The organism is Endozoicomonas sp. G2_2 (assembly GCF_017744135.1).
Lineage (GTDB): Bacteria > Pseudomonadota > Gammaproteobacteria > Nevskiales > Salinisphaeraceae > Salinisphaera.
Genome location: NZ_JAGHQU010000009.1, coordinates 111947 through 168762, shown reverse-complemented (window position 1 = coordinate 168762; position 56816 = coordinate 111947). Strand labels below are relative to the sequence as shown.

Here is a 56816-nt window from a genome sequence, read left to right as displayed (position 1 = left end):
CTGCGCGAACAGGACGACCCCGACAAGCGCGCCGAGCTGCAGGCGCTCGTCGCCGACCTGCCGGCGGAAACGATGACCGAGGTCACGCGCGCCTTCGCCATCTATTTCAATCTGGCCAATCTGCTCGAAGAGCTCCATGCCCACCGCACCCGGCGCGCGCTGGCGGCCGACGGCAATCCGCAGTGGCTGGGTTCGTTCAACCGCAGTTTCACCGATCTCGCCGGCGAGGGCGTGAGCCTCGAGGACGCGCTCGCCCGGCTCGAGCGTCTGTCGTTCATGCCGGTGTTCACCGCGCACCCGACCGAGGCCAAGCCGCGGGCCGTGCTCGACGCGCTGCGCCGGCTGTTCGAGTGGTTTCGCGAACTGGCTTTCGATACGCCCGATGAGCGGCGCCACGCCGAGATCGAGGAACATATCCGCCAGAACATCCAGGTGCTCTGGAAGACCGAAGAGCTGCGCGGTTCGCGCCCGACGGTGGCCGACGAGATCCGCAACGGGCTCTATTATTTCCGTGCCTCGCTGTTCGCCAGCGTGCCGGTGATCTATCGCAACCTCGAACGCGCGCTGTCCAACGCCTACGGCGAGCGCGTCGAGCCGCCCACGGTGCTGGATTTCGGCTCCTGGATCGGCGGCGATCGTGACGGCAATCCTTATGTCACCGCGCGCGAGACGCGCTATGCGCTGCGCATGCAGGCACGCGAGGTGCTCACCGAATACCTGCGCCGGATCGATCATCTGGCCAGCCGGCTGTCGTTCTCGGCTCGCTGGTGTGCGCCCAGCGACGCCTTCTGGCAATCCCTGGCCGCGGACGAGCAGCGCATTGCGGCGCATACCGGCGTGCGCGCCGAGCGCTTCGCTGCCGAACCCTATCGGCGCAAGCTCTATCTCATGCGCCAGCGCATCGCGGCGATGGTCGACCAGCTGCAGACCGAGTTGCGTCTGCGCGCCGAGCGCAGCGAGCGCAGCCCGGTGGCTTACGACAACGCCGCCGAACTGATCGACGAACTCCGCATCATGTGCGAATCGCTCGTCGGTCACGGCGACCAGGCGATTGCCGACGACGAGATCAAGGACCTCCAACGGCTTGTGCAGACGTTCGGCTTTCATCTCGCGCGCCTGGATCTGCGCGAGGAATCGACCCGGCACACCCAGTGCGTGCACGAGCTGTTTGCCGCGCTCGACATCTGTGACGACTACGAATCCCTCGACGACGCCGGGCGAACGACGCTGCTCGCCGCCGAGCTCGCACGCGACGAGGTACCGGAGGTGGCCCGTGTCGATGTCTCTGGCGAAGTGGGCGACACGCTGGACAGCCTCGCCGTGGTGCGTGAATTCACCCGCACCCTGGGCGTGGACGCGTTCGGCAGCTATGTGATCTCGATGACGCACAGCGTTTCGGACATGCTCGCGCTGCTGTGGCTCATGCGCGCCACCGGCGTCTACGAGCCGGGCGAGGGCACCCCGCCGCTTTCGATCGCGCCGTTGTTCGAGACCGTGGCCGATCTCGAGCATATCGAGCCGGTGCTCGACGGCCTGCTCGCCCAGCCGGCGTATCGCGACTTTCTCGAAGCGCAGGCGGCCGACGGGACGCGCCGGCAGGAGGTCATGCTCGGCTATTCGGACTCCTGCAAGGACGGCGGGATCATGGCGTCGCGCTGGCAGCTCTACAAGGCGCAGCAGCTCGCGGTTGCGGTCTGCGACCGCCACGAGGTGGACAGCCTGCTCTTTCACGGCCGCGGCGGCACCGTCGGGCGCGGCGGCGGGCCGACCCATCAGGCGATCGTGTCGCAGCCGCCGGGCACGGTGCGTTCGCGGATCAAGTTCACCGAGCAGGGCGAGATGATCTTCGCCAAGTACAGCAATCCGGAAACGGCGGTTCACGAGCTCACGCTCGGCATTACCGGCACGCTCAAGGCCAGCGGCTTTGCCACCGACGACACGGACCACTCGCAGATCGCCGGCGCGCTGTCGGATACCGGCGAGCAGTTCTACCGCCGCCTGACCGAAGACACCGCGGGTTTCTTCGACTATTTCTATGCCGCCACGCCGACCGCTGAAATCGGCGCGCTCAACATCGGTTCCAGGCCCGGCCATCGCAAGGCGGTACGCGGCAAGTCGTCGATCCGCGCAATCTCCTGGGTGTTCGCCTGGGCGCAGTCGCGGCATACGCTGCCGGGCTGGCTCGGGGTGGGTACCGCACTCACGGAGGCCGGGATCGACAACGAGGCACTGGTCGCGCTCTATCGCGACTGGCCGTATTTCCGCACCATCATCGACAGCGTGCAGATGTCGCTGGCCAAGGCCGACATGCGCATCGCCGCGACCTATGCCGAGCTTGCGCCCGAGCATGTCGATATTTTCGAGGCCATTCGTGGTGAATATGACCGCGCCGTCGAAAGGATTCTCGCGATCACGGGCGAGGACACGCTGCTGGACGACGACGTCGTGCTCAAGCGTTCGCTGGACCGGCGTCGACCGTATCTCGACCCGCTCAATCATATTCAGATCACCGCGCTGACGCGCTATCGTGAAGGCGGCGATCGGGTGTGGCTGGATCCGGTGCTGCGCTCGATCAACGCGATTGCCGCCGGTATGCGCAATACTGGCTGACCTGTTCGTCATCGGAATCCGAAAAGATCAAGACACCATGAATCCAACCAACGTCTTTTTTCGCGTGTTTTCGCTGCTCGCGGTGCTGTCTGTTCTGGCGGGCGCGCCGGCAGCCATGGCGCAGAACGACGAGAGCGCCAACGCGGGCGAGAAGCCGCAGCGCCCGGTCTATCTCGATATCGTGCCGGTGGCGGACGCGCGCTACTCAATGCTGCCGGAAGAGCTCGTCGCCTCGCTCGCCAACGAAGCGCTCTCCAATGCTCGCCAGGCGACCATCCGCATGAATGGACAGGACCTGCCCGCCGGCGTGCGCGTGCTGCGCATCATGTACATCGTTCACCAGCAGGAAGAGTCGGACGGCGTGACCGCGGCAGTCGCTGCCTCAACGGAGCTGCTGCGTACCAGCGACGAGGGCGATGGGGGTATACAGACGTTCTCGATCTACAACGGTCTGCAGCAGACCCTGGTGCAGGGGCCGGACGTCACCCGGGCGCGCGAGCAGCTGCGTATCGCCTTCAAGAAGGAGCTGCAGGCGCGTATCAGCTCCGCCTTCCAGAACGCCGAAGCCCTCTGATCGATCACCGCGGGCGCAGCGTAAACGCGGCGCCCGGTACGTCTTGCATGGCGCTCGGCGCGGGCCGGCTTAGCCTGGACGGGCTGCGCTGTTATCCTTGCCGCCATTGTTTTGACGCTCGAGGAAAACGTCATGGCCGCAAACGAAATGCCCGAAATCAAGGTCGATGCCGACAGCATGTACCGCGAAGAGTCCTTCACGGACCTCAAGGTCGGCAGTATCCGTCGTCTGGTGCCGGTCACCAAGGACGGCGAGGACGACAGTGCCCGCGACGTGCGCTATGAAGGCTCGGCCAGCCTGATGACCCCGGCCGGCAACCTGCCGCTGTCGTTCGAACTGGAGGCAGACACGCTCTCCGGTGCCATCGACCAGTTCCCGGATGCGGTCAATGCCGCGGCCGAGCGCGCGATCGAGGAACTCAAGGAAATGCAGCGCCAGCAGAGCCAGCAGATCCAGGTGCCGGGTCAGGGCGACTTCGGCGGTGGTGGCGGCCAGCAGGGCGGCGGTCGCATCCAGTTCTAGGCGGTTCAGGGTCCCGGGCTGTCGCGTAGACAGCCCGCTGCAAGCGCTGCGGCTAGTAGTGCGGCGGCGTTTCGTCGATCTCGTTCGCATCGCCGCCCTCCGCCAGGGCGGCGATGCGTGACTCCAGCTGCTCGCAGCGCTGGGTTAGACGCGCCAGCGCGCGGCTCTGGGCATAGACCATATCGCTGAGCTGGTCGATGGTGTCGTCCTGATAGGCGATACGCATTTCCAGCGTTTCGATGCTCGACGCCGCGCTCATGCCGCACCGCCGGGTACGAGATGGATCTGCTCGGCGAGTGCGTCGCGCAGTGCCGTGATCTGAGCATTGGAATACGCCCGCGTCTCGTCGAGGTTGCCCCAGACCGGGCGTGGCCAGCAGGGGTCATCCGTCTGGCGCGCGATGACATGCACATGCATCTGCCGCACCTGGTTGCCCAGCGCGGCGACGTTGAGCTTGTGGGCGTCGAACCAGCGCGCGGTGAAGGCAGATAGCGTGCGCAGCTGCTCGCTTACCCGCTCATGCTCGGCGTCGTCGAGTTCGTGCCAGTCGACGGCATCGGTATCCACCACCAGAATCAGCCAGCCGACCGCCGCGTTACGGTTAAGCAACACGCTGGCGCGGTCGAGCGTGCCGAGTACATGACAGTCCGCGAGCAGTTGATCGTTGATTTGCATGGGCATTCGCCTGACGCTTCCAAAACGGTCGGCGCACTCGGCGCCGGGCGCGCCATTGTATAAGATCGCTCTGGCGGCGCTCGCAGGCCGGGCGTGATCGTCGCGCCGGCCGTGCATCAATCGGGGGGAGCCATGGACGCAATCAGGGGTTGGATCGAAGTCATTCAGGACGGCGGCTGGTCGGGCCTGCTCATGGCCGGATTCGCAGTCGTCGCGGGGATGTTCATCTTCGCCTTCATATCCAACAAGTATTTCTGGATCGTGCTGGCGGTGGTCGCGGCCGCGTTGGGCCTTTGTTATTACTTCGAGGTCGATCTGTCTTTCGACTTCGACTTCCTGGCCTGATTCGCGGCTTCGCGCTGTCTCAACCCGCGCGGTCCGACAACGCAAGACGCAGGCCGAAGCCGACGAGCACCGTGCCGGTGATGCCGTCGAGCGTGCGCGTGGTGCCGGGGCGGGCCAGTGCGCGTGCGAAGGGGCGCGTGGCCAGCGTGAGCAGAATGAACCAGCCCAGGCTGAGTGCGGCATGCACGCCGGCCAGAAGTGCGCTGAACGCGACCACGTTGACGTCTGCCGGCATGAACTGTGGCAGCAGGCTCACGTAGAACACGCCGACCTTGGGGTTGAGCAGGTTGGTGGTGAGCCCGCGTACAAACCAGCGTGCGCCGGCCCGGCGTGCCTGTGGCTGGCTCGGGTCGCCGTCGCGCCAGTCCGCACGTGCGCCGCGCGCGGCACGCAATAGCATCCGCGCGCCCAGCCAGATCAGATACGCAGCGCCGGCAAACTGCAGCACGCCATAGGCGATTTCGGAAACCGCCAGAACCGCGCCGAGACCGAGTGCGGCGAGCAGTCCCCAGGCGAGAACGCCAATCACCACACCGAACGCGGCGAACAGGGCGTTACGGGCATTCTCCACGGCCGCGGTGCGCAGCACCAGCGCGGTATCGATACCCGGGGTGAGCGTCATCAGCCCGGCAGCGATCGAGAAACTCAGCAGCGCGGTTGCTATGTCCATGGGGCTACCGTGCGTTTCGTCCTGCCGTCATTCAGGCGGGAGAACAGGTTTTATTGCTCTTGTTTTATTGCTCTGGGCGCAAATGCTCGTCTTCGTTACAAGCGCGTATTCCGCCCAACGCCGACGCGTTGAGCGCTATGGCGTCGATACGAATGCGGTGGGGCATTTCTCGCAAACGCTTCGGAGTCGAACGCAATGTCATGGTCGAGAAATGGTGCCCGGGGCGAGAATCGAACTCGCACTCTGTTGCCAGAACCGGATTTTGAGTCCGGCGCGTCTACCAGTTCCGCCACCCGGGCAGGTGAACGCGCCGGAGTATACCGGTGTGACGATGTGCGACCAATGCTTTACCGCTGAAAACTAGGCCGGGCGGCATCAATAGTCGGCGAGAATCGACTCCATGTCGGTCTGGTAGGCGGTCACGGTCTGCCGGTAGCTCAGCGACGGGCGCGAGCGCGTGCCGTTGATCACGAAGGCAAACGCGCCGTAGCCGCCGCTCTGCAGCCGGAAATAGCCGGCCAGCGCGCGCACGGTGACCGGCTCGCTGAGGGTGCCGGTCTTGGCGTTGATACGCGTGAGCCAATCGAAATTGCCCTGTTTGAGGGTGCGCGACGGCGCCGACAGCGGCACCGGAATGCTGCCGTAGAACGCCGGAAACAGCGACGGCTGGCGATACATATAAGACAGCAGGGCGACCAGATCGCGCGCCGAGAGCTTGTTGCTCACGGCCAGGCCGCTGCCGCTTTCCAGCACCGCGCCGCTGCCGGCGCCGGCCTTGCTCGGAAAGTTCTCGCGCAGGGCGCGATCGGCCAGCGCTTCGAGCGCCTGCGAAGCCAGTGGCAGGGTGAGCGGGCGGTTGTAGCCGCTGTCTGCCGCCAGGCCGAGCGTGAGCGTGTCGGCCATATAGTTGTTGGAATAGGCCATCAGCGGGATCAGCTGTTCGGCCAGGGTGTCGCTTTCGACGCTTGCGAGGGTCTCGCCAACGCTGGCGTTGGCCTGCACTCGCGCGCTGCCGCTGACGCTGATGCCCATATCGCCGAGCATGGTCAGAAGCACGCGGGCGGTATCCGTCGCCGGGCCGGTCACCGCGCGATGCACTTCATAGGGGCCGGTGCCCAGCGGCAGCGAGCCGCGTAGATGCAGGGTCGAGCGGCCGCCGTCGTAGGTGCGCCAGGCGCTCAGGCTGGGGCGGGTATGCGGCAGCCCGGTGGCGACATCGTTGTCGATGGTGTAGCCGGAAAGCCCCATCGGATGCAGGGCGACACGGGCCGGGTCTCCCGAACGGGCGCCGGGATAGACATTGGCCTGGATGGTGGCGAAGTTCACCCCCGCCGAGGACAGCGGCGCGCTATAGGCATGCGAGGCCACGCTCTGGGCGTCGCAGCGGTCCTTGGTGAGGCAGGGAACGCTGCCGAACAGGCCGTCGTCGACGATCAGATTACCGTTCACGCGGGTGATGCCGCGTTCGCGCAGGCCGTTGATCAGCGACCACAGGCGCGGATTGTCCAGCGACGGGTCGCCGCCGCCGAGAAAGACCAGATCGCCGTTGAGCGTCTGCCCGGACACGCTGCCCTGGCTGGTGAAACGGCTGACGAAGCGATGCGCGGGCCCGAACTGCTCGAGCGCGGCACTCGCGGCATAGAGCTTGCTGACCGAGGCCGGCGTGAGGCGCTGGTCCGGGTTGATCTGGTCGATCACCGACATGTCGTCGAGACGGATCACCAGGGCGGTCACGTCCGCGCGTTGCGACAGCTCGCGCAGCGAGTTCAGATAGGGCGCGGCGAACGCGGGCGTGCTGGCGAGCAGCGACGAGGCCAGAACGAGGGCCGATACGGCGAGTAACGCCAAGGAGGCCGGTGCCCGGCCAGCACGACGCTGGCTTCGGCCCGGTGTGCGAGCAATGAACATGTGTTCCCCGTTGGGGCCGGCAGGCCCGGTGCGGCGCGGCGAAAGCGGCAGTGTATGGGTAGCACGCCTGCCGACTCAATTTGACGAAAGACGCGCATTCGGCGTCGACGCCATGCAATGGCATGTCTACACTGCGCCGCCATGAATCTCGAACGTCTGGCCCAATCCGGCGACGCCCGTCGCGCTCGTCTGTCGCTGCCGCATGGCGTGGTCGACACCCCCACCTTCATGCCGGTGGGCACCTACGGCACCGTCAAGGGCATGACGCCGGAAGAGCTGGCCGGCCTGGGCGCCCAGATCGTGCTCGGCAATACCTATCACCTGATGCTGCGTCCGGGCACGGAGATCGTGAACCTGCATGGCGGGCTGCACGATTTCATGCACTGGCACGGCCCGATTCTGACCGATTCGGGCGGTTTCCAGGTCTGGAGCCTGGCCGAGATGCGCAAGCTCAGCGAGGACGGCGTGGCTTTTCGCTCGCCGCTCGACGGCTCGTCACAGTATCTATCGCCCGAGCGCTCGATCGAGGTCCAGCATGCGCTGAACTCGGATATCGTCATGTGTCTGGACGAATGCACCGACTACCCGGTCGCCAAAGAAGACGCGGCGGCGTCCATGCAGCTTTCGATGCGCTGGGCGGCGCGCTGTCGCGAAGCCCACGGCGACAGCGCCAATCTGCTGTTCGGGATCAATCAGGGCAGCGTGTTCGACGATCTGCGCGCCGAATCGATGGCCGCGCTCGTGGATATCGGCTTCGACGGCTATGCCATCGGCGGCGTGTCGGTGGGCGAGGCCTGGGATCTCAAGGCGCGGGTGCTCGAAGGCGTGCTGCCGGTCACGCCGGTCGACCGGCCGCGCTATCTCATGGGTGTGGGCACGCCGAGCGATCTGGTGGCAGCGGTATCCTTCGGTATCGACATGTTCGATTGCGTCATGCCCACCCGTAATGCCCGCAACGGCTATCTGTTCACCTCTCAGGGCGTCGTCAAGATCAAGAACGCCGTACACAAGCACGATACCGGGCCGCTGGATCCGTACTGTGGATGCCCGACCTGTACCCGGTACAGCCGGGCTTATCTGCATCACTTGTATCGCTGCGGCGAGATCCTCGCCGCGCGGCTGAACACCTGGCACAACCTGTACTATTACCAGGCGCTCATGCAGCGTATTCGCGATGCCATCGAGGCGGATCGCTACGCGGCGTTCATGCGCGAATTCTTCACGTCCGCCGAAGGCGCAGGCACGGCGCAGGCGGCCTGGTTCGGCTATGGCAACGCCGGTACATGACGGCGCACACGTGCGTCGGGGGCGCGAATGCCTGTGGCATACTACGCGGCTTGTTCCACGCCTGAACCACCAGTCATCGAAAGAGGCGAACTATGGATTTTCTGATTTCCCCGGCCTATGCGCAGGGCGGCGCGCCCGCAGGCGGCGGCATCATGCCGACGCTGATCATGGTCGGCCTGTTCTTCGTGTTCATGTATTTCATGATCATCCGGCCGCAGATGAAGCGCCAGAAGGAACACAAGAAGCTGCTCGAAAGCCTGGAGAAGGGCGTCGAGGTGGTCACCTCCGGCGGCGTGGCCGGCAAGATTCGCCAGGTCGGTGAGAACTTCATCGTCGTCGAGGTTTCGGACGGCGTCGAAATCCGTATCCAGAAAAACGCTGTCGCCAGCGTGGTGCCCAAAGGCACGCTGGAATCGCTTTAAGCGCATCCTCGTCTGGTCTGCCCGGCCCGTGGCGAGGTGTCGGCCGGGCAGAACCATAGATCGTTGATCGGGGCCCTATGAATCGCTATCCACTGTGGAAATACCTGCTGCTGCTGTTCGTGCTTGCGGCGGGCGTGCTATATGCGTTGCCCAATCTGTACGGCGAGCAGCCGGCGGTTCAGGTCTCGCAGGCGAGCGGGGACGCGGCCAGCCAGGCGCTGGTCCAGCGTGTGCAGCGCACGCTGAGCGACGCCGATGTGGCGCCCGAGGGCGTCACGCTCGAGGAAGGGCGCCTGCTGGCGCTGTACGCGAGCACGGAAGACCAGCTCAAGGCGGCCGGCGTGCTCAAGCGCCAGCTCGGCAACGATTACACCATCGCGCTCAACCTCGCGCCGAGTACGCCGGACTGGCTGCGCGCGGTCGGTGCCGAGCCGATGGCGCTGGGGCTGGATCTGCGCGGTGGCGTGCACTTCCTGCTTGAAGTGGACATGGAAACGGTCTTCAACGAGACCTACGATCGCTACGCGCGCGATATTCCGCGCTTTCTGCGCGACGAGTCGATTCGCTACAGCCGCGCGGCTCGCGACGGCGACAGCGTGTGGCTGCAGTTCCCCAACGCCGAAGTCATGAGTGAAGCGCGCGATGCGCTGAACAGCGACTTCGACGTGCTCGATTTCCGGTCGGCCTCCGGCAGCGACAACGCGCTCGTGGCGACCCTCAACGAAACCGAGCAGCAGCGCATCACCGACTTTGCGCTGCAGCAGAACCTGACCACCCTGCGCAATCGCGTCAACGAACTCGGTGTCGCCGAGCCGCTGGTGCAGCGCCAGGGCGAGTCGCGCATCGTCGTCGAACTGCCGGGCGTCCAGGACACAGCCGAAGCCAAGCGTCTTCTGGGCAAGACGGCCACACTCGAATACCGGCTCGTCGCCCAGGGCAAGGACGCGCAGGCGGCCCAGTCCAGCGGTACGCCGCCCCCGGGCACCGAACTCTACGAGACCCGCGAAGGCCGTCCGATCCTGCTCGAACAGGACGTGATCGCTTCGGGCGATCAGCTCGTCGATGCGTCGTCGGGTTTCGATCAGCAGTCGGGCAGCCCGGCGGTGTTCGTGACGCTCGACGGCCAGGCGGCGAGCAAGATGTTCGACGTCACCTCGGCGCACGTGGGCGATCCGATGGCGGTGCTGTTCATCGAAAACAAGATCGAGACGCGCTACGAGAACGGCGAGGAGATCCGCGAGCGCAAGAGGGTCGAGGAAGTCATCAGCGTGGCCAACATTCGCAGCGCCTTCGGCAAGCGCTTCCAGACCACGGGCCTGGAACGCAACGAAGCGCACGATCTGGCCCTGCTGCTGCGCGCGGGTGCGCTGGCCGCGCCGGTGAACATCGTCGAGGAACGCACCATCGGCCCGAGCCTGGGCGCCGACAACATCGAGCAGGGCCGCATGGCCGTGATCGTGGGCTTTCTGCTCGTCGTGGCCTTCATGGTGGTGTACTACCGCGGCTTCGGGCTGTTTGCCAACGCCGCGCTGTTCATGAATCTCGTGCTGATCGTCGCGCTGCTGTCGTTGCTGCAAGCCACGCTCACGCTGCCCGGCATCGCCGGCATCGTATTGACGGTGGGCATGGCGGTGGACGCCAACGTGCTGATCTTCGAGCGAATACGCGAGGAGCTGGATGCCGGCAACACGCCGCAGTCGGCGATCAAGGCCGGTTACGACAAGGCGTTCTCGTCGATTGCCGACGCCAACGTCACGACCCTGATAGCCGCGGTGGTGCTGTTCGGTTTCGGTACCGGGCCGATCAAGGGCTTCGCCGTGACGCTGTCGCTGGGCATCATCACCTCGATGTTCACCGCGATTGTCGGCACCCGCGCCATTGCCAATCTGGTCTACGGCCGCAAGCGCCGGCTGCAAAGCCTTTCCATCTGAGTCGTCCGACATGCGCCTGATCAAGCCCAATACATCGATCGACTTCGTCAGTTACGGCAAGTACGCCGTGATCTTCTCGGCGCTGCTCGTACTGGTGACGTTCGTGTCGTTCTCGATGGAGAAGCTCACCTTCGGCGTGGACTTCACCGGCGGCGTGGTGGTCGAGGTCGGCTATCCCGACGCGGTCCCGCTGGAGGACGTGCGCGGCGCGCTCGCCGAGGGCGGCTATCCGGATGCCACGGTCCAGCATTTCGGTGCGTCGGACGCGGTGATGATCCGTTTGGCGAGTGAAGAGGGCGCCGAAAGCTCCGAGGTCAGCACCCAGGTCATGCAGGCGCTGCAGGGCCAGAACAGCCAGGCCGAGTTGCGGCGCGTCGAGTTCGTCGGCCCGCAGGTGGGCGACGAACTGGTCAACAAGGGCGGCCTGGCGCTGCTCTATACGGTGATCGCGATCCTGATCTACGTGATCGTGCGCTTTCACTGGAAGCTGGCCGCCGGCGCGGTGACAGCGCTCGTGCACGACGTACTGATCACGCTCGGCGTGTTCTCGTTGTTTCACCTCGATTTCGATCTGACCGTGCTTGCCGCATTGCTGGCGGTGATCGGCTACTCGCTCAACGACACGATCGTGGTCTACGACCGTATTCGCGAGAATTTCCGGCGCATGCGCAAGGCCACGCCGGCCGAAGTGGTCAACGCGTCGATCAACCAGACGCTGGCGCGTACGTTGATGACCTCGGGGACCACGATCCTTACGCTGCTGGCGCTGTTTTTTCTCGGCGGCGAGATCATCCACGGCTTTGCCACCGCGCTGCTCATCGGTGTGCTGATCGGTACCTATTCATCGATCTTCGTGGCCAGTGCGCTGGCGCTGCGGCTGGATATCAACAGTCACGATCTGTTTCCGCCCAAGGAAGAGGATGCGGAGAAGGCGGCGCGGGCTACGCGCTAGCTTTCTGCCGGTTCACAGCCTCGGTGCGGATTGCGTCGCAGCCTTGCGACGCAAGGCTAGGCTAGAAAACTCGTGGATCGGTATCGCGAGTTCTGAATCAACGGTGCAGGTGGATTTCTAGTTGAGGTTTCGCGCTGCAGCGCGAGTCACTTTTATTTGCTTGTCCAAATAAAAGTCACCAAAACAAAAGACACCCTGTCTTGCGTCGGCGCTTTGCGCCGATGCCCTGCGCGGCTCCGGCCGAAAGAGGACAGCCGGAAACTCGCCGCGCTGCGCGCGACTCAGACATCCGTCTGTCTTTTTCTCTTTCGGCCTCCACTGCTCGGCGCTGCGCCCAAGGGGCCCTATACAGACAAAGGCAGGCTCGCTTGCGCTTCGCCAAGATCGCGAAGAGATCTTCGTCGGACAACGCCGAAGGCGAGTCCGACCGGAACGCAGCTAAACTGCTCAACTCTTATTCCATAGTTGTTGCAACACCGTTAGCTAGCTTGGCCGCGCCTGTATTGGGCCCCCGTGTGGCGCGACGAGAAGCGCAGGGCCGAAGGGTGTCCGGCGCACTGCGCCGGTGCGGCCAGCTGTTTGAGGATCGCCAAAGCGATCCGAGTTCTGGCCGCATCCCTTCGGACCGAGCATCGCAGTGGACCGGCACACAGTGCCGGCGCGCAACCCGGGTGTCTTTTTCCTTTGCTTACTTTCTTTTGGACAAGCAAAAGAAAGTGAGTCGCACAGCAGTGCGAAACAAAAGGGCCGACAAACTCGTGAGTGCCGAAAGACTGGTGGCTAGATCAGCGAATCTACCCGCGCGGCTGCTCTCGACCGCGCTCTGTCTAAGAACCCCCGCGCGGCGTCCGCTCGATCTTCTCGATCAACTGCGGATAAAGCTTCGGGTTGGCGGCGATCACGTTGCCGGTCTGCAGCGGGTCCTGATCCTTGATATCGCCCGCAATGCCGCCCGCGCCGCGCACCAGCAGCAGGCCGGCCGCCATGTCCCAGGGCGCCAGGCCCATTTCCCAGAAGCCGTCGAGTCGCCCGGCGGCCACATAGGCCAGATCCAGGGCGGCCGAGCCGGCTCGGCGCACGTCCGCGCTGGCGGACAGCAGACGGTTGAACACCGGCATGTGGGTGGCGATATCGTGCTTCTTGCGATAGGCAAAGCCGGTGGCCAGCAGGGCCTGACGCAGGCGCACGGTGCGCGTCACGCGGATGCGCTTGCCGTCGAGCGACGCGCCGGCGCCGCGATCGGCGGTGAACAGCTCGTCCTTGACCGGATCATAGATCACCGCGTGTTCGATCACGCCGTTGACCTGGCAGGCGATCGATACACAGAAATGCGGGATCCCCGCCATGAAGTTCGCCGTGCCGTCGATCGGGTCGATGATCCACACGGTTTCGGAGTCGCCGCTTTCGCCGGATTCCTCGGCCATGAAGGCATGGTCGGGATACACACGGCTGATGGTGTCGATGATCGCGTTCTCGGCGCGCTGGTCGGCCTCGGTCACGAAGTCGTTGCGGCCGCTCTTGGCGGTCACTTCGCCGGTATCGCCACGCCGGTAATAGCCCAGGATCACATCCCCGGCGCGGCGGGCGGCCGTCACGGCGATATTGGTCAACGGTTGCATCGGCGAATCCTTGTCGAACCCCGGCGGCTGGGCGCGCGGGCGAGCCATGAAAAGCCGTGTAGCGTACCATCTGCACGCCTGATGCGATGCGAGAACCGGTGATGACGGATCCAGCCACGGCTGAAAACAGGGTCTTCGATGCAGCGCGGCTCGAGCGGCTGCGCATCGTGCTCGTTGGCGCTCAACATCCGGGCAACATCGGCGCCGCGGCGCGGGCGATGAAGGTGATGGGCCTGCACGATCTGGTGCTGGTCGCACCCGAGCGTTATCCCGATCCCGAGGCCAGCGCCCGCGCGTCCGGCGCCGACGACGTACTCGAGGCGGCGCGCGTTTACGACACGCTCGATGCCGCAATCGGCGACTGCGCGCTGGCGATCGGGGCAAGTGCGCGCCGGCGCAGTACCCACTGGCCGATGGTGGACGCACGAACGGCAGCGATGCGCGCCATCGATGTGGCACAGGATCAGACCGTGGCGCTCGTGTTCGGCCGCGAGCGCAGCGGGCTCGAAAACGCGGAACTGGATCTGTGCCAGTTGCATCTGCAGGTGCCGACCAACCCGGACTATCGTTCGCTGAATCTTGCCGCGGCCGTGCAGGTCGTGGCCTACGAACTGCGTATGGCCGCCGGCGACGCGCCCGAGGCGGCGCCGGCACACGAGCCGGTGTCCACCGCCGACATGGAGGGCCTGTTCGGCCATTGGCAGGACGTGCTGGTTGCCAGCGGTTTTCTCGATCCCGAAGCCCCGGGTGTGCTCATGCGCCGCGTACGCCGGTTGTTCAATCGGGCCGCGCCGGATCGCACCGAGCTCAACATCCTGCGCGGCGCGCTGCGCGCGCTGGATCCGCGTCGCCGGCCGTTGCGCGGGGCCGTGAATGCCGACGACTCGTCCGCCGATCGGGGCTGAGCCGCATCGCGCCCGGTCGACAAGACTTGATCCGGGCGCCCGAGACCCGAAATAGTGCAGTACTGACCGAAAGACGCCCGATCGGCGCGAGGACAACAGCATGAATCAGCACGATTCGCCATCACCCGCGCAGCGCACTGTGCGGGCCGTGCGCAGGGGCACGACATGATCGCCCGCATGCGCGAGGACATCCAGACCATCTTCGAGCGCGATCCGGCCGCGCGCAGCGTCTGGGAAGTGATCTTTTCCTATCCGGGTTTGCACGCGCTCTGGTGGCATCGGGTCGCGCACTGGTGCTGGACCCACCGGTTGCGATGGGTGGCGCGTTTCGTGTCACACCTGTCGCGCTGGGTGACCGGCATCGAGATCCATCCGGGGGTGGCCATCGGTCGGCGTTTCTTCATCGACCACGGCTTCGGCGTGGTGATCGGCGAAACCACCGAAATTGGCGATGACGTGACGCTCTACCAGGGCGTGACGCTCGGCGGCACGAGCTGGAACCCCGGCAAGCGACATCCGACGCTCGCCAACGACGTGGTCGTGGGCGCCGGGGCCAAGGTGCTCGGGCCGTTCACGGTCGGTGCCGGCGCCCGGATCGGCTCCAATGCGGTGGTGGTCAAGGAAGTGCCGCCGGGCTGCACCGCGGTCGGCGTGCCGGCCAAGCTGGTCAAATGCAAGGACGGCACGCCCGAGGATCGGCGCCGCGAGACCGCCGATCGCATCGGCTTCTCGACGTATGGCGTAGCCCAGGACATGCCCGACCCGGTGGCCAGCGGCATCGACGCCATGCTCGATCATATCGACTCGCTGGAACGTCGCCAGGACGAGCTCGAGGCGTTGACCAAGCGCTTGAGCGAGCAGCTGGGCGAACAGCAGACGGACAAGGCCTGATACTGGCCAGCCCGCGCCATGAGCATTTATTTCGACCACAACGCAACCACGCCGATGCATCCCGATGTGTTCGAGGCGATGCGCCCGTGGCTGACCGAACGCCACGGCAACGCGTCGTCGCTGCATCGCGCCGGTCGCGAGGCGCGCGCCGCGGTAGACGAGGCTCGTGGTTTGGTTGCCGATTGCGTGAACGCGCATCCCTCGCAGATCATCTTCACCGGCGGGGGCACCGAGGCCGACAACATGGCGCTCAAGGGCGTGGCCGCCCTGCGCCGGCCGGGTCGGATGCTGATATCGCCGATCGAGCATCCCGCGATAACCGATGCGGCGGAAGCGCTTGAACGCGACGGCTGGCAGATCGACCGTTTGGCAGTCGATGGCGAAGGGCGGGTCGATGTGGCCGACCTGGAACGCCAGCTTGCCGGTGGCGACGTGGCGCTCGTTTCGATCATGGTGGCCAACAACGAAACCGGCGTGATCCAGGATATGGATTCGATCGCGCCCGTCGTGCGTGCGGCCGGCGCGTGGCTGCATACGGACGCGGTCCAGGCAGTCGGCAAGCTCGGCTTCGATTTCGCCGCCAGCGGCGCCCATTGCGCGAGCCTGTCTTCGCACAAGATCCAGGGCCCGAAAGGCGTCGGGGCGCTGGTCGTCGACAAGCAGATGGACATGTCGCCACTGGTTCATGGCGGCGGCCACGAACAGGGCCTGCGTTCGGGCAGCTATAACGTGGCCGGCATTGTCGGCTTCGGCGCGGCGGCAAAACGGCTCATGGCCGACCGAGACGCCGAGATCGCGCATATGCGTGATCTGCGCGACAAGCTCGAGACCGGCCTCGACGCAATGCCCGGCATCACCCGTTTCTCGGCCAATGCGGAACGACTGGCCAACACCTGCCAGTTCGCGGTGGCCGGCTATGACGGCGAAGGCCTGCTCATGCTGCTGGATCGCGAGGATATTGCGGTCTCGTCCGGCTCGGCCTGTGCCGCGGGCACCGGTGAACCGAGCCCGGTTCTGCTCGCCATGGGCGTCGATCCGGCCGTGGCCCAGGGCGCGATTCGTGTCAGCCTCGGCCCGCAGAACACCCTCGACGAGATCCAGCAATTCCTGCGCGTGCTCGGCCGACTGTCGGACGGCGGCGGGATGGCCATGCCCGGCAGTATCAGCGCATCCGTTCTGGGATGAGCGCCACGCGCGACGTCCGCTATCTCGATCATGCCGCGACGACACCGCTCGCGCCGGGCGTGTTCGAGGCGATGCAGCAGGCGCTGCTCGAAACGCCGGCCAATCCGGCATCGCTGCATGCGCCAGGGCGTGCCGCGGCCGAACAGGTCGAAATGGCGGCCGATACGTTGGGCACGCTGGTCAATGCGCGGCCGCGCGATCTGATCTGGACATCGGGCGCGACGGAATCGATCAATCTCGCTCTCAAGGGCGCGGCCGAGTTCGTCGGCGATGCGGCGCATGTCGTGAGCGTCGTCACGGAACACAGCGCCACGCTGGATACGCTCGCCTGGCTGGAAAGACGCGGCACGCGCGTCACGCGTCTGGGTGTCGACAGCGCGGGGCGGCTCGATCTCGATGCGCTCGAGACGGTCGTGGCCGATGGCGCCACGCTGGTCTCCGTCATGCACGTGAACAACGAAACCGGGGTAATTCAGGACATCGAAGCGATCGGCGCGATCTGTGGGCGGTATGGCGCGCTGCTGCATGTTGACGCGGCCCAGAGTCTGGGGCGTCTGCCGATCGATTGCGCACGCATGAACATCGCCTTGCTGTCGGTCTCGGCGCACAAGATCGGTGGCCCGAAAGGCATTGGTGCGCTTTTCGTGCGCCCGCGGACCGGTATTGCGGCACAGGTTCACGGCGGCGGACAGCAGCGCGGGCTGCGCTCCGGCACGCTCGCCACGCACCAGATCGCCGGGTTCGGCGCCGCGGCGCGTCGTGTGGCCGAGACCCGCGATTCGGAACAGCAGCGTCTCGCGGCGTTGCGCGACCGCCTGTGGGCGCATATCGAGACGCTCGATGGCGTCATGCGCAACGGCGAACGCGCGCATCTGGCGGCGCCGTTTCTCAACGTCAGCGTGGCGGATGTGCACGGCGAAGCCCTGCTGGTCGGGCTCACGGAAGGCGCGCCGGCGCTGGCGGTGTCTTCCGGGGCGGCCTGCAGCGCGGCGAAGGGGCAGTCCTCCTATGTGCTGCGCGCGATGGGGCGTACGCCTCGTGAAGCGGGGGCGAGCATTCGTTTCAGTCTGGGTTCGGATACCGATACCGATACCGCGGCCGTCGACGAGGCGGGCGCGCGCTTCGTCGCCGAGGTGCGGCGTCTGCGCGCGCTGGCCGGCGCGGTATGAACCGCGACCGGGATGCCGGCTGGCTTTCGCGTTTTCTCGCGCCGCGACATGCGATCGCAGAATGTGCCATTATTCAATGGCACGGTTTGGGCGAGGCCGATACGCCCGGTGAAGACGCGCACTGTCGCATCCAGCTCGCTTGCGAGCATGGCGGCGACGATGGGCGTATTGTCGCGGCGGCGTTCGCGGCCTTCGGTCCGCCCGTGGTCGTGGCCTGCGCGGACTGGGTCTGCGAACAGGTAGAGGATCGAACGATCAAAGACGCCCGCAGATTAAATCTGCGGGCGATCGAACAGGCTCTGGCGCTTGCGGCGGGTGAGCGCTACGCCGCGCTGCTTGTCATGGACGCGCTGGACATGGCATTGGCCAGGGCATCGAGCAATCTGGGATGATGAGGCTATGAGTGAAACGGCAGTCGAAAGCGAAGAAATCACCCTGACCCGGGCGGCAGCGGAGCGTATCAATGCGCAGCTCGCCAAGCGGGGCAGCGGTATCGGCCTGCGGGTCGGCGTGCGCAAGTCCGGGTGCAGCGGCTATATGTACACCATGGACTACGCCGACGAGATCAGCGCCAACGACGACGTATTCGAGGGCCACGGCGCTAAGGTCGTGGTCGATCGCAAGCATATGGCCGTGCTGCGCGGCACCACGCTGGACTTCAAGTCGGAAGGGCTCAACCGCATGTTTCGATTCGATAATCCGCGCGCGAAGAACGCCTGCGGTTGCGGCGAGTCGTTCACCGTCTAGGCTGCGACGGCGTAGACCGCCCTGACAATCGCGGCGCCACGGCGCTACAATGGGAGGTTAGCCGTCGTGCCAGCTGCTTGCTGGTGCGCATTTTTCGCGATTTGCAGTTTCCAGTAGGGAGAAACCATGGCCGTTGAGCGCACCCTGTCCATCATCAAGCCCGATGCCGTAGCCAAGAACGTGGTCGGCGAGATCCTGAGCCGCTTCGAAAAGGCCGATCTGCGCATCATCGGCGCCCGCATGGTGCATCTGTCCCGCGAGGATGCCGAGAAGTTCTACGCCGTGCATTCCGAGCGTCCGTTCTTCGACGCGCTGGTGTCCTTCATGATCTCCGGCCCGGTCATGGTGCAGGTTCTCGAGGGCGAGAACGCCATCGCCAAGAACCGCGACCTGATGGGCGCGACCAACCCGAAGGAAGCCGAAGCCGGCACCATTCGCGGCGATTTCGCCGAATCCATCGACGCCAACGCCGTCCATGGCTCGGATGCGCCGGAAACCGCCGAGCAGGAAATCGCCTTCTTCTTCGGCCAGGATGGCCTCTGCCCGCGATAAATCCCAACCGCGCCGTCTGCTCATGAGCACGAAAGCCAGCGACAACGCCGATACCGGTCGCACCGCCGCGAAAGCGACGCGTGTCAATCTGTTTGGTCTGGACCGCGAGGCCATGGCGGCCTTCTTTCGTGAGCATGGGGAGTCGGCGTTCCGGGCAAAGCAGGTCATGCAGTGGATCTATGCCCGCGGCGTGACCGACTTCTCGGCGATGACGGATCTGTCCAAGGCGCTGCGTGAGCGTCTGCCCGACATCGCCGAGATACGCCCGCCCGCCAAGATCCGCGAACAGAAAGCCAGCGACGGCACCCGCAAGTGGCTGCTGGCGGTTACCGAGGACTTGGACCCGGATAACGCCATCGAAGCGGTCTATATCCCCGAGGCCGACCGCGCGACGCTGTGTATTTCGTCGCAGATCGGCTGCGCGCTGGATTGCTCCTTCTGTGCCACCGGCAAGCAGGGGCTCAACCGCAATCTGACCACGGCCGAGATCGTGGGCCAGGTGTGGATGGCCGAGCACGACCTGCGTGCGCAGGGCCTCGTGCACGGCGAACGGGCGCTGTCCAATATCGTGTTCATGGGCATGGGCGAGCCGCTGGCCAACTACCGCGCCGTGGTGCCGGCGATTCGCATTCTGCTCGACGATTTCGGATTCGGCCTGTCGAAACGGCGGGTTACGGTCTCGACTTCGGGTATGGTGCCGTTCATGGATCGCCTGCGCGAGGAAGTGGACGTCGCCCTGGCCGTGTCGCTGCACGCGCCGACCGACGCCCTGCGCGACGAACTGGTGCCTATCAACCGCAAGTATCCGCTGGCCGAGCTCATGGGCGCCTGCGATCGCTACGTGCAGGGCAAGCAGCGCCGCGCGCATGTGGTTTATGAATACGTCCTGCTCAATGGCGTGAACGACAATCCGGAGCAGGCGCGCGGGCTGGTCAAGCTGCTGGCCGACCGGCCGGCCAAGATCAACCTGATCCCGTTCAATCCCTTCGACGGCAGCGGCTACACCCGGCCGGACGAGGCCAGGATTCGCAAGTTTCAGGACATCCTGCACAACAAGGGGCTGCGCACGACCGTGCGGCGCACCCGCGGCGACGATATCGATGCCGCCTGCGGACAGCTTGTCGGCCGTGTGCGCAGCAAGCAGAAACGGCATTTTCGTGATGTGCCGATCCGGGTCGAGTCCAAACGGGCCGAGCCGGTATGAAGCAGCCCCGCGGTGTAGTCGTCGTTTTGTTGCTGGTCGTTCTGGCGGCCAGCGCCGGCTGTGCCGGTTCGCGCAACGCCGTCGACAGCCAGCGGGCGGCCGAGGCCAACGCCAGTCTCGGTGCAGATTTCTTGCGCAAGGACGACAACGAACAGGCCCTGTCGCGGTTCCGTCGGGCGCTGGATTTCGACAGCAACAATCTCTCCGCGAACTGGGGCATGGCGATCGTGAGCGATCGCCTGGGCGAAACCGCCGATGCCCGGCGCTACTATGAAAAAGCGCTGGATCTGCAGCCCGGCGCGCCGATCTACAACAGCTATGCCGCCTTCCTGTGCAAGCAGGGCGATGTCGACCGCGCGGTGAAATATTTCGACCGCGCGGCCAACGACAAGCGTTATGCAGGGCGTCCTGACGCACTGGCGAACGCCGGCCTGTGTCTGCATCGTGCCGGCCAGCCGGAGGCCGCCGAGCGTTACCATCGCGAAGCGCTCGCAGCCGACGCCGCCCAGTTCACGGCGCTGACCGATATGGCGCGGCTGAAATTCGAGCAGGGTGATTTTCTGCGTGCCCGCGCTTTCAACGAGCGTGCCGATGCGGTCGACCAGCTCGACGCCGAGCAGCTATTGCTGGGTGCGCGTATCGAACTGGCCCTGGGTGACCGCGATGCGGCAGGCGCCTACGTAGAGCGCCACAACGCCCGCGAACCGAGTGCGACGCTGTCGCTGCGCCAACTGGAGCAATCGCGCTGATGAACGAATCGACACAGCCTTCCGAAGAAAGCGTCCCCGAGCGTCCGACGCGCAGCCGGTCCGACATGAAGTCGCCGGGCGAGCTGCTGCGCGAGGCGCGTCTGGCGCACGACTGGTCGGTCGAGGATCTGTGCGCCGAGACCAAGCTCTCGGAAAAGGCCGTTCATGCGCTCGAGAACAACGAGTTCAACGAACTCTCGCAGCCGATCTTTGCCGGCGGTTACTACCGTCAGTGCGCCAAGGTTCTGGATATCGATACCGAGCGCATGATGGACGCCTATGCGGCCTGGGGCGGCAAGAAGACATCGTCCCAGACCGCGCCGCCGGCGGCCGTCGATGTCGTGCCCCAGGACGTCACGCCGCCCAACTGGCGCGCCTTCGGCTTGATCGGGGTGGTGGTGCTGCTGGTCGTGGTGGGCGTGATCTTCCTGTTCATGCCCGACAGCGACGTCTCCGACGAACAGACGGCCGGCCAGGGCGGTGATACGAGCGCCGTCGCCGACGGTCAGGACAGTGCCGGCACGAGCACGCGCATCGGCAGTGGTAACAGCAGCGCGACCGGCAACGGACGGCCGACCAGCAACCGCTCGCGCGAGACCGGAACCAGCCTGCGCGTCTCGCCGGGCAACGGCGCGAACGCCGGCAGCGCGGCGGGCGCCGCTGCGCCGAACACCGGCCAGCGCACGGGCGGGCGTAACGTCAACGACACGCTGGGTATCGATCGCGAGGCCGAGCGCCGGCGCCGCGAGGCCCGACAGGCGCCGCCGGAGCCGCAGGTCGCACCCAATCATCTGGTGGTGAACTTCACCGATCGCTCCTGGGTGGATATCCGCGACGCCAACGGCTCGCGGCTGCTTACCGGCATCTACGAAGCCGGCGAGACGCGCGAGTTCGACGCCGAGGCGCCGTACCGCATCACGCTCGGCTATGCGCCGGGGGTGAGCATGCAGATCGGTGGCCAGGATGTCGACGTGGCTGCCCAGACCACGAGCAACAGCACCGCGCGGCTGACCGTTGAAGCCCGCGATAACTAGTGCCCAGTGGCGTGAGTATGCTGCACGATTTTGGCGCGTTCTCGCGCCTTGGCCGACACAACTGATCACTCGAAATTCACGTTTGCGAACTTGCGCTTCCGGACACGAGCCCGACCCGATCCATGAGCCAGCGTATCCAGTCCATCCGCGGGATGAACGATATTCTTCCGGCCGACAATGCGGCCTGGGCCACGCTCGAGCGCGTGGCCGCCCGCGTGTTCGCCGGTTACGGCTATGAACAGATCCGCCTGCCGATCATGGAGCGCACGGGCCTGTTCAAGCGCGCCGTCGGTGAGGTCACCGACATCGTCGAGAAGGAGATGTACACCTTCGAGGATCGCGGCGGCGAGTCGCTGTCGCTGCGCCCGGAGGGCACGGCCGGTGCGGTGCGCGCCGGTATCGAGCACGGCATGCTCCACAACGCGACCCAGCGGCTCTGGTACACGGGCCCGATGTTTCGCTACGAGCGGCCGCAGAAAGGGCGCTATCGCCAGTTTCACCAGTTCGGTGTCGAGGCCTTCGGCCAGACCGGGCCCGATGTGGATATCGAACAGATCGCCATGGCGGCGCGTCTGTTCGCGGCCCTGGGCGTGACCGGCATGCGGCTGGAGATCAACACGCTGGGCACGCCGGACGAGCGCGCCGATTATCGCGATGCCTTGCACCGCTATTTCAGCGCCCATCTCGAAAGCCTCGACGACGACAGCAAGCGCCGTCTCGATCGCAATCCGCTGCGTATTCTCGATACCAAGAATCCGGCCATGGCCGAGCTGGTCGCCCAGGCGCCCACGCTGCGCGAATATCTCGGCGAAGAATCCAGCGCGCATTTCGACGGCCTGTGCCGGGGCCTGGATGCGCTCGGCATCGCTTACACCATCAACCCGCGACTGGTGCGCGGGCTGGACTACTACACCCGTACGGTGTTCGAGTGGATCACCGCGGATCTCGGTGCGCAGGATGCGGTGTGCTCCGGCGGTCGTTTCGACGGCCTGGTCGAGCAGCTCGGCGGCAGCGCGACGCCCGCCATGGGGTTCGCGCTCGGCGTGGAACGTCTGATCGCGCTCATGCTCGACCAGAACGTGCCGCTTGACGATCTGACCCCGCAGGTCTATCTCGTCCATACCGGCGACACGGCGAGCGCACGAGTGCCGGCGCTGGCCGAAGCATTGCGCGACGCGTTGCCCGATCTGCGTCTGCGCGTGCATGTGGGTGGCGGCAGCATGAAGTCGCAGTTCAAGCGCGCAGACAAGAGCGGCGCCCAGCTGGCGCTGGTGTTCGGCGACGACGAAGCCGCCGCCGACGAAATCCAGATCAAGCCGTTGACCGACCGGCGGCCGCAGGAACAGGTCGCCATCGATGAGGCCGCCGCGCGTATCGCCGCATTGCTTGCCGGCTGATATTGAACCGGCGCACGAAACCGAAGTCTCTAGAACGTTCTCAATCCAATAACAACGCAAAGCTCGACGCATGGCCGAATTCGATAACGAAGAAATGAACAGCCTCAAGCGCTGGTGGGATTCCAACGGCATGGCGCTGGTGATCGGCGTGCTCGTGGGCGTCGTCGTGATCGTCGGCTGGCAGGGCTGGGGCTGGTATACCGACAATCAGGCCACCGAAGCGGCCGATGTCTATCAGCAGGTCGAGCAGGGCATCGCGGGCGGCAACGTCGACGAGTCCGTGCTCGAGACCGTGGCGCGGCTGAAGCAGGACTACGCCGGCACGCCGTATGCGGCGAGCGCGGCGCTGCGGCTGGCCGGTTACCACGTGCAGCAGCAAGAGTATGCCAAGGCGCGCGAGCAGCTGGACTGGGCCATGAACAACGCCGCGAACGAGGGCGTGAGCCATATCGCGCGGGTGCGCGCCGCGCGCCTGGTGTGGACGCAGGGCGAGCCCGAGCAGGCCCTGGAGATGCTCGACGCCGAGCACCCGCCGGCGTTCGATGCGCTTTATGCCGAGGTGCGCGGCGATATCCACGCGGCGCAGGGCGATCGCGAGGCGGCCTACAAGGCCTATCAGCGCGCACTCGACACCTTGCCGCAGGACACGCCGAGCCGTGCGCTCGAGACCAAGCTTGCCGATAACGCGCCGGCCGACGTCGCCGACGCGCCGTCCGACCAGGAGAGCGCTTCCGCATCATGAATCATCGACGCAACAACCCGCTCGCCGTAACGGGCCTCACCGCCGCACTTGCGCTGTCCGGCGCGTTCCTGACCGCCTGTGGCGGTGGCGCGAACGTCGCCGAACCGACGCCGCTGACCGAACTCACCGCGCCTGCCTACCGCATGGAAACGGTGTGGAAGACCGACGCAGGCGAGGGCGCCGGCGAATACGTCAGCGGCTTTGATCCGGCGATCGAGGGCGATCGGACCTATGTCGCCAACCTCGACGGCTATGTCGTGGCCCTGAACCTGGAGACCGGCAAGCGGATCTGGCGTTCGCGTACCGGCAACCGGCTGATCGCCGGCCCCACGGTCGCGGGTGGGCTGTTGCTCATGGGCACGCGCGACGGCGAAATCGTCGCGCTGTCGGCGAACACCGGCGAACGCGAGTGGACCGCCGAGCTGTCCAGCGAGATCATCGCGGCGCCTGCCGCCAACGGCGAGCTGGCCGTGGCCCGCACGCTCGACGGCCGCCTCGTCGCGCTCGACCTGACCACCGGTAAACGCCGCTGGACGATCGAACGCAGCGTGCCGACGCTGACCCTACGGGGTACCTCGTCGCCGGTCATCGACGACGGCACCGTCTACGCCGGGCTGGACAACGGCAAGGTGCTCGCGCTGGACGTGAATACCGGCGAAGAGCGCTGGTCGCAGGCCATCGCCTTTCCGAGCGGCCGTTCGGAGCTTGAGCGCATCGTCGATATCGATGCGGACCCGCTGGTGATCGGTAATGAACTCTATGCGGTGAGCGCGGGTGGCCAGCTGGCCTCGCTGGCGACCACGTCCGGGCGCGTACGCTGGAAGCAGTCCGTGGCTTCCGAGCAGGGGCTGTCCTACGACGAGCGCAATATCTACGCGACCGATCGCGACAGCGACCTGCAAGCGATCAACCGCCTGACCGGCAGCGCGAGCTGGGAACAGGACGGGCTCAAGTATCGTGAACTCACCGGCCCGACGCTGTACGAAGGCGATCTCGTGGCCGGCGACTACGAAGGCTATGTGCACTGGCTGTCCGCCGACGATGGCAGCGTGATCGCGCGCGGCCACGTCTTCGACGAGCCGATCCGTTCGCAGCCGATCGTGGTCGGCAACCGGGTCATCGTGCTTGGCGCGTTCGGCGAGATCGCCGCGCTGCGTTTCGCGCCGAACGGCGATCGATAGCCGCATCGCCGAGGCCGGCCCCATGGAACCCGTACTCCCCGTGGTGGCCCTCGTGGGCCGGCCGAATGTCGGCAAGTCCACGCTGTTCAACCGGCTCACGCGCTCGCGCGACGCGCTGGTCGCCGACCAGCCGGGGGTCACGCGTGATCGCCACTACGGCTTCGCGGTCCATGCCGGCCGGCGTTATATCGTCATCGATACCGGCGGGATAGGCCAGGACGACGAGGACATCGACAGTCAGGCCTTTGCACAGACCCGTGCCGCGCTGGACGAGGCCGACGTGGTGCTGTTCGTGGTGGACTCGCGCCAGGGCCTGCTGGCCGGCGACGAGACGATTGCCGAGCAGCTGCGCCGTATCGAGCAGCCCGTGCACGTCATCGTCAACAAGAGCGAGGGCCAGACCAGCGCAACCGCCGTCGCCGAATTCCATGCGCTGGCGCTGGGCGACCCCTGGGCGGTATCCGCGACCCACGGGGATCGCGTGGCGCTGGTGCTGGAGCATGTGTTTTCGAACCTGCCGGAACCGCGTGCGCAGGTTCTGCCTCATCATCGCGACGCCATCCGGCTGGCGCTGCTCGGTCGGCCCAATGCGGGCAAATCGACGCTGGTCAATCGCCTGCTCGGCGAGACACGCATGCTCACTCAGAATGCGCCGGGCACCACCCGCGACGCGGTGGCCAGCGAATTCACTTTCGACGACAAGCCGTACGTCATCGTCGATACGGCGGGTATTCGCCGGCGTACACGCATCGACGACCCGGTGGAAAAGGTCAGTGTGGTCAAGGCCATGCAGGCCGCCGAACAGGCCCAGGTCGTGATCGTGATGCTGGACGCCGCCAGCGGCCTGTCCGCGCAGGACATCCGTCTGCTCAGTCTGGCCATCGAACGCGGCCGGGCCGCGGTGATCGCAGTCAACAAATGGGACGGCCTGCCCGCGAAGCAGCGCGAAAAGCTGCATGCCGAGCTGGTCGAGCGTATCGGCGCCTTCGACTACCTGCCGCTGTTGTTCATTTCGGCGCTGCATGGGTCGGGGCTGCGTGAACTGCTCGACGCCGTGCAGGCATCGCACAAGGCCGCGTTTGCCGAGATGACCACCAATGCGTTGTCGCGCACGCTGGAGGATGCGGTCGAGGGTCATTCGCCGCCGGCCGTGCATGGGCGACGTATCAAGCTGCGCTATGCCCACCAGGGCGGGCGCAATCCGCCAACGATCGTGATCCACGGCAACCAGACGCAGCGCCTCTCGGACGAGTACAAGCGCTATCTCATGCGGCGTTTTCGCGAGAAGTTCAACCTGTTCGGCACGCCCATCCATCTGGTGTTCAAGAACAGCGATAACCCCTACGCGGGCAAGCCTCGCACACGCCGGCGCTAGACGCTAGACAGGCCGGCCCTGCGTTCGGCCGAGTGCTCGCCCCTGGCCTGATTGCCTTGCAAGCACGAACCGGCGACCGCCGGAGCGCGTGTGCTGTCTCTCGCGCGGATGACGCGTCGGCCCCACGACGCATGTGCCCGGCACGAACCAAGCAAAGCCCGCGATCAGCGCGTCGCCGAACGGGTCTGACGCCGATTTGCCATGCCTGGCATGCGCCGTGTGTTTCGACCTGCGGCTACGCTCTAATCCCAGGACAGCCTCGTGAGTTGCGCCTTTCGGCAGGCGACGACGGGCTGTCGGCCAATCGCTCGTGGCGAACGGATGGCCATGACGGGCGCTGGCGTGTGTGAGTTCAGCCCTATGCGGGGATAACGCGCGTGCGTGACCGACGGCGGATTGATCCGCCGATCCCTAGGCCGGCATGATCCGGCCGTGGTCGAACGCCGAAACGCAGACGGCGGCAGAGCGGACGATGCCGTGCCCTGCCGCCGTCGTACGTGAAACCCTGTCAGGAGACGTTCAACCGGCCCATGCCGTTGACTCGGGCCTTGGCGGCGGCGTCTCCCGTACAGCGGGACGGTCTACGATCGCTTCATTCGTCGTGGTCGAGCAGGAAGTTGGCGACCCAGCCTTCACGATCATCCTCGAATTTCACGTAACGCCAGTCTTTATCCTCTTTCAGGATCTCGACCGCGTCGCCTTCCTTAGCCTGGAAAAGCACCTTGGTATTCGTGCTCGATCCCTCGCGGATATTGACCGTGCTACCGCTGATCGTCGCCGAGGGATACTCGGGCTCCGGCGGGGTCTCCGGCTTGGCGGCCGCGGCGCGCGCGGCTTCGGCGGCTGCCTGTGCCTTGGCTCGTGCCTCGGCTTCGGCCTTGGCTTTCGCTTTCGCCGCCGCTTCAGCTCTCGCGCTGCAGTCGGTGAACGTACGCTGGAACCAGTTACAGGATATGGGCGCCGAACTGGCCTGACTCCCGGCCGCGGCAACGGAATGCTTGGCCGCCGTTGCGGTGGTGTAGGGCTCGGTGTGCCCGTCGGCAAACACCAGCTGCGGCTGCATTTCCTGCGGCACGACCTGCAGCGGGCCAACAGCCAGGCGCGTGTCCTCGGCCTTGGGCAGGCTGGTGGGTTTCTCGCCGTCGATATAGAACTGCCACAGCTCGACCACTAGCGTATCGCCATCGGGTTTCCAGCCGACCACCATGCCGTCGTTGGTGTAGCTGTAGCGCAGGCGCCGGATCTGCATCCAGATCAGGGCGTCGTCCACGGTCTCGAAGCGGCGCTGGCCTTCCTCGATATCCACCTTGGTGATGCCGTCGGCCGGTTCCCAGACGGGCGGCTCGCCCTCGAAGTGAATGCCCATGCTGCCGGCGAAGCGTTCCGTGCGCGGCTCCAGCACCACGCCGCGGCGATGACCGCGCCACGTGTACACGCGACGTAGGCCCGGACCGGCCTCGATCTTGATTCGGCCCCAGGGCGCGTCCGCGACGAGCTGCGTGCCGTCTGAAAGCACGACCTCGTTCTGCTCGGGCACGGCGTCGCCGCCTTCCGGCACGGGCGGCGGCTCGGGTGTGACGACACGCGGGCCGGTGGCACAGCCAGCCAGCAAAAACAGGGCCGCGAGCGCGGCGACAATCGTGGTACGGCCGCGCGGCGCGGCAGGCGAAGGTTGGAACATAGGTCTGAAAACCCCTTTGACGTTGATTTTTAGGACCTGTGAACACTGACGAAATCGCCGCGCCGCGGGCCATTTTTGTGCAAGGCAAGGCGCAGTGAGCGTGTTGTAGCTGTGCTACATGAGCGAACTGCAACGCCGAATTGCGCGAAAATGGACCGCGTCCCGAAGGGTTGCGTCCAAAAATCCGCCATGCGGCGTTGCTCGTCGTTCATTTGGCTCACCAAACTTCTCTCCTCGCGCCTAGCCTGGCAAATTTTTGGACAGCAACGCGGCGATTGGCGGCAGTGTTAACAGGCCCTTTGCCGGCTGACACATACCCCTCGCATCACGCGCCGCCGGCTTCGCGGCAGTGATCAGGTGGAGCGCTCTCCCGATTCGACATGCACCGCGCGTACCTCGCAATCGAGGCGCCCGCGGGCCAGATCCACGCTCAGGCGATCACCCGGTACTACTGTATCGGCCGATCGTACGACATGAGCATGATCATCGCGGGCGATAGCATACCCACGTTCGAGTGTTTGCAACGGGCTGACCGCATTGAGCGCGCGCCCGGCGTTTCTGAGTTGCTGGTCGGCGTTGTGCAGGCGCGCGCGCATGGCGGTTTCCAGGCGCCGGGCGAGCGTTTCGCGCTGCAGCTGCGCGGCCGCAAGCCGGCGTTGCGGCGATGCCTGTTCCAGTCGACGCCCGAGGGCGGCGACGCGCTCGGTTTCGCGATCGAAGCGCCGCTGCATCGCGCGGTGCAGCCGCTGTTCGGTCACGTCAAGCCGCTGCATCGGCACTTCCAGGCGCCGGCGCGGATGCTGGCGCGCCAGCCGCGCCTCGAGGCCGTTCAGCCGTTCGCGCGCGGCCTGCAGACGCGCATTCATGCGGGCGTTCAAGCGCTCGGCGATCCGGGGCAGGGCGGCTGCCTGGGCGGTCAGGTCCGGGCACACCAGCTCGGCGGCAGCTGAGGGCGTAGCCGCGCGCATGTCGGCGGCGAAATCAGCAATGGTCACGTCGACTTCGTGGCCCACCCCGGAAACCACGGGCACGCGGCTGGCCACGATCGCGCGGGCGACGTTTTCGTCGTTGAAGCTCCAAAGATCCTCGAGCGAGCCGCCACCGCGTACCAGCAGCAGCACGTCGCAGTCGGCACGCGCGCTGGCCTGCGTGAGCGCGTTCACGATCGCGGGCGCTGCCGCATCGCCCTGGACCGGCACCGGGTAGACACGCACCGCGCCGAGCGGAAAACGCCGGGAAACCACACTGAGCACGTCACGGATTGCCGCGCCCGTGGCCGACGTGATCACGCCGATACGCGCGGGTGCTACGGGCAGGGCGCGCTTGCGCTCGGCCGCGAACAGGCCTTCGGCATCGAGCCGGGCCTTGAGCTGTTCGAAGGCTCGACGCAGCGCGCCGTCGCCTGCGGGCTCCACGTGCTCGACGATGAGCTGATAATCGCCGCGCGCGGCATAAAGGCTCACGCGCGCCCGCAGGCGCACCTGGTCGCCGTCGGCCAGCGGTGTGCGGATCAGCCGCGCCTTGCCGCGGAACAGCGCGCAGCGAACCTGCGCATCGCCATCCTTGAGGCTGAAATACATATGCCCCGACCGGGGCCGCGCGAGGTTGGAAATCTCGCCCTCGACCCAGAGCAGGCCATAGCTGTGTTCGAGCAGCTGCCGCACCGAGGCGTTGAGCTCGCTCACGCTGAACACGATGCGCGAGTCCTGGCCGGGGTTCGAAGAGGCGCTGGTCATGGAGCGTTGGGCTGTCCTGGCAAAATCGGCCGCCGCGGCAGGCGGTGGTGTTCGGTTTAGGCGTTGCGCACCGCGCGACACATGCGTGCTGTCGCGCAGTATGGCGCGAATCCGCCGCGTATCGTCTCACGCTGCGATCGCGTGCTCGCCGCGTGCCTGATCGCGACGCGCTCCGCTCAGCCCCGAGGTGCCGCCGCGAGCGCGCTGGCGGCGGCCCGAAAGCGCATCGGCAAACCGGCGAGGGTGGCCGCGAGCGTGTATGAAACGATCCGGGCTTCCTTTATAATCCGCGGTCTTTGCGGCGGCGATACGGCCACGTAAAGCCGCCCCCTGCCGGCGAGCCTATGACCCTGAGAATCAGCGAGCAAGCCCTGACGTTCGACGACGTCCTGCTCCAGCCCGCCTATTCCGACGTACTCCCGCGCCACGTCGACCTGTCCACGCGCCTGACCCGCAACATCACCCTGAACCTGCCCCTCATCTCGGCAGCGATGGATACGGTCACCGAGGCAGGCCTGGCGATCGCGCTGGCCCAGGAAGGCGGAATCGGCATCATCCATAAATCGATGCCGCCCGAGATGCAGGCGCAGCACGTGCGCACGGTCAAGAAATACGAGTCCGGCGTGATCTCGGACCCGATCACGGTCGGCCCCGAAGCGACCATCCGCGAGGTGCTCGAACTCACCCGCCGCAGCCGTATTTCCGGCGTGCCGGTGGTGGACAAGGGCATTCCGGTGGGCATCGTCACCAGCCGCGATCTGCGTTTCGAGACCCGTTTCGATGCGCCCGTGACCAGCGTGATGACCCCCAAGGATCAGCTGGTCACCGTGCGCGAAGGCGCCGACCGCGACGAGATCCTCGGCCTGTTTCATCACCACCGCATCGAAAAGGTGCTCGTGGTCAACGACGCGTTCGAACTGCGCGGCATGATCACGGTCAAGGACATCCAGAAATCCTCCGACTTCCCCAACGCCTGCAAGGATGCCCAGGGCAGCCTGCGCGTGGGTGCGGCAGTCGGGCCCGGCCCGGAAACCTTCGCCCGCGTACAGGCGTTGGCCGAAGCGGGTGTGGATGTCGTGGTGGTCGACACCGCCCACGGCCATTCCTCCGGCGTGCTCGATACCGTGCGCCAGCTCAAGCAGCGCTTCGGCGATCTGCAGATCATCGGCGGCAATGTGGGCACGGCCGAGGGCGCCAAGGCGCTGGTCGAGGCCGGCGTGGACGCGGTCAAGGTGGGCATCGGTCCCGGCTCGATCTGCACCACGCGTATCGTCGCCGGCATCGGCGTGCCGCAGATTTCCGCGGTCGCCAACGTGGCCGCGGCGCTGGAAGGCACGGACGTGCCGCTGATCGCCGATGGCGGCATCCGCTATTCGGGCGATCTGGCCAAGGCGATCGCCGCCGGCGCCTATGCGGTGATGATTGGCGGCATGTTCGCCGGTACCGAAGAAGCCCCGGGCGACATCGAGCTCTATCAGGGCCGTTCCTACAAGGCCTATCGCGGCATGGGTTCGCTGGGCGCGATGAGCGGTGACTCCGGCTCGGCCGACCGCTATTTCCAGGACCCGTCCGAGGAAATCCAGAAGCTCGTGCCGGAAGGCATCGAGGGCCGCGTGCCGTACAAAGGCCCGCTCGGCGGCATCGTGCACCAGCTCATCGGCGGCCTGCGGGCGTCCATGGGTTACACCGGCTGCCACGACATCACTGAGATGCGCACCCAGCCGACCTTCGTGCAAATCACCTCGGCCGGTGTAAAGGAATCGCATGTGCACGATGTGCACATCGTCAAGGAAGCGCCGAATTATCGAGTGGATTAAGCACTGCGGGCGGCAGCTACTGTCGCCCGTTTCTCGCTTCGGGCTTTTGGGTCGTTTGGAGCATCGGGGCGAGTGGCGATATTCCTGAGCTGAAATCTCGGGTGTTTAGCTTACTGGAGCCGGTCGATTAGCTCGTGGTGCCGAAAAACGCTCGGGTTTTTGCTACGAGTGTCTGGATCAACGGTAGGGGGTTGATCGGCCTGGGGTTTCGCGCTGCAGCGCGAGTCACTTTTATTTGCTTGCCCAAATAAAAGTAACCAAAACAAAAGGCACCCTGTCTTGCGCCGATGCTACGCATCGGTGCCCTGCGCGGCTGCGGCCGAAAGAGGACAGCCGGAAACTCGCCGCGCTGCGCGCGACTCAAACATCCGGCTGTCTTTTTCTCTTTCGGCCTCCACTGCTCGGCGCTACGCCCAAGGGAGCCCAATACAGACGAAGACCGGCTCGCTGACGCTTCGCCAAGATCGCGTAGCGATCATTGGTCGGCGATGCCGAAGGCGAGTCCGACCGGAACGCAGCCAAACACCGCAATTTCTGCGTGGCAGCTGTTCCAACTCTGTTGCTGGGTAGGCCGCGCTGTATTCGGGTCCCGTCTGGCGCGACGAGAAGCGCAGGGCCGAAGGGTGTCCGGCGCACTGCGCCGGTGCGGCCAGCATGTCCGAGGATCGCCAAAGCGATCCGAGTTCTGGCCGCATCCCTTCGGACCGAGCATCGCAGTGCACCGGCGCGTTTCGCGCCGGCGCGCAACCCGGGTGTCTTTTTCCTTTGCTTACTTTCTTTTGGACAAGCAAAAGAAAGTGAGTCGCACAGCAGTGCGAAACAAAAGGTCCGACGAACTCGTGAGTGCGGTAAGACTCTTTGCTCGAAGTCGCCAGATCTGAAGCAAGAACCAGATCGGCTAGGCCCGTCCTACTGCGGGGCGCCCAGCGCGCCTGCTGCAAACGCGCTCAAACCTAAAACACAAACAAATGCGCAATCCCCACGATGATCGGAAAAGTAATCACCGTGCGAATCAGAAAAATCGCTGCCAGTTCGAAAATATTCAGCGGCACATTCGATTTCAGAATCACCGCGCCAACCTCCGACATATAGATCAACTGCGTGACCGATAGCGCAGCAATCACGAATCGCGTGAACTCGCTTTCGATCGAAGTGGCCAGGATCGCCGGCAGGAACATGTCGGCAAAGCCGGCGAGCAGGGCGGGCGCGGCCGCCGCGGCTTCCGGCACGTGCATGGCTTCGAGTACCGGCACCAGCGGGAAGGTGAGCCAGTTGAAGATCGGCGTGTATTCCGCGATCGCGATGCCGGTGGTACCGATCGCCATGATCAGCGGCAGCAGGCCGAACAGGATTTCGGCATAGGTCGTCGCTCCGTCGCGCAGCAGCTGGCCGAAGCTCGGCGAGTGCGCGGCGCGCTTCATGGCGCGCTGCAGGCCCCAGCGGAACAGCGACAGCCCTTCGCCGCTGTCCGCCGCCACCTGTTTGCCGGTCGCCGGCCAATAGTCATCACGCTTGCGCGACAGCGGCGGCAGGCGCGGCACGATGATCGCGGCGACCAGCCCCGAAGCCGTCACGGTGAGATAGAAGGGGATGAACAGATGCCCGATCTCGGTGAAATTGGCCACCAGCAGCGCAAAGGTAATCGACACGATCGAGAAGTTGGTCGCGATCACGGCCGACTCGCGCGCCGAGTAATAGCCTTTTTCGTACTGCTTGGAGGTGATGATCACGCCGACGGTGCCATCCCCTAGCCACGAGGCGGTCGCGTCCACCGCCGAGCGCCCGGGCAAGCGAAAGATCGTGCGGAAAACGCGGTGCAACAGCGTGCCCACGAACTCCATGCCGCCGAAATCGGTCAGCAACGGCAACAGGAAGGATGCGAACAGGAAAAACGCCACGAGCGCGGCGATCACGTCGAACAGCACCACCTGGCCAGTGTTCTCGCCTACGATCCATTCCGGGCCGACACCGAATAGCGTCATCGCAGCGAATACCGCGCCCACGATGCGCACCAGCACGAACGGCGTGCCGATATCGAACAGGGACGCGAACAGCCCGCCCGGCGTGCGGCGTGCGGCGTGCGCGCGTGTTGGTCGCGTAAATCGACAGCAGGGCCGAGGCCGCGAGCACGATGCCGGCGATTGGCCCGAGCCAACCCTCCATGAGCGCGGCCAGCGCGTTCGACAGAATCGCCAGGCCGATGGTGATCTTGCCGTCCTCGAACATCGGCGTGAGAAACGCCAGCACGCCCAACAGCGAGGGGATCGCAAAGCGCAGGAACAGGCGGCGGTCGGAAGCGGCAGTTGCGTGTGCGCCTGCCGTCGAGGAATCGGAATCGGCCATGGGTTGTCCGTGGGCGTGGTCTTGTTGAAATGGGGACGCCGCGACACGCCGGCCCGGATAAAAGCGGTGCCGCGCGCTGCGATACAGCGCGAAAAATCGCGTCGTCGGGGTGATGCGCAGGCGTGTCGAAAGCCGGGCGGGCCGCAGGCCGCCTGTCATCAAGGCGTTATTCTATCGGGCCGCGGGGTACACGCGCGAGCGCTGCCGAGCCGCCGACGATTCGGTATCCTGCGCGGCTTAGTAACTTGTTACTAATCCAGTCCATCAGCCGAGCACCGCACCGCGCATGACCCAGGATATCCACGCTGAAAAGATCCTCATCCTCGACTTCGGCAGTCAGTACACCCAGCTCATCGCCCGCCGCGTGCGTGAGGCCAATGTCTACTGCGAAATCTACGCCTGGGACGTCACCGACGAGCAGGTGCGCGCCTTCAACCCGAATGGCGTCATTCTCTCCGGCGGCCCGGAATCGGTGACGGCAGAACAGGGCCCGCGCGCACCCAAGGCCGTGTTCGAACTCGGCGTGCCGGTGCTCGGCATCTGCTACGGCATGCAGACCATGGCCGCCCAGCTCGGCGGCGAGGTGGAAACTTCGGAGCAGAAGGAATTCGGCTATGCGCGCGTACGTGCCCGCGGCCATTCCAGGCTGTTCACCGATATCCAGGACCACGTCAACGACGAAGGCCACGGCCTGCTCGACGTCTGGATGAGCCACGGCGACCGCGTGGCCACGCTGCCCGATGGCTTCAAAGTGATCGCCACGACCGACAGCGCGCCGCTGGCCGGCATGGCCGACGACGATCGCGGCTACTACGGCATCCAGTTCCACCCGGAAGTCACCCACACGCCACAGGGCAAGCGCATCCTCTCGCGCTTCGTGCACGAGATCTGCGGCTGCGGCGAACTCTGGACGTCCGAACACATCATCGAGGATCTGGTCGCGCGCATCCGCGAACAAGTCGGCGATCAGCGCGTGCTGCTCGGCCTGTCCGGCGGGGTGGACAGCTCCGTGACCGCCGCGCTCATTCACGAAGCGATCGGCGACAATCTCATCTGCGTGTTCGTGGACAACGGCCTGCTGCGCCTGCATGAAGGTGACGAAGTCATGGCCACTTTCGCCGAGCACAAAGGCCTGAACGTCATCCGTGCAGACGCGGAAGACCAGTTCATGAACAAGCTCGAAGGCGTGGAAGACCCGGAAGCCAAGCGCAAGATCATCGGCAACACCTTCATCGAAGTCTTCGACGCCCACGCCGCCGAACTCACCCATATCGACTGGCTGGCCCAGGGCACCATCTACCCGGACGTCATCGAATCCGCCGGCTCCGCCACCGGCAAGGCGCACGTGATCAAGAGCCATCACAACGTGGGTGGCCTGCCGAAAGACATGAAGCTCGGCCTGGTCGAGCCGCTACGCGAACTGTTCAAGGACGAAGTCCGCGAACTGGGCCTCGCCCTCGGTCTGCCCCGCGACATGCTCATGCGCCACCCCTTCCCCGGCCCGGGCCTGGGCGTACGCATCCTCGGCGAAGTGAAAAAGGAATACGCCGACAAACTCCGCGCCGCCGACGCCATCTTCATCCACGAACTCCGGGCCGCCGGCTGGTACGACCAGGTCAGCCAAGCTTTTGCGGTCTATCTCCCCGTCTCCAGCGTCGGCGTCACCGGCGATGGCCGCCGTTACGAGCACGTCGTGGCCCTGCGCGCGGTCGAAACCATCGACTTCATGACCGCCCGCTGGGCGCATCTGCCGTACGAACTGCTCGAACATGTTTCGTCACGGATCGTGAACGAGGTGAGCGGGATTTCGCGGGTGGTTTATGACGTGACCGGGAAGCCGCCGGGGACAATTGAGTGGGAGTAGGGCGACGGTTGTCAGTTGACAACTGATGTCCTATGGCAGATATTGGGGCTGTCGGATGACGCGCGATTTCAGGCATCCAGACAAAGCGATAGAGCAGGCCGTTGCGCACGCAGAAGCGCACGGATAGCGCATCCAGAAGAGTCGCGGCCATGCCTGGGGCCGGCTGTTTTTGTCCGCATAACGATAAGGACTGTCGCTGCGGCGAGTTCTGTATCACGAGTGTCTGGAGCACGCCGAGAAATCCCGAAGCACATGCTCGCCAGATTCGGCGGGTGGTCGATAAATGCACGGGCGGCGCGGAAGACTTCAATTGATCAGTTGGAGGCGGTCATGGAATACATCTTCACGCTCAAATATCGTTTGAATAGCCACGACGGTGACGATGAAGCATTGGTCGATCGACTGTTCGAAGCCGGCTGTGACGACGCGCTTCCGGGTATCGGCCATTCCGGGCGGCTCGCGCTCGAGTTCGCACGCGAAGCAGAAAGCGGGGCCGCCGCGCTCGAAAGCGCTATCGCGGATGTTCGAAAAGCGCTCGATGACGCCCAACTGGTCGAAGTGCTGCCGGACTACGCCGGCCTCACCGATATCGCCGAGCACGTCGGCATGTCCCGCCAGAACCTGCGCAAGATCGCTACCAAGCGCGGCGCGACGTTCCCGGCTGCGATTCACGAAGGCAACCCATCGCTTTGGCATTTGTCGGATGCCTTATCCTGGCTTGCCGATCATGGCTATGCGGTGGATGCCGCCACGCTCGAAATCAGCGCTGCGGCGCGTGAACTTAACACCGCCATTCAGGCGCGTCGCCTGTCGAAGGAGCGTTCGCGTGAACTGGACGCCTTGATGGCGTAGGGGCGTAGCGTGCCCGCAAGCGTGTGACGCTGACAACCACATAACGCGGTGTTACTTTATTAGCACCACGCGTTTTACGGTGCCAGTCATGTCCACCACGTCGTTAAAACTTCCCGACGAACTCAAAGCGCGGCTACGCACGGTCGCGGAAGCACGCCATACCAGCGCGCATGCGTTCATGCTGGAATCACTCCAGAACGCCGTTGTAGCGGCCGAGCAGCAACTCGCTTTTCTCGCCGATGCCGAGGCCGCGTACGAACAGATGTGCGAAAGCGGCGAAGGCTACGATGCCGCGGACGTCCATCGTTATACCCGTGCGCGTCTGCGCGGTGAATCGGTAGAGCGTCCGCAGCCGAAACTGTGGCGCGAATAATCTATGCCGCCCGGGCTTTGGCCGATCTCGAACGAGTCACCGAATTTCTTCTCGAGACCGAGCCGGATGCGGCGTCGGAAACCGTGGGCCTCATCACTACGGCAATCGAAACGCTCGAAGATCACCCGCTCATTGGGCGCGCGTATTCGCCCGACATTCGCGAACTGGTTATTTCACGCGGCCGAACCGGCTATGTCGCGTTGTACCGCTTTTTGCCGGCACGGGACCTGGTGGCCATTCTGTCGATACGGCATCAGCGGGAAAGCGGTTACTCGGTTGACGAACCAACGAGTTGAAAGTCAGATACCGGGGATAACGTGAATGTGGCAACGCAAGATCTGACCCCGACGTTTCAGTTGTCGATCGATTCCTTGACCTGCTGGTGCAGGTTTTCCTGCAGATCCTTGCGTGCGATCGGGCCCAGCTGCGTATTCTCGTCGGCCGGGTCGCCGAAGCTGATCTGCTGCATCTTCTCGACGTAGGCGTCGCGGAAGCGCTCGTAGACGGCGTCGACTACCACGAATCGTTTCGCTGCGACGCAGGTCTGGCCGTTGTTGTTGATGCGGCCGGTCACGCAGGCGTCGACGGCCTTGTCGATGTCGGCGTCTTCGAGCACCAGGAAGGCGTCGTTGCTGCCCAGCTCAAGCACCGTCTTCTTTAGATGTTCGCCGGCCGCCGCGGCGATCTTGCGGCCGGTGGCGGCGCTACCGGTGAACGTCACACCGCGCACGAGCCGGTGTTCGGTCACCTGACTGGCCTGATCCTCCTGGATGTAGAGGACGTTGAACACGTTCTCCGGCACACCCGCCTTGCGGAAGATCTCTTCCAGCGCTTCGGCGCAGCCCCACACGTTGGGCGCATGCTTGAGCAGCACGGTGTTGCCCGCCATCAGGTTGGCGATGGTGTAGCGGATCACCTGATAGAACGGGAAGTTCCACGGCTGGATGCCGAAAATCACGCCGATCGGCTGGTGGGTGACCAGCGCTCGGCCGCCGGGCAGGTCGCGCTCTTCGTCGGCGAGCACGCTGGCGGCGTTGTCGGCGCTGTAATCGCAGATGCCCTTGCACAGATCGAGTTCGCCCGGCGCCTGGCCGATGGGCTTGCCCATTTCCTCGGTCATCAACGCCGACAAGCGATCCTTGTCCGCGACCAGCAGTTCGCCGATCTTGCGTATCAGCTCGCCGCGCTCGTCGAACGAACGCTCTTTCCAGTCGAGGAAGGCTTCGTGCGTCTGTTCGATCTTCTGTTGAAGTTGTGCATCCGAAATCGTCTCGAATTCGCGGATCACCTGACCCGTTGCCGGGTTAACGGTCTTAACGCGGTCCGTCACAATAGCCTCCTTGCAGGGCTATGAATGAAGTGGTGACCCAGCATAGTCGGCATGGGCGGGTTATGCCGTATCGGTTCTTGTCGATTTCTTGCCTGATCGTCCAGTGGCGCGTTGCGCGGGCCACCTCACGTCGGTTGGCCCGCTTCGGGAGGGCGCGCACCTCAGCCTGCCGTGCGTTCGCATGCCCTGCCGCGAACGTGAAGTGCTGGCCGATCTCGGCCGCTGCCGGTACGCGGTGTTCAGGCGAGGCCATCGCGAATGCCGGGTGGACCGTGCGGCATGCGGGGCAGCGAAAGCAAGCGCGGCGCAACGGCCGGGCGGCGACGCCGCGGCGGTCGTACTCGCGTCGGCGTTCAGTCCTGTTTCGATGCGCGTTCGCCGGATTGGATCTGCTCCTGGCGCTTTTGCTGGCGAAAGCCATAGGTGGCGTTACGAACGGTTTCATCGCTCTCGAGGCTTGAGCCCAGTGCACCCGCGACCGTCGCCACCGAGCTGGCCAGCCAGGCCAGGGCGGGAAACGAGCCTGCCGTGGCCTCGTGGCCAAGCGTCTTGCCGAGCAGATCCCCGGGCACGAAAAGAGCGACGGCGAGGAGAAACAGGGCGAAAAGGGTGGCGTAATAGCAGAGCACGCCCATTGTCAGGGTGCCGATCGTCGCCAGATTGTACAGTCGGCGCAGCGTCGTGGAATTGGCCGCGTGACGGGGTTCCCAGAGCCGGTGGTCGATGATGATCCAGGCAACCATCGCGCTGATCGAAGTCAGCATCAGCAGGACAAAACGCCAGGGCTCGTAGGCGTCGCTCAAGCGCCACAGCGAGGGAAACACCAGGCCGTAGGCGCCCGTCGCGAACGCGACCGCGATGATGCCTTTGAAGGCGGGAAGAATCGTCCACGGACGATTGGCGCGTATCATGCCAGCCAGCAGGCGACAGCGGGCTCGGCGGGGCTTCGCCGCCACGAAGCGAACATCGATGTTCTCGTTGTCCGGCCGAACGCGCCGGAATGGGGCGAATCGCTCCATCAGACGCGAGCCGACCAGCTGGCGCGAGTTGTTGTTTCTCAACCCGTGTGTACTGTATCGGCGTTGGCGGCTCTGCACGTGGTCCTGTTGCCGATCGCGTGCTGCATCCGAACTACCGTGATGAAGCTCGTTCAACAGATGCAGCAAGGCTTCGCGCACCCGACGGCGCAGCGGCGCCGCGCCCAGCGCCGGCAGCGACAGAAAAGCCACGCCGCGCGCTTCGCTGGCTTCAGCGATCGTCAGTTCGGCGCCACGGAAGATGGGCAGGTCCGTGAGGCAGAGCACATAGTCCCAGCCGCGCCGTTCGCCGATCGACGCCGCGTTGGCGACCAGTTGTTGCGTATCGTCGCGTGCGCCGATTACCGGCTCGGTCACGGTATCGACCTGCCAATCGCAACGGTCATCGATGTAACGTCCTAGCAGCGTTGCCATTTCGGGCAGGACGAGTTCGACGATGCGCTCGGGCAACTCCGGCGCCGGGATCAGACCAACGACACGCCTGATTTGGGGCGGATTCGCGGTCGTGGGTGCACGCAGCGTCATGGGCGGTCGATTCGGTCGGCATGGGGCGGCGTATTCTATCCTGCGGCGACCTGGCACGCCGCTGTGCGTCAAAGCCCGACTTCGGCTCGGTGCCGCTCGAAAGGAAGGGTAGGTGAACAAGCCGGCTGTGGCGGTGGCGGCAACGCCGGTCGCGCGTTCGTCTCGGGCGATGGCGCCGTATGCACGCCCGAACCCGCCGACGATGGGCCTAACCGTGCGCTTGCAGCCCGTCGGGCCGGGTTGCAAGCGCCGCCCGCGGCTTGGCTCAGGTGTCGTTCGTGGCCGCGGCCGGTGCGCTGGCCCGGGTGAGTTCGATCGCGATGCCCCAGGGGTCGTGGCGGATCGCCGACGCATCCGTGTGTTCGAGCAGGTCGCCGCGGGGCGTAGCCAGGGTGAGGGCGGCGAGACCGGTCGTTGCCGGATCGCGCGGGGTCGCGCCCTGGCTGTTCCAGACGTTGGCGGCCAGCTGGTGGTGATAGCCGCCGGTGGCGAAAAACGTCGCGCCGGGCCGGCGGTGGGTGACGGCGAAGCCGAGCCCGTCCCGATAGAACGATTCGGCCGTGACGGTATCGCCGACCTGCAGATGCACGTGCCCGATACGGGTCGCCGCCGGGGCGCCGCGCCACGCGGATCGGGCCTGGCCGAGCAGGTCGTCGACGTCCAGCGGCTCGGTGGTCATCTCGACCCAGCCGCCCTGGCGGGTCCATTGTTCGCGCGGGCGGTCGACGTAGACTTCGATGCCGTTGCCTTCCGGATCGTGCAGGTACAGCGCTTCGCTGACCGCGTGATCGGAGGCGCCGGTGATCCGAGCGTCTTTCTGGGCGAGCGTATGACGCAGCCAGGCGCCGAGGTCGGGTCGGCTCGGCAGCAGAAAGGCCGTGTGGAACAGCCCGGCGGCGCGCCGGCCGGGGCGTCGTGCGCCGGGATCGGCGCGCAGCCGCAGCAACGCTTGATCGCCGGCGCCGAGCACGTGTTCCGCGCGATCGGTCGCCAGCGGCTGCAAGCCGATCGCCTGTTGATAAAAGCGACTGACGGTCGCCAGATCGCGGACGACGAGGGTGACGTCGGCGACCGAGAGCGGGGTAGCCGACAGGTCATTCGATGGGCTCATGACAATCTCCGATGGGCCGTCTGCCTTGCGTGCAGGCGGCGTATGGATTGGGCGGCCCGGCCGGCGATGGCGCGGCCGAGGCGGTATTGGCCTTGCCTAGCCGCGGTTCGGCAGGCGATAGGACGGCATCAGCGCATAGCGACCGTCGCCGGACAGCGCCAGCGCGAAGGCCGTGAGCGAAAGAAAGACCGGGTATTCCCAGCCGCCGTTGGGGCTGGCGAACATCCAACCGTTGCCCAGGTGGGGAATCGCCGCGAAGGCCAGCTCGATGGCCAGGATCAGGGCGACCCAGCGCACCTGTACGCCGAGGATCAGCAATGCGCCGCCGAGCAATTCGACGGCCGTCACCGGATAGGCCAGCCAGCCGGGAAAGCCGACCGAGGCAAAGAACTGGGCGGTGCCGGGCAGCGTCCAGACCAAGAGCTTGGTCAGACCGTGGGCGATGAACATGATCCCGAGGCCCAGGCGCAGCAGCGTGGGGCCCAGATCACGCACGGACGTTGCGGCCGCGGTATCGGCCCGATGGGTATGTGTCAGCGTTGCAGACATGAGGGACTCCTGTGGAACGCCGCGCTAAACGGGACAGCGGCGATTGATTCCTAGTTTATTGATTCTTATAAAAGGATAAACATGCGATGATAAAAATCACTGTTTACGTTTTGGAAACACTAAGGGATCTATCGTGGATACGCTGACGGCCATGCAGGTGTTCGTGGAAGTCGCGCAGCGACAAAGCTTTACCGCGGCCGCCGAGCACCTGGGCATGTCGCGCTCGGCGGTGAGCAAGCACGTGGCGTTTCTGGAGCAGCATTTTTCCAGTCGCCTGTTGCAGCGGACCACGCGCCGGCTGAGCCTGACGGAGGCCGGGCGCGACATGCGCGCGCAGGCCGAAATCATCCTCGACCAGTTCAAGCAGCTCGAGGGGGCTTTCCAGCACGCCGGGCAGAGTCCGCAGGGACGGCTGCGAATCAACGCGCCCTATGTTTTCGGGACCGTCTATCTGGGCTCGCTGCTGGCGGGTTACCAGCAACGTTATCCGGACGTCGAGCTGGATGTGGTGCTGGCGGACCGACGCGTGGGGCTCGTCGAGGAAGGGTTCGATCTGGCCCTGCGCATCGGCGAGCTCGAGGATTCGACGCTGGTGGCCAAGCGACTGGGCCTGTTGGGCATGACGGTGGTCGCGTCACCGGCGTATCTCGCCCGGCACGGTGAACCGGCGCATCCGCGCGAGCTCGCGCAGCATCAGTGTCTGACCTACAGCTACGCGCGGCACGGGCTGGAGTGGCCGTTCTGGGACGGCAGCCGTTGGCTGCGCGTGCGCACGCGCCAGGGCCTGCGCGCGAACAGCGGCGACGTGCTGCGCGATATCGCGATCGCCGGCGGCGGTATCACCGTCCAGCCCGATTTCATCGTGGGCGACGCGCTGGCAAACGGCGCGCTCACCGCGTTGTTGCCGGATTACCCGCCACCGCGACTGCCGCTGTACGCGGTGTATCCCGAGCGCACGCTGATGCCGGCCAAGCTGCGCAGCATGCTCGATTATCTGGAAGGGGCGTTCGACGCGTTGCGCGATAACCAGACCGGCCTGATTCGCCGGCCCGGCAAGCCTGATGCGCCGGCCGGCGGCGCAAGCCGGGCGTAGCCGGCGTTCCGGGGGTGCGCGCCGGGGCGGGGTCGGCGCGGTTTATCGCGGCAGCGCGTCGGGGTCGTAGCCGGGCTTGCGGTATAACGCGTCGGCCTTGGGGGCGATCTCGCGGTCGTAGACCTCGCGCGCCCAGTTGCTGGGGGCGACGTCTTCGATGGCGACCGAGATCTGTTCCGGGAATAATAGGGGACAGACCACGTTTTCCAGGGCATGGGCTGCTAGCTATCAAGTACTGACCAGCTGTCGTGTGGCGCATACGGGTTGTTCTATTCACGCCACCCGATTAGCAATCCGTTTCCGCAACAGATCGATATGCAGCCGAGCGTCGTAGGCGTAGCCGCGATACGTGAGCGGTAGGTGCAGGTTCGCGATCTGGCGATCCAGCTCGGCGAGTTCGGATTGGAGTTCGCGCAGTTGTTGTGGGTCTTCGGTTTCCGATGCGGCTTCGTCGATTTCGCGAATACGCGCGTAGTGGCGAAACACGCGGTTGCGCACGCTCCATTTGTAGAGCCCGGGCAGCGTGCGCAGCAGCGGCAGCAACAGAAACACGATCGGCAGCAGCAGGATTGCGAAGCGGCTGATCTGCGCTACCACCCAATACGGCAGGAACGCGTTCAGCGGGCTGGCGCCGTCGGCGATCAGATCGCGGGCGTAGGGGTCCTGCGGCAGGGACGTGTTGTCCATGGTCGGAAACTGGCCTTCGGGCGTGATCACGTCGCCGGGTTCGTGGACTTCCCGCGCGGCTTCGACAAGCCGGTCGACGATAGCCGGGTGCAGTTCCGGCTGTGCGACAATACGCGCCACCAGCCCCAGCAGCTGGCGCTCCCGCGCAGGCAACGGCGGATCGAGGGCGAAGGCGCCGGAAGGCACGTCCACCAGAATCGATTGCGGCATGCGCCTGGACAGGGCAACGATATGGTCGAGTTGCAAAAGCGTGGTGTCGCCGTCCGCCAATAGTGGCGCGAGATAGGGCGCCGAGAGGGGGGCTACGAACAGCGCGACGTCGGCGTCGCCCGAGGTCAGTGCGCTGGCGGCTTCGGCGCCGCCGCGCGGCAGCAGCGTATTGGCGTTGTCTGAAAGGCCCGCAGCGTTTAGAAACGCTTGCGCGGCGGCCCGTGTGCCGGAGCCGTCTTCGCCCGCGGCAATGCGCAGCCCGGACCATTGCGCGGGGTTGCGGGGCACGTCCACGTCGGCGGTCGGTCGGGCGAAGATGAGGAACGGTTCGGTAAAGACGGCACCCAGGGTTTCGATGCGCTCGCCCGCGGCAATGCCGCCCTGCAGCAGCGCAGCGTCGGCCTCGCCGCTGGCCATGAGCCGGGCGTTCTCGACAGAGCCGGCGGTCGGGATCAGCTTCAGGTCGATATTGTCTCTTGCGAGTATGTCGCGGTAGCGCTCGGCGATCCGCCAGTAGCCGCCGTTCTCGGTGCCGGCGGCGAAGCGGATCGTCGAGGGCGGGAGAATATCGCGGCTTAGCCACCACAGCGCCGTGACCGCCAGAACAACCGCGAGGATCAGAGCGGACACGCGAACCATGAAATTCCTTTGCCGGGTCTTTACTTAAACCGCATCAAACCGCGATCGGCTGGCCTTTTGCAACTGCGGCCCGGAATACGGGGGCGGCGCGCTCGCTCGCCGACGAAGAATGGGATGGCCGGCCACGGTTTTCACCCCGGCGTTCGTGCGGCGTGACCTTGGCCGCTTTTGCCGTACAAGCCCTTATTCAATTCAATGGAGACCATCGTGCCGACGCTGTCTGCGATCTATCGCTACCCGATCAAATCGACGGCCGGCGAGTCGTTGCCGAGCGCGCGGGTTTTCGAAGAAGGGCTCGAACAGGATCGCCGTTTCATGGTGGTGAAACCGGACGGTTCGTTCGTGACCGCGCGCAAGTATCCGGCGTTGCAGCGGGTCGTCGCGCGGTTCGACGGCGAACGGCTGTCGCTGATTCATGATGATCAGGTGGCGCTTACCGAATCGCGCCAGGCGTTCGCGCGGGAAAAATTCGACACCCGGGTGTGGGCGGACGATTTCTGTGCGCTGACCACCACGATTCGGCTCGACGCCTGGATGAGCCGCGTGGTGGGCGAGCCGATGAGTCTGCTGTGGCTGGGCGAGCGATCGAGCCGCTACCGCGACCTCATCGAAACCCGCGTGAGCTTTGCCGACGGTTACCCGCTGCTGCTTACGTCCGAGGCATCGCTTGCGGACGTAAATACCCGCACCGACGGCTCGCACGTGATGGCCCAGTTCCGGCCCAACCTCGTGGCCAGCGGTACGCCGGCGTTTGCCGAAGACGAGTGGCGACGGGTTCGCATTGGCGACGTGGTGTTTCGGGTCGATGCGCCGTGTTCGCGCTGCGTGATGATTACCGTCGACCCGGAACGCGGCGTACGTCGGGCAGACGGCGAACCCATGCGCGCGTTGATGCGCTATCGCAAGGGTGCGGGTAACAACGTGTACTTCGGGCAGAACCTCGTTGCCGAGAATTGCGGCGAGGTGACCGTGGGGCAGGCAATAGAAGTCCTCGAATGATGGCCCGGCTGCGTTGAGTCCACGACAAGACCACGTTCACTTCGCGCCGCCGGACAGGCAAGGTAGCGGTCGCAACCCCTTGTCGTTATGGCGCCGATCTCGCGCGGTACGTGACTGATCGTTCGCGCTGTGACGTGTCACGGGCGACTAGTGACCAGGGATGAGGCTCCAGCCGCGTTATATGCGCGCCGCCGCGCTCCTTCGCTCGGGCGCGCGTGATTTTGCCGAGGCCGCGATCCGGTCAATCGTCGCGCGTGATGTCGACGCTCGCTGCCGACGCATCCGCAGATAGCGCTGTCCAAACGGCGTACAGTGCGAATCATCACGCTGTGTCATTTTTTGGATTTTTCTGCATGCGCGTATTCAGCAATCCGGTCGGTCCCGGTTCGCTCTGGTTCGATAATCTCACCACCGCAGACGGCACGCCGGTGGCCTACGACCCGCAAGCGCGGGCGTTTCTGCCGATGCCGCCGTTCTGCGCCAACCGCGAACGCATCGGCTGCAACTGGATCGCCCCGGAGCCGGGCGCGTTCTGTCGTTCCTGCGACATGACGAAGCTGGCGCCGGACCCGTCGATCGACAACGTCATCCCGGACTGGGCGGAGACGGAAGCGGCCAAGCGCTGGGTGCTGGACAACCTCGGGCGCTGGCACTGGTTTCGCCCGGAAGACCCGGGCACGCGGCCGATGTTTCACATGCTGGGCGAGTACGGCGAAAACCCGGCGCCCATGGGCCATGCCCAGGGCGTGGTCACCATCAGCGTGGCCGAGGCGGACCCGGTGATCCGCACCAAGCGGCGCCAGGCGCTCGGCGAGCCGTACCGCACGATGATCGGCCATATGCGCCACGAAATCGCCCATATGCTCTGGTGGCGGCTGAGTCTGCGGGAGGATTTTCTCGACGCCTTTCGCGAGATGTTCGGCGACGAGCGCGCGGATTATGGCCAGGCGCTGCAACGCCATTACCAGAACGGCCCGCCGGCCGACTGGCCGCAACGCTATCTGAGCAGCTATGCATCGGCGCACCCGCACGAGGACTGGGCCGAGACCACGGCGCATCTGTTGAACCTGACCGACATTACCGACAGCTTCGTGGCCGCCGGTTTTTCGTCGCCCAATCTGCCGGGCGGCAGCTGGGACCCGTACGCCGAAACCGATTCCGAGCGGCTCATCTATATCGGCGCGTCCATCGCGGTCGGCACCAATCACCTGAACCGGTCGATGGGGCTGGCGGATCTCTACCCGTTCCTGCTGGCCGAATCCACGCATCGCAAGCTGGCGTTCGTGCACCGCTGGCTGCGGCGGGGCGCGCAGGGGCTGTGATCGCGCGGCGCTGATTGGCCTGATGGGCTTGATAGGCCGGCGTCGCGTCGGCCTGCGCCATCGCCCGCGAACCCGGCCGGCGCGTGTTCTAGAATGCGCGCGACGTTTCGTTTCTACTCGCCCATGCCTGCGTCACGCGACGACACGCCGCCGCTTAGCGGCAGCCTGTTTCCCGAAATTGCCGCGGACAAACCCGCCGGCGTCACGGCGGCCGAGCCCGACGCGCAGACCGTGGCCTTGGCTCGCGATCTGCCCGGCGGGCTGCACCTGGGTACGTCGTCCTGGCATTTTCCGGGCTGGGCCGGTCTGGTGTGGGATCGCGCCTACAGCGACAAGCAGCTCTCGCGCGAGGGCCTGTCGGCATACGCCGCACACCCGTTGTTTGGCGCGGTCGGGCTGGATCGCGGTTTCTACCGCCCGTTGACCGCGGCCCAGTACGCCGACTACGCGGCCGCCGTACCGGACGATTTCCGCTTCGTCGTCAAAGGACCCAGCCAGGTTACGGACGCGCTGGTGCGGGACGCCGGCGGCCAGGGTCGACGCCCGAACCCGGGTTTTCTGGACGGCGAGCAGGCCTGGGCGCAGTTCGTGGCGCCCGCCTGTGAAGGGCTGGGTGCGAAGGTCGGCGCGCTGGTTTTCCAGATCAGCCCGCTGCCGCCGTCGTGGACGGCGAACATGGACGAACTGATCGCAAGGCTGCACGCCATGTTGCGGGCGATTGCTGGCGTACGCGATCGGGCCCCGCAGGCCGTGATCGCGGTCGAGGTGCGCAACGGCGAATGGCTGTGTCCGGCGTTCGTCGAAGCGCTGCAGGATACGGGCGCGACGTATTGCCTGGGCCTGCACCCGAAAATGCCGCCGATCGAGCGGCAGCTGCCCGTGCTGCGACGCCTGTGGCCCGGGCCGTTCGTGTGTCGCTGGAACCTGAACGTGCGCCACGGCGCGTTCGGCTACGAACGAGCGCGTGATCTCTATGCGCCGTTCGACAAGCTCGTCGACCCGGATCTGGACACGCGCGCGACGCTGGCGCGGGTCATCGCGGGCACGGTCGGCGCCGGCCAGCCGGCGTACGTGACCATCAACAACAAGGCCGAGGGCAGCTCGCCGCTGTCGGTCGCCGCACTGGCCGAGGCGGTGCGCGCCGCGCAGTCGTAAAGGGTATAACGCCAAGCGCTCGGCGGCGTGACGCTCGATCGCAGGGCAGACGCGCCGACGTGAACGCGCGTCGGATGGCGGATGTCGCGCGGCACGTGGCTCGAGCCGCAGGGCGCCATGGCCGCACGCAGCCGCCCGCAGTCGCCCGCAGTCGCAAGCGCGCTGCTTCCGAGGGTACGGATGGCCGAGCCGCTTGCTTGGCGCCATCTTCAATCCATACGCCACCCATGAAAAAGGGCAGATGCCTGAAGCATCTGCCCTTCGTTTGCGCGACGCGTTGTCGTGCGTCTAGCTTGCGCCGGCTTCCTGCTTGTCCAGCAGGGTCAGCAGCTTGTGTTCGTGCTGGATGCCCTTGAGCAGCGAATAGCACATGAGCAGCAGAACGAAGGTGAACGGCAGGCCGGTGGTGACCGATGCCGCCTGCAGGGCAGACAGCGCATCCGCGCCGCCGACCACCAGCAGGGCCGCCGCGATGAAGCCTTCCGCGGCACACCAGAACACGCGCTGTGCGGCCGGTGCTTCGGTCTTGCCGCCGGCGGTGATGGTGTCGATCACCAGCGAACCAGAGTCCGATGAGGTGATGAAGAACACCAGCACGAGCACGATCGCCAGGAACGAGGTGATGCTGGTAAGCGGCATGTTTTCAAGCATGCGGAACAACGTGAGCGAGGAGTCCTGAATTCCGCCGGCCAGCGAGCCGACACCGTTGAGCGCCTGATCGACGCCTACGCCGCCAAACGCGGCCATCCAGATCCCGGTCACGACCATCGGCACGATGAGCACGGCGGTGAGAAATTCACGCACGGTGCGACCACGCGAAACGCGCGCGATGAACATGCCCACGAACGGCGACCAGGAAATCCACCAGGCCCAGTAGAAGATGGTCCAGGAGTGGTAGAAGCTCTGGTCTTCACGGCCGACGGGGTTGCTCAGCGGCAGCAGGTATTCCGCATAGCCGCTGAACGTCGTGAACAGGTTGCCGGCGAACGCGAAGATCGAGCCAGCGATGATCACGAACAGCAGCAGCAGACCCGCCAGGCCCATGTTGATGTTGCTGAGCAGCTTCACGCCGCCGTCGATACCGCGCAGCACGGAGACGAGCGCCACGGCCGTGACGCCGGCGATGATGCCGATTTCCAGCGGCAGATTGGCCGGAATCCCGAACAGGAACTCGAGACCACCGGCGGCCTGCTGGGCGCCGAAGCCGAGCGACGTCGCCAGACCGAAGATCGTGGCGAGCACGGCCATGGTGTCGATCACGTTGCCGAGCGTGCCCCAGACGCGGTCGCCAAACAGCGGGTAGAAGGTCGAACGAATCGACAGCGGCATGCCCTTGTTATAGGCAAAGAACGCGAGCGAGAGCGCGACCACGCCGTAGATCGCCCACGGATGCAGCGCCCAGTGATACATCACCGCGCCCATGGCGGCCGTCTTCGAGGCTTCGTCGCCGCCCGGAACGTTCAGCGGCGTACCGGCCCATTCGGTGAAGTAGCCCACCGGTTCGGCCACACTCCAGAACATCAGGCCGATGCCCATGCCGGCCGCGAACAGCATGGCGAACCACGACATGCGCGAGAAGTCGGGTCGGGCGTCTTCGCCACCCAGACGAACGCGCCCGTAGGGCAGAAAGATCAGCGCGAGGCAGAACAGCACGAACACGTTGCCCGCACTCAGGAACAGCCAGTCGAAGCTGTTGATCACCCAGTCGCGCGCACCGGAGAGCCCGCTTTTCGAGACTTCCGGAAACAGCATCGACCCGACGACGAACACCAGGATGAGCAGTGCGCTCCAGATGAACACCGGGTTGTGCAGATCCAGCCCCAGTGGGTGGATGTTGTCTTCCCCGATCTCGTAATCGAACTCGTAGCGTTCCTCGAGTTCATCGACCCGTTCGCTCGTATTCATTGCGTCCCCTGTAGGCGGATGGCCGCGTGGGCATCGATCCTCACGCCGCGCGCGTGGGCTCAAGATGCGGTAATCGCGGATATTGACCCGCAGAGGTTATGGCTCTGCCGGTGCGCTGTCAAAACCGCAGGGAATCAAAAAGCGGGTTCTAGGCGCCGTGAGTGCTCGAAATCGGGTCGGTCGTATGCCCGGGTATGTTGTGCATTGGCGATCGGACGCTGTACTGGAAGAAAACGCGTTAACGGGAGTTTTGGCGTCAAATCAGTTAATTGCGGAACAGAACGTAATTGCGAGGCGCGCCGCTAACACCGCGCATCCCGATCGGGTGTCGTTTTCACGGGCGCATGCGGTCGGTGCCGTGGCGCCACGGGTCAGGGTGTTGAAAATTACCATTCAGTCGCGACTGAAACCTCGCAGCACGTTGACCGTGTTCGTGCCGATATCGGCCACGGCGTAGCCGCCTTCCATGAGAAACACGGTGGGCAGATCGGCTTGCCGCAAGCGTTGGCCGCAGTCGGTGAAATCGTCGCGCTTGAGCAGGAAGGAACTGATCGGGTCGTGCTCGAAGGTATCGACGCCGAGCGAGACGATGAGCATGTCGGCGCGGTAGCGGGCGATGCGTTCCAGGGCGTGGTCCAGCGTGGCGGCCCATTTGGGGTACCCGGTGCCGCTCGGCAGGGGGTAATTGACGTTGAACCCGTCGCCCGCGCCTTGGCCCGTTTCGTCCGCGTAGCCGAGAAAATAGGGGAATTCCTGGCGCGGGTCGCCGTGGATGGACACGAAAAGCACATCGTCGCGGGCATAGAAGATGTCCTGGGTGCCGTTGCCGTGGTGGAAGTCGATATCGAGGATCGCCACCCGGCTCGCGCCGCGATCGAGCGCGCGCTGGGCGGCGATGGCGGCATTGTTGAAGAAGCAGTAGCCGCCGTACTGATCCACGGCCGCGTGATGGCCCGGCGGCCGGCAGAGCCCGAACGCCGGTTCGCCGGTATCGACGAGATGATCGAGCGCGGATAGCGCAATATCCTTGCTCGCCTGGGCCGCGGCAAACGTGCCGGCGCACAGCGATGTTTCGGCGGCCAGAGCGTAGTAGCCCACTTCGCCGCCGATATGGTCGGGGACCCTATCGCCGCGCATGCGGCGCGCCGGCCAGATGGACGGTATGGGTTCGCCTGCCAGCCCGGCGGCTACCCAGTCGTCCCAGGCGCGTTCGAGAAAACGCACATAGGCAGCGTCGTGAACCGCCAGCACGGGATCGAGGCCGTATGCCGCGGGTGTCGACACCGCGCCGAGGCCACTTTCGCGCACACATTCGATGATCATGTCCACGCGTTCGGGGCATTCATAGGGTGTGACCAGCCGGCCGCCGTCCAGCTCGGTCAGCGCCCGGCGTTGCTTGGTGTGCTCCGAATGAAAGGTCTGCATCGGTGTATCGTCGGCAAGCCAGGCATGGAGTCTCGCACGCCGTTGCCTATTTTCGGCGTATGGGCCGCCTGCGGGTTTTTGGGCGCCGGCGAACGCGCGCTGAGGTCTTATCAACCGATCGCCGACAAGACGGCGGCGCTGCCGAGCGCTTTGCGGTTGCACGAGGTGTCAGACTTGCGGCGTGATTCAAGCCGATATCGGCTCATCTGGAGGTCATCGTGGACGAACAGACGCGTATCGAATCCGAGGCCGCTGCCTTTCGCGGCCTGATCAAACACCTGCAGCAGCGCACCGACGTACAGAACATCGATCTGATGAATCTGGCGGGTTTCTGCCGGAACTGTCTCGCCAAGTGGTATCGCGCCGAGGCCGAACATCGCGGTGAATCGATGGACTACGAACAGGCGCGCGCGCATGTGTATGGCATGCCCTACGCCGAATGGAAGCAGCGCTACCAGGCCGAAGCCAGTCCCGAGCAGACAGCGCGCTTCGAGGAAACCCGATCGACGCATGCCGATACGCGGGCCGGTAACTAGTCGGCCACGCTGTCCGCGCGCTGCGGCACAGACCACTTGTGACGCCTAGAGTATGCGAGCCCGGCCGCGGCAGCCGGGCCGGGCCGCCATCGGGCCAGGCTGGCAGCTCTTTAGGCTTCCCGTGAACGCAGGATGTACAGGAAGTGCAGGTGGTTTTCGTACTGGTCGAGCACGTCGGCGATCAGCTGTTGCTGGTTATAGCTGATCACGTTGTAGCGCTGGCCGCCCTCGCGCAGATAGACCTCGGCGCGATAGTGGTTGTCGTCGCCCTTGTGGGCGCGGCTGCTCATGCCGGATAGCGCGAACGCGGGCGGCACGAAACGCCGGGCGCGAATGCCGTAGACGAAGTCGATCTCGGCGCCGTGGTCCACTTCCAGCCGGCAGCGGCCTTCCTCGACTCGAATCTGTGACGACATCGAGCGGGCCTCGAAATGTTTGGCCACTTCGCGCAGCGCGGGTTCGGCGACGCCGTTCAGGAATTCCTGGACGTGATCGGACTTGGGCGAGCTGACCAGCGCATCCAGGCGCGTCTTCCACGTGCGGCCTTCGCCGACGGTCGGCGGCACACCCACGGGGTAGCGCAGCGTGTCCTGCTTGATGGCTTCCACGCGCAGCGAGCGGTACAGGCAGTACATCATCACCAGGATGATCAGCGAGAACGGCAGCGCGGACGCGAGCGTGGCCGAGCGCAGCGCACCCATGCCGCCGGCCAGCAGCAGCACGGAGGCAACCACGCCCTCGAGCACGGCCCAGAATACGCGCTGCCAGACTGGCGGCTCGGCGCCGCTCTTGGCGGTGAGAATATCGATGACCAGCGAGCCGGAGTCCGACGAGGTCACGAAGAAGGTGATCACCAGGACCGTCGCCAGCAGCGACGTAACGCCACTGATTGGGAAGTAGTCAAGAAAGTGGAACAGCGCGGTGGAGGCGTTGTCGCTGACCTGGTCGAGCAGCTCGCTCGCGCCCTGGGCCATGATCAGGTGCAGGGCCGTGTCGCCGAACACGGTGAACCAGACAAAGGTCGCGAACGTGGGCACCAGCAGCACGCCCAGCACGAATTCCCGCACCGTGCGGCCGCGCGAGACGCGGGCCACGAACATGCCCACGAACGGCGACCAGGAGACCCACCAGGCCCAGTAGAACAGCTTCCAGTCGACCAGGAAGTCGTTTTCCTGGCTGCCTTCGACATAGCGATACCCCGTCATCGAGATTTCGGGCAGCGTGACCAGGTAATAGCTGATGTTTTCCACCAGCATGTTGCATAGATAAAGTGTCGGCCCGGCAACCGCCACGAACAGCAGAAGGATCACGGCCAGGCCGATATTGAATTCGGACAGGCGCCGGATGCCGGCATCCAGACCGAGCACGACGGACAGCGTGGCCATGGCGGTGATGATGGCGATCAGCCCGAGCTGCACGATGGTGCTGTCGGGCACGCCGAACAGCAGATTGAGCCCGGAGTTGACCTGCTGGGAGCCGTAGCCGAGCGAGACCGCCACACCGAACAGCGTGCCGAACACGGCCACCACGTCCACGGTGTTGCCGATTGGCCCGCTCGCGCGTCGACCGAGCAGCGGATACAGCGCCGAGCTGATACGCAGCGGCAGATTCTGTCGAAACCCGAAGTAGGCCAGGCACAGCCCCACCACGGCATAGACGCCCCAGCCGTGCAGCCCCACATGAACATGGTGTCGCGCATGGCGTCGCGCGCGGCCGCGGCGGTTTCGGGCTCCACCGTCGACGGCGTGGCGTAATGCAGCACCGGCTCGGCCACGCCGTAGAACATCAGGCCGATGCCCATGCCGGCCGAAAACAGCATCGCGAACCACGAGGGATAGGAGAAATCCGGCTCGCTGTGATCCGGGCCCAGCTTCACCTGGCCATGACGAGACAGCGCCAGCGCGATCGCGAATACCAGAAAGGCCGTGACACAGAACAGGTAGAACCAGCCGAACGTCTCGACCAGCCAGGATTGCATCGCCGAGAAAAGGGTGCCGGCAGCGTCCGGGAAGAGGGCGCCGAATACAACCAGCAAGCCGATCAGCACTACGGCGGGGTAGAAAACGGGCGGGTTGATGCCCGGCTGGACTTCCTTGGCTTGCGGCATTTTTTCGAGCGTCTCCCTGGATAAGCTGCGTAACGCAAGGGACAACGCCACGATTGCGATACGAACGTGGTTCGCATCGCCTCAAAGCATGGATGGGTGCCCCGCGTCAGAACGAAACTATCGCCCTATACCGGCCGCGGTACAAATGCTGTGTGTGCCATCCGTCGTTTCTCCAGGCGCGGCCCGGCAGCGCCTGACTGCGCTCGATGCGCCGCGCCGGCCATATCGCCGGCCTCGCGGACGGCGTGGCGATCAGGCGGCGCGAATGCGGTTCCGGCCCTCGCGCTTGGCGAGATACAGCGCCCGGTCCGCCTGGTCAATGAGCTGATAGATGCCGGCATCCCGGGCATCGGGGGCGTGAGACACGCCGATGCTCACGGTCACGTGCAGGGCCGTGGCCGCCCCCGCATCGATCGGGGTGCGCTCGACGTGGCGGCGAATCTGTTCCGCGAGCGTGCGCGGGTCGGCGGCGTCGCGGCCGCGTATCAGGGCCGCGAATTCCTCACCGCCGTAGCGACAGAGCGTGTCCGTATCCTGAAGCTGGCTTGCCAGTGCCTGCGTGACCTGGCGCAGGATCTCGTCGCCGGTCTGATGGCCGTAGGTGTCGTTGACCCGCTTGAAGTGGTCGATATCGATAAACAGCAGGGCGACCGGGCGTGCGTGCGCAACGGGTTCGGCTGCTGCTTCCATGAGGGCGCGCCGGTTCGGCAGATCGGTGAGTTCGTCGGTACGGGCCAGACGGTAGAGTTCGTCTTCGGTCTCGTCCAGGCGGCGAATCAGCGACAGCAGCCCGGCCACGATGGCGGGCATGATCGTCACCGAGCAGGTGAAGGCGATCATGTAGCCCAGCGGTCGATGTTCGAGCCCGGCAACCTCCATCGCCACGCCGGTGATCGCGAACGCGATGAGCGTGCTGGCCGCGGTGAACAGCAGCACGCCGCGCCAGACACCCATGCGGCGCACGAAATGGCGCAGACGGCCGGGGCTGGCGCGGCATACGCAGGCTCGATCAGGGCGCTTGTTGGGCATGTCGATTGTCGGATCGCGGGTGCGGTTGTCGGCCGGCGCTTCGACGGTGGCGGATCGCACCTGCTCGGCGGTTTCGGTGGGTGAAGGGTGGGTTGCGCCGGGCGCCGTAGAAGCCATTGGCGGTTATCGAGCCGGAAACCCGATTTGTATTTCAAGGTGTTATCGGCTTTCCGGTCGCGAACCTTAAAATATTCTTATTGAAACGACGTTTCGAAAATGAAACGGAGATGTCGTGGTGTTTTCATCGATCTGCCGGCATTCAGACCGTGCAGGGAGGGGATACCGAACGCGTCGCCGGGGCAGGCAAATCGGGCTTTTGAATGGCCGCGGCCATTTTGATTGCTGCACTGCGGTCGTGCTAAGTCTGTTACAAACCAACCGGTCAGTTAACTGTCATGCCACTTTCTCGATGGTTCGCGGCGTCGTTCGCGCTCGTCTTTTGCCTGATGCTGGTGAGCGAGGTCGCCCGGCCCGACGCGGCGTCGGTGCCGCGAACCAGCCCGCCGCAGGATCGCGAAGGTTTTGGCGAGCCGCTTCCGGATCTCACCGACGAACAGCGGGCGCGTTTCGAGGCAGGCAAGCAGGCGTTCGAGCGTGTGTTCACGCCGCGTACGGGCCTGGGTGCCGTATTCAATGCCCAGAGCTGTGCCGAGTGTCATGCGCAGCCGGCCACTGGCGGTGCGCACGAAACCATCACGATCACCCGATTTCGCACACCGCTGTCGCTCAACTTCGCGGCCGGTCTGGTGACCCAGGCCAGCGGCAGCCCGCATATCCAACGCCGCTCGGTGGCCGACGAATTTCCCGCGCAGGTGCCCGGCTGCGATGTCGCGCCGGAGACCGTGCCGGAAAACACATTGGCCAAAACCGTGCGCGCCACGCCGCCGTTGTTCGGGCTCGGCCTGATCGAGGCGATCCCGGACTCGACCCTGATCGAGAACGGCCATGCGTCGGCCGATCGGCATCCCGACGTGAACGGTCGCGGCGCGGACCCGAGTGTGACCGGTCGCGCGGGCCTGCTTTTCCCCGGCGGCATCAACGATCTCGGCAGCCTCGGCCGTCTGGTGGGGCGGTTCGGTGCGCGCGGTTTCGTTGCCGATATCCCGAGCTTCACGCAGGGCGCCTACCGCACCGAAATGGGTATCGCCACACCGCACCCGCTGTTTTTCCTGCCGGTACGCCCGCAGGGTACGTTCGCGCCCAGCGAATGCACGCCGTTCAGCGGCACGGCGGTCTCGCTGGCCGAGGTGCGCCGGGTCGTCGACTACATGCGTTTTCTCGCGCCGCCGCCACGGGGTCCGATCACGTCTGCGGTAAAACGCGGCGAGACGGTGTTTTCGGACATCGGCTGCGACGGCTGCCACACGCCTACGCTGGAGACCGACGGCAACACCGTTGCTGCGCTGTCCTATCGTGATGTGCCGCTCTATTCGGACCTGCTGCTGCACGACATGGGCGAGGCGCTCGCCGACGGCGCGCCCGAAGGGCTGGGTACGAATCGCGAGTGGCGAACCACGCCGCTCTGGGGGATCGGCGGCATCGCCAAGCCGTTGATGCACGATGGCCGCGCCGGCCGGGACTTCGTCCGCGCGATCGAACTGCACGGCGGCGAGGCAGCCGGTACGCGTTCCCGGTTCGACCGCTTGCCGGCGGCCGACAGGCGTGCCCTCGTGCGTTTTCTCGAGTCGCTGTGATCGCGCTTTCAGTGGCGTGGCGATAGCGAACGGGCACGGCCCGCAACAAGGCCGTGCCCGCCGCGGGCGGGCTAGACCTTGAGCACGAGCTTGCCGAAGTTGCTGCCCTCGAACAGTTTCAGCAGCGTGTCGGGGAAGGTCTCGAAGCCCT

At 65.3% G+C, this 56816-nt stretch carries 53 protein-coding genes, 1 tRNA gene and 1 pseudogene (2 of these 55 running past the window's edge); 35 read left to right on the top strand and 20 right to left on the bottom strand.

The annotated features are described in order from the left end of the window. From ppc to J7355_RS12505, 3 genes are all read left to right on the top strand, one after another. Positions 1–2610, top strand: the 3' portion of a protein-coding gene (gene ppc / locus J7355_RS12515; RefSeq protein ID WP_209063214.1) for a phosphoenolpyruvate carboxylase. 180 nt of this gene lie to the left of the window's left edge; the window shows 2610 of its 2790 coding nt (coding positions 181–2790); the start codon falls outside the window, past its left edge; its stop codon occupies positions 2608–2610. Between the two features lie 37 nt (positions 2611–2647). Beyond that, the gene (locus tag J7355_RS12510) at positions 2648–3184 is read left to right on the top strand and encodes a hypothetical protein (RefSeq protein ID WP_209063212.1); all 537 of its coding nucleotides are present in this window, start codon (positions 2648–2650) and stop codon (positions 3182–3184) included. A 132-nt stretch (positions 3185–3316) separates the two neighbouring features. Beyond that, positions 3317–3706 (top strand): hypothetical protein, encoded by a 390-nt coding sequence (locus J7355_RS12505; RefSeq protein ID WP_209063210.1) that lies wholly within the window; start codon positions 3317–3319, stop codon positions 3704–3706. 52 nt (positions 3707–3758) lie between these two features. Here the strand turns inward: J7355_RS12505 and J7355_RS12500 are convergent, their stop codons facing one another. Continuing rightward, complete coding sequence (locus J7355_RS12500; protein ID WP_209063208.1) at positions 3759–3965, bottom strand: SlyX family protein; 207 nt, start codon at positions 3963–3965, stop codon at positions 3759–3761. Beyond that, complete coding sequence (locus tag J7355_RS12495; RefSeq protein WP_209063206.1) at positions 3962–4381, bottom strand: HIT family protein; 420 nt, start codon at positions 4379–4381, stop codon at positions 3962–3964. Before J7355_RS12495 ends, J7355_RS12500 begins: the two co-directional genes overlap by 4 nt. Before the next feature lie 132 nt (positions 4382–4513). Between J7355_RS12495 and J7355_RS12490 the strand changes: the two genes are divergently transcribed. Beyond that, the gene (locus J7355_RS12490; RefSeq protein WP_209063204.1) at positions 4514–4726 is read left to right on the top strand and encodes a hypothetical protein; all 213 of its coding nucleotides are present in this window, start codon (positions 4514–4516) and stop codon (positions 4724–4726) included. A 19-nt stretch (positions 4727–4745) separates the two neighbouring features. Here the strand turns inward: J7355_RS12490 and J7355_RS12485 are convergent, their stop codons facing one another. The 3 genes from J7355_RS12485 to dacB all read right to left on the bottom strand — a co-directional run bounded on the left by J7355_RS12485 (position 4746) and on the right by dacB (position 7304). Next, positions 4746–5396: a LysE family translocator gene (locus J7355_RS12485; protein WP_209063202.1), complete on the bottom strand. Its 651-nt coding sequence runs from the start codon at positions 5394–5396 to the stop codon at positions 4746–4748. A gap of 212 nt (positions 5397–5608) precedes the next feature. Continuing rightward, a tRNA-Leu gene (locus J7355_RS12480) sits at positions 5609–5695 on the bottom strand. A 76-nt stretch (positions 5696–5771) separates the two neighbouring features. Then, a complete protein-coding gene (dacB, locus tag J7355_RS12475; protein WP_209063200.1) occupies positions 5772–7304 on the bottom strand; it encodes a D-alanyl-D-alanine carboxypeptidase/D-alanyl-D-alanine-endopeptidase in 1533 nt (510 codons plus the stop codon). A gap of 141 nt (positions 7305–7445) precedes the next feature. Here dacB and tgt point away from each other — a divergent pair, with 141 nt between their 5' ends. The 4 genes from tgt to secF all read left to right on the top strand — a co-directional run bounded on the left by tgt (position 7446) and on the right by secF (position 11896). Further along, positions 7446–8591 carry a tRNA guanosine(34) transglycosylase Tgt gene (gene tgt / locus J7355_RS12470; protein ID WP_209063198.1) on the top strand — a complete coding sequence of 382 codons (1146 nt, stop codon included), beginning with the start codon at positions 7446–7448 and terminating at the stop codon, positions 8589–8591. A gap of 92 nt (positions 8592–8683) precedes the next feature. Continuing rightward, positions 8684–9013, top strand: a complete 330-nt coding sequence (yajC, locus tag J7355_RS12465; RefSeq protein WP_209063196.1) for a preprotein translocase subunit YajC — start codon at positions 8684–8686, stop codon at positions 9011–9013. A 77-nt stretch (positions 9014–9090) separates the two neighbouring features. After that, entirely contained in the window at positions 9091–10944 is a 1854-nt protein-coding gene (secD, locus tag J7355_RS12460) for a protein translocase subunit SecD (protein WP_209063194.1), read from the top strand. 10 nt (positions 10945–10954) lie between these two features. Then, complete coding sequence (gene secF / locus J7355_RS12455) at positions 10955–11896, top strand: protein translocase subunit SecF (RefSeq protein WP_209063193.1); 942 nt, start codon at positions 10955–10957, stop codon at positions 11894–11896. An 827-nt stretch (positions 11897–12723) separates the two neighbouring features. Here the strand turns inward: secF and J7355_RS12450 are convergent. Further along, a complete protein-coding gene (locus J7355_RS12450; protein ID WP_209063191.1) occupies positions 12724–13515 on the bottom strand; it encodes an inositol monophosphatase family protein in 792 nt (263 codons plus the stop codon). A gap of 101 nt (positions 13516–13616) precedes the next feature. Between J7355_RS12450 and J7355_RS12445 the strand changes: the two genes are divergently transcribed. The 14 genes from J7355_RS12445 to der all read left to right on the top strand — a co-directional run bounded on the left by J7355_RS12445 (position 13617) and on the right by der (position 26646). After that, positions 13617–14420, top strand: coding sequence for an RNA methyltransferase (locus J7355_RS12445; protein WP_209063189.1), 804 nt, complete (start codon positions 13617–13619; stop codon positions 14418–14420). A 165-nt stretch (positions 14421–14585) separates the two neighbouring features. After that, the gene (gene cysE / locus J7355_RS12440; protein ID WP_209063187.1) at positions 14586–15311 is read left to right on the top strand and encodes a serine O-acetyltransferase; all 726 of its coding nucleotides are present in this window, start codon (positions 14586–14588) and stop codon (positions 15309–15311) included. 18 nt (positions 15312–15329) lie between these two features. Further along, on the top strand, positions 15330–16496 hold the full coding sequence (locus tag J7355_RS12435) for a cysteine desulfurase family protein (RefSeq protein WP_209063185.1): 1167 nt from the start codon (positions 15330–15332) through the stop codon (positions 16494–16496). Continuing rightward, positions 16493–17665, top strand: coding sequence for a cysteine desulfurase family protein (locus tag J7355_RS12430; protein WP_209063183.1), 1173 nt, complete (start codon positions 16493–16495; stop codon positions 17663–17665). Before J7355_RS12435 ends, J7355_RS12430 begins: the two co-directional genes overlap by 4 nt. Then, a complete protein-coding gene (locus tag J7355_RS12425; protein WP_209063181.1) occupies positions 17662–18057 on the top strand; it encodes an iron-sulfur cluster assembly scaffold protein in 396 nt (131 codons plus the stop codon). Before J7355_RS12430 ends, J7355_RS12425 begins: the two co-directional genes overlap by 4 nt. A 7-nt stretch (positions 18058–18064) precedes the next feature. Continuing rightward, positions 18065–18412 carry an iron-sulfur cluster assembly accessory protein gene (locus tag J7355_RS12420; protein WP_209063179.1) on the top strand — a complete coding sequence of 116 codons (348 nt, stop codon included), beginning with the start codon at positions 18065–18067 and terminating at the stop codon, positions 18410–18412. 126 nt (positions 18413–18538) lie between these two features. After that, a complete protein-coding gene (gene ndk / locus J7355_RS12415) occupies positions 18539–18964 on the top strand; it encodes a nucleoside-diphosphate kinase (RefSeq protein WP_209063177.1) in 426 nt (141 codons plus the stop codon). A 22-nt stretch (positions 18965–18986) separates the two neighbouring features. After that, the gene (gene rlmN, locus J7355_RS12410) at positions 18987–20168 is read left to right on the top strand and encodes a 23S rRNA (adenine(2503)-C(2))-methyltransferase RlmN (RefSeq protein WP_209063175.1); all 1182 of its coding nucleotides are present in this window, start codon (positions 18987–18989) and stop codon (positions 20166–20168) included. After that, on the top strand, positions 20165–20917 hold the full coding sequence (gene pilW / locus J7355_RS12405) for a type IV pilus biogenesis/stability protein PilW (RefSeq protein WP_209063174.1): 753 nt from the start codon (positions 20165–20167) through the stop codon (positions 20915–20917). Before rlmN ends, pilW begins: the two co-directional genes overlap by 4 nt. Beyond that, on the top strand, positions 20917–21951 hold the full coding sequence (locus J7355_RS12400) for a helix-turn-helix domain-containing protein (RefSeq protein ID WP_209063172.1): 1035 nt from the start codon (positions 20917–20919) through the stop codon (positions 21949–21951). Before pilW ends, J7355_RS12400 begins: the two co-directional genes overlap by 1 nt. A 122-nt stretch (positions 21952–22073) precedes the next feature. Continuing rightward, complete coding sequence (hisS, locus tag J7355_RS12395; RefSeq protein ID WP_209063170.1) at positions 22074–23348, top strand: histidine--tRNA ligase; 1275 nt, start codon at positions 22074–22076, stop codon at positions 23346–23348. A gap of 70 nt (positions 23349–23418) precedes the next feature. Then, a complete protein-coding gene (locus J7355_RS12390) occupies positions 23419–24090 on the top strand; it encodes a tetratricopeptide repeat protein (RefSeq protein ID WP_209063168.1) in 672 nt (223 codons plus the stop codon). After that, positions 24087–25271 carry an outer membrane protein assembly factor BamB gene (bamB, locus tag J7355_RS12385; protein ID WP_209063166.1) on the top strand — a complete coding sequence of 395 codons (1185 nt, stop codon included), beginning with the start codon at positions 24087–24089 and terminating at the stop codon, positions 25269–25271. The genes J7355_RS12390 and bamB overlap by 4 nt, the downstream gene beginning before the upstream one ends. A gap of 22 nt (positions 25272–25293) precedes the next feature. Beyond that, complete coding sequence (der, locus tag J7355_RS12380; protein ID WP_209063164.1) at positions 25294–26646, top strand: ribosome biogenesis GTPase Der; 1353 nt, start codon at positions 25294–25296, stop codon at positions 26644–26646. A 592-nt stretch (positions 26647–27238) separates the two neighbouring features. Here der and J7355_RS12375 read toward each other — a convergent pair. Further along, entirely contained in the window at positions 27239–28327 is a 1089-nt protein-coding gene (locus J7355_RS12375; protein WP_209063162.1) for an SH3 domain-containing protein, read from the bottom strand. 353 nt (positions 28328–28680) lie between these two features. Then, positions 28681–30063, bottom strand: a complete 1383-nt coding sequence (xseA, locus tag J7355_RS12370; RefSeq protein ID WP_209063160.1) for an exodeoxyribonuclease VII large subunit — start codon at positions 30061–30063, stop codon at positions 28681–28683. Between the two features lie 81 nt (positions 30064–30144). Between xseA and J7355_RS12365 the strand changes: the two genes are divergently transcribed. Continuing rightward, positions 30145–30384, top strand: coding sequence for a hypothetical protein (locus tag J7355_RS12365; protein WP_209063159.1), 240 nt, complete (start codon positions 30145–30147; stop codon positions 30382–30384). Between the two features lie 23 nt (positions 30385–30407). Then, entirely contained in the window at positions 30408–31880 is a 1473-nt protein-coding gene (gene guaB, locus J7355_RS12360) for an IMP dehydrogenase (protein WP_209063157.1), read from the top strand. A 953-nt stretch (positions 31881–32833) separates the two neighbouring features. On the opposite strand, the gene J7355_RS12355 is transcribed toward guaB, so the two are convergent. Beyond that, positions 32834–33898 carry a YjiH family protein gene (locus J7355_RS12355; RefSeq protein WP_209063155.1) on the bottom strand — a complete coding sequence of 355 codons (1065 nt, stop codon included), beginning with the start codon at positions 33896–33898 and terminating at the stop codon, positions 32834–32836. A 611-nt stretch (positions 33899–34509) separates the two neighbouring features. Here J7355_RS12355 and guaA point away from each other — a divergent pair. The 4 genes from guaA to J7355_RS12335 all read left to right on the top strand — a co-directional run bounded on the left by guaA (position 34510) and on the right by J7355_RS12335 (position 37608). Beyond that, complete coding sequence (gene guaA / locus J7355_RS12350) at positions 34510–36087, top strand: glutamine-hydrolyzing GMP synthase (protein WP_209063153.1); 1578 nt, start codon at positions 34510–34512, stop codon at positions 36085–36087. 330 nt (positions 36088–36417) lie between these two features. Then, positions 36418–36939: a DNA-binding protein gene (locus J7355_RS12345; protein ID WP_209063150.1), complete on the top strand. Its 522-nt coding sequence runs from the start codon at positions 36418–36420 to the stop codon at positions 36937–36939. Between the two features lie 88 nt (positions 36940–37027). After that, on the top strand, positions 37028–37312 hold the full coding sequence (locus J7355_RS12340; RefSeq protein WP_209063148.1) for a hypothetical protein: 285 nt from the start codon (positions 37028–37030) through the stop codon (positions 37310–37312). 17 nt (positions 37313–37329) lie between these two features. Continuing rightward, positions 37330–37608 (top strand): type II toxin-antitoxin system RelE/ParE family toxin, encoded by a 279-nt coding sequence (locus tag J7355_RS12335; protein ID WP_209063146.1) that lies wholly within the window; start codon positions 37330–37332, stop codon positions 37606–37608. A 56-nt stretch (positions 37609–37664) separates the two neighbouring features. Here J7355_RS12335 and J7355_RS12330 read toward each other — a convergent pair whose 3' ends face one another. The 4 genes from J7355_RS12330 to J7355_RS12315 form a co-directional block, all read right to left on the bottom strand. Beyond that, entirely contained in the window at positions 37665–38642 is a 978-nt protein-coding gene (locus tag J7355_RS12330; RefSeq protein ID WP_209063143.1) for an aldehyde dehydrogenase family protein, read from the bottom strand. Positions 38643–38995: 353 nt separating this feature from the next. Further along, a complete protein-coding gene (locus tag J7355_RS12325) occupies positions 38996–40204 on the bottom strand; it encodes a hypothetical protein (protein ID WP_209063141.1) in 1209 nt (402 codons plus the stop codon). Between the two features lie 265 nt (positions 40205–40469). Beyond that, on the bottom strand, positions 40470–41315 hold the full coding sequence (locus J7355_RS12320; RefSeq protein ID WP_209063139.1) for a VOC family protein: 846 nt from the start codon (positions 41313–41315) through the stop codon (positions 40470–40472). A 96-nt stretch (positions 41316–41411) separates the two neighbouring features. Next, complete coding sequence (locus tag J7355_RS12315; protein WP_209063138.1) at positions 41412–41864, bottom strand: DoxX family protein; 453 nt, start codon at positions 41862–41864, stop codon at positions 41412–41414. A gap of 133 nt (positions 41865–41997) precedes the next feature. Between J7355_RS12315 and J7355_RS12310 the strand changes: the two genes are divergently transcribed. Then, complete coding sequence (locus J7355_RS12310) at positions 41998–42957, top strand: LysR family transcriptional regulator (RefSeq protein WP_209063136.1); 960 nt, start codon at positions 41998–42000, stop codon at positions 42955–42957. Positions 42958–42999: 42 nt separating this feature from the next. Here J7355_RS12310 and J7355_RS12305 read toward each other — a convergent pair whose 3' ends face one another. Continuing rightward, positions 43000–43158, bottom strand: coding sequence for a hypothetical protein (locus tag J7355_RS12305; protein ID WP_209063134.1), 159 nt, complete (start codon positions 43156–43158; stop codon positions 43000–43002). Between the two features lie 72 nt (positions 43159–43230). After that, positions 43231–44493: a TAXI family TRAP transporter solute-binding subunit gene (locus J7355_RS12300; RefSeq protein WP_209063132.1), complete on the bottom strand. Its 1263-nt coding sequence runs from the start codon at positions 44491–44493 to the stop codon at positions 43231–43233. A gap of 207 nt (positions 44494–44700) precedes the next feature. Between J7355_RS12300 and J7355_RS12295 the strand changes: the two genes are divergently transcribed. The 3 genes from J7355_RS12295 to J7355_RS12285 all read left to right on the top strand — a co-directional run bounded on the left by J7355_RS12295 (position 44701) and on the right by J7355_RS12285 (position 47969). Beyond that, positions 44701–45492: an MOSC N-terminal beta barrel domain-containing protein gene (locus J7355_RS12295; RefSeq protein ID WP_209063130.1), complete on the top strand. Its 792-nt coding sequence runs from the start codon at positions 44701–44703 to the stop codon at positions 45490–45492. A gap of 353 nt (positions 45493–45845) precedes the next feature. Continuing rightward, a complete protein-coding gene (locus tag J7355_RS12290; RefSeq protein WP_209063128.1) occupies positions 45846–46814 on the top strand; it encodes a putative zinc-binding metallopeptidase in 969 nt (322 codons plus the stop codon). Between the two features lie 123 nt (positions 46815–46937). Beyond that, positions 46938–47969 carry a DUF72 domain-containing protein gene (locus tag J7355_RS12285; RefSeq protein ID WP_209063125.1) on the top strand — a complete coding sequence of 344 codons (1032 nt, stop codon included), beginning with the start codon at positions 46938–46940 and terminating at the stop codon, positions 47967–47969. A 288-nt stretch (positions 47970–48257) separates the two neighbouring features. Here J7355_RS12285 and J7355_RS12280 read toward each other — a convergent pair whose 3' ends face one another. Together J7355_RS12280 and J7355_RS12275 are read right to left on the bottom strand one after the other, a co-directional pair. Further along, a complete protein-coding gene (locus J7355_RS12280; protein ID WP_209063123.1) occupies positions 48258–49874 on the bottom strand; it encodes a BCCT family transporter in 1617 nt (538 codons plus the stop codon). Positions 49875–50267: 393 nt separating this feature from the next. Beyond that, a complete protein-coding gene (locus J7355_RS12275; RefSeq protein ID WP_209063121.1) occupies positions 50268–51299 on the bottom strand; it encodes a histone deacetylase family protein in 1032 nt (343 codons plus the stop codon). 218 nt (positions 51300–51517) lie between these two features. Between J7355_RS12275 and J7355_RS12270 the strand changes: the two genes are divergently transcribed. Next, a complete protein-coding gene (locus J7355_RS12270) occupies positions 51518–51835 on the top strand; it encodes a DUF1244 domain-containing protein (protein WP_209063119.1) in 318 nt (105 codons plus the stop codon). A 110-nt stretch (positions 51836–51945) separates the two neighbouring features. On the opposite strand, the pseudogene J7355_RS12265 reads toward J7355_RS12270, so the two are convergent. Both J7355_RS12265 and J7355_RS12260 read right to left on the bottom strand, forming a co-directional pair. Next, positions 51946–53942: pseudogene (locus tag J7355_RS12265) on the bottom strand (BCCT family transporter). A 252-nt stretch (positions 53943–54194) separates the two neighbouring features. Continuing rightward, positions 54195–55088, bottom strand: a complete 894-nt coding sequence (locus J7355_RS12260; RefSeq protein ID WP_209063117.1) for a GGDEF domain-containing protein — start codon at positions 55086–55088, stop codon at positions 54195–54197. Here J7355_RS12260 and J7355_RS12255 point away from each other — a divergent pair. Further along, positions 55088–55291, top strand: coding sequence for a hypothetical protein (locus tag J7355_RS12255; RefSeq protein ID WP_209063115.1), 204 nt, complete (start codon positions 55088–55090; stop codon positions 55289–55291). The genes J7355_RS12260 and J7355_RS12255 overlap by 1 nt on opposite strands. A 75-nt stretch (positions 55292–55366) precedes the next feature. After that, positions 55367–56665 carry a di-heme oxidoredictase family protein gene (locus J7355_RS12250; protein ID WP_209063113.1) on the top strand — a complete coding sequence of 433 codons (1299 nt, stop codon included), beginning with the start codon at positions 55367–55369 and terminating at the stop codon, positions 56663–56665. Positions 56666–56736: 71 nt separating this feature from the next. Here the strand turns inward: J7355_RS12250 and J7355_RS12245 are convergent, their stop codons facing one another. Beyond that, on the bottom strand, positions 56737–56816 hold the 3' end of the coding sequence (locus tag J7355_RS12245; RefSeq protein WP_209063111.1) for an NADP-dependent oxidoreductase. Its footprint extends 928 nt past the window's final position; 80 of the gene's 1008 nt are visible here — the last part of the coding sequence; its start codon lies beyond the right edge, outside the window; its stop codon occupies positions 56737–56739.

Excerpts from the sequence above, each read along its gene's own strand:
- J7355_RS12510 (WP_209063212.1), top strand. The coding sequence starts at position 2,648 with ATGAATCCAACCAACGTCTTTTTTCGCGTGTTTTCGCTGCTCGCGGTG.
- J7355_RS12505 (WP_209063210.1), top strand. The coding sequence starts at position 3,317 with ATGGCCGCAAACGAAATGCCCGAAATCAAGGTCGATGCCGACAGCATG.
- J7355_RS12500 (WP_209063208.1), bottom strand. The coding sequence starts at position 3,965 with ATGAGCGCGGCGTCGAGCATCGAAACGCTGGAAATGCGTATCGCCTAT.
- J7355_RS12495 (WP_209063206.1), bottom strand. The coding sequence starts at position 4,381 with ATGCAAATCAACGATCAACTGCTCGCGGACTGTCATGTACTCGGCACG.
- J7355_RS12490 (WP_209063204.1), top strand. The coding sequence starts at position 4,514 with ATGGACGCAATCAGGGGTTGGATCGAAGTCATTCAGGACGGCGGCTGG.
- J7355_RS12485 (WP_209063202.1), bottom strand. The coding sequence starts at position 5,396 with ATGGACATAGCAACCGCGCTGCTGAGTTTCTCGATCGCTGCCGGGCTG.
- dacB (WP_209063200.1), bottom strand. The coding sequence starts at position 7,304 with ATGTTCATTGCTCGCACACCGGGCCGAAGCCAGCGTCGTGCTGGCCGG.
- tgt (WP_209063198.1), top strand. The coding sequence starts at position 7,446 with ATGAATCTCGAACGTCTGGCCCAATCCGGCGACGCCCGTCGCGCTCGT.
- yajC (WP_209063196.1), top strand. The coding sequence starts at position 8,684 with ATGGATTTTCTGATTTCCCCGGCCTATGCGCAGGGCGGCGCGCCCGCA.
- secD (WP_209063194.1), top strand. The coding sequence starts at position 9,091 with ATGAATCGCTATCCACTGTGGAAATACCTGCTGCTGCTGTTCGTGCTT.
- secF (WP_209063193.1), top strand. The coding sequence starts at position 10,955 with ATGCGCCTGATCAAGCCCAATACATCGATCGACTTCGTCAGTTACGGC.
- J7355_RS12450 (WP_209063191.1), bottom strand. The coding sequence starts at position 13,515 with ATGCAACCGTTGACCAATATCGCCGTGACGGCCGCCCGCCGCGCCGGG.
- J7355_RS12445 (WP_209063189.1), top strand. The coding sequence starts at position 13,617 with ATGACGGATCCAGCCACGGCTGAAAACAGGGTCTTCGATGCAGCGCGG.
- cysE (WP_209063187.1), top strand. The coding sequence starts at position 14,586 with ATGATCGCCCGCATGCGCGAGGACATCCAGACCATCTTCGAGCGCGAT.
- J7355_RS12435 (WP_209063185.1), top strand. The coding sequence starts at position 15,330 with ATGAGCATTTATTTCGACCACAACGCAACCACGCCGATGCATCCCGAT.
- J7355_RS12430 (WP_209063183.1), top strand. The coding sequence starts at position 16,493 with ATGAGCGCCACGCGCGACGTCCGCTATCTCGATCATGCCGCGACGACA.
- J7355_RS12425 (WP_209063181.1), top strand. The coding sequence starts at position 17,662 with ATGAACCGCGACCGGGATGCCGGCTGGCTTTCGCGTTTTCTCGCGCCG.
- J7355_RS12420 (WP_209063179.1), top strand. The coding sequence starts at position 18,065 with ATGAGTGAAACGGCAGTCGAAAGCGAAGAAATCACCCTGACCCGGGCG.
- ndk (WP_209063177.1), top strand. The coding sequence starts at position 18,539 with ATGGCCGTTGAGCGCACCCTGTCCATCATCAAGCCCGATGCCGTAGCC.
- rlmN (WP_209063175.1), top strand. The coding sequence starts at position 18,987 with ATGAGCACGAAAGCCAGCGACAACGCCGATACCGGTCGCACCGCCGCG.
- pilW (WP_209063174.1), top strand. The coding sequence starts at position 20,165 with ATGAAGCAGCCCCGCGGTGTAGTCGTCGTTTTGTTGCTGGTCGTTCTG.
- J7355_RS12400 (WP_209063172.1), top strand. The coding sequence starts at position 20,917 with ATGAACGAATCGACACAGCCTTCCGAAGAAAGCGTCCCCGAGCGTCCG.
- hisS (WP_209063170.1), top strand. The coding sequence starts at position 22,074 with ATGAGCCAGCGTATCCAGTCCATCCGCGGGATGAACGATATTCTTCCG.
- J7355_RS12390 (WP_209063168.1), top strand. The coding sequence starts at position 23,419 with ATGGCCGAATTCGATAACGAAGAAATGAACAGCCTCAAGCGCTGGTGG.
- bamB (WP_209063166.1), top strand. The coding sequence starts at position 24,087 with ATGAATCATCGACGCAACAACCCGCTCGCCGTAACGGGCCTCACCGCC.
- der (WP_209063164.1), top strand. The coding sequence starts at position 25,294 with ATGGAACCCGTACTCCCCGTGGTGGCCCTCGTGGGCCGGCCGAATGTC.
- J7355_RS12375 (WP_209063162.1), bottom strand. The coding sequence starts at position 28,327 with ATGTTCCAACCTTCGCCTGCCGCGCCGCGCGGCCGTACCACGATTGTC.
- xseA (WP_209063160.1), bottom strand. The coding sequence starts at position 30,063 with ATGACCAGCGCCTCTTCGAACCCCGGCCAGGACTCGCGCATCGTGTTC.
- J7355_RS12365 (WP_209063159.1), top strand. The coding sequence starts at position 30,145 with ATGCGTGCTGTCGCGCAGTATGGCGCGAATCCGCCGCGTATCGTCTCA.
- guaB (WP_209063157.1), top strand. The coding sequence starts at position 30,408 with ATGACCCTGAGAATCAGCGAGCAAGCCCTGACGTTCGACGACGTCCTG.
- guaA (WP_209063153.1), top strand. The coding sequence starts at position 34,510 with ATGACCCAGGATATCCACGCTGAAAAGATCCTCATCCTCGACTTCGGC.
- J7355_RS12345 (WP_209063150.1), top strand. The coding sequence starts at position 36,418 with ATGGAATACATCTTCACGCTCAAATATCGTTTGAATAGCCACGACGGT.
- J7355_RS12340 (WP_209063148.1), top strand. The coding sequence starts at position 37,028 with ATGTCCACCACGTCGTTAAAACTTCCCGACGAACTCAAAGCGCGGCTA.
- J7355_RS12325 (WP_209063141.1), bottom strand. The coding sequence starts at position 40,204 with ATGACGCTGCGTGCACCCACGACCGCGAATCCGCCCCAAATCAGGCGT.
- J7355_RS12320 (WP_209063139.1), bottom strand. The coding sequence starts at position 41,315 with ATGAGCCCATCGAATGACCTGTCGGCTACCCCGCTCTCGGTCGCCGAC.
- J7355_RS12315 (WP_209063138.1), bottom strand. The coding sequence starts at position 41,864 with ATGTCTGCAACGCTGACACATACCCATCGGGCCGATACCGCGGCCGCA.
- J7355_RS12300 (WP_209063132.1), bottom strand. The coding sequence starts at position 44,493 with ATGGTTCGCGTGTCCGCTCTGATCCTCGCGGTTGTTCTGGCGGTCACG.
- J7355_RS12290 (WP_209063128.1), top strand. The coding sequence starts at position 45,846 with ATGCGCGTATTCAGCAATCCGGTCGGTCCCGGTTCGCTCTGGTTCGAT.
- J7355_RS12285 (WP_209063125.1), top strand. The coding sequence starts at position 46,938 with ATGCCTGCGTCACGCGACGACACGCCGCCGCTTAGCGGCAGCCTGTTT.
- J7355_RS12280 (WP_209063123.1), bottom strand. The coding sequence starts at position 49,874 with ATGAATACGAGCGAACGGGTCGATGAACTCGAGGAACGCTACGAGTTC.
- J7355_RS12275 (WP_209063121.1), bottom strand. The coding sequence starts at position 51,299 with ATGCAGACCTTTCATTCGGAGCACACCAAGCAACGCCGGGCGCTGACC.
- J7355_RS12260 (WP_209063117.1), bottom strand. The coding sequence starts at position 55,088 with ATGGCTTCTACGGCGCCCGGCGCAACCCACCCTTCACCCACCGAAACC.
- J7355_RS12250 (WP_209063113.1), top strand. The coding sequence starts at position 55,367 with ATGCCACTTTCTCGATGGTTCGCGGCGTCGTTCGCGCTCGTCTTTTGC.